Annotated in this window: 52 protein-coding genes, 1 tRNA gene and 3 pseudogenes (2 of these 56 only partly in view); 25 read left to right on the top strand and 31 right to left on the bottom strand. The window is 67.5% G+C overall.

Features of this window, described 5'->3' with window-relative positions:
- Window positions 1–317 carry the 5' end (the start) of a response regulator gene (locus tag NL114_RS01560; RefSeq protein ID WP_254823049.1) on the bottom strand. The gene continues 433 nt to the left of window position 1, outside the view, so the window shows 317 of its 750 coding nt (coding positions 1–317); its start codon is at window positions 315–317; its stop codon lies beyond the left edge, outside the window.
- Between the two features lie 108 nt (window positions 318–425).
- Here NL114_RS01560 and leuB point away from each other — a divergent pair, with 108 nt between their 5' ends.
- Window positions 426–1,406: a 3-isopropylmalate dehydrogenase gene (gene leuB / locus NL114_RS01555; protein ID WP_254823048.1), complete on the top strand. Its 981-nt coding sequence runs from the start codon at window positions 426–428 to the stop codon at window positions 1,404–1,406.
- Between the two features lie 19 nt (window positions 1,407–1,425).
- On the opposite strand, the gene NL114_RS01550 is transcribed toward leuB, so the two are convergent.
- The 3 genes from NL114_RS01550 to NL114_RS01540 all read right to left on the bottom strand — a co-directional run bounded on the left by NL114_RS01550 (window position 1,426) and on the right by NL114_RS01540 (window position 3,153).
- Window positions 1,426–1,905, bottom strand: a complete 480-nt coding sequence (locus NL114_RS01550; RefSeq protein WP_254823047.1) for a DUF5799 family protein — start codon at window positions 1,903–1,905, stop codon at window positions 1,426–1,428.
- 280 nt (window positions 1,906–2,185) lie between these two features.
- Window positions 2,186–2,863 (bottom strand): phosphate signaling complex protein PhoU, encoded by a 678-nt coding sequence (gene phoU, locus NL114_RS01545; protein WP_254823046.1) that lies wholly within the window; start codon window positions 2,861–2,863, stop codon window positions 2,186–2,188.
- Window positions 2,864–2,916: 53 nt separating this feature from the next.
- The gene (locus tag NL114_RS01540) at window positions 2,917–3,153 is read right to left on the bottom strand and encodes a DUF8029 family protein (RefSeq protein ID WP_491543635.1); all 237 of its coding nucleotides are present in this window, start codon (window positions 3,151–3,153) and stop codon (window positions 2,917–2,919) included.
- Window positions 3,154–3,506: 353 nt separating this feature from the next.
- Here NL114_RS01540 and NL114_RS01535 point away from each other — a divergent pair, with 353 nt between their 5' ends.
- Entirely contained in the window at window positions 3,507–6,659 is a 3,153-nt protein-coding gene (locus tag NL114_RS01535; RefSeq protein WP_254823044.1) for an adenosylcobalamin-dependent ribonucleoside-diphosphate reductase, read from the top strand.
- Window positions 6,660–6,819: 160 nt separating this feature from the next.
- On the opposite strand, the gene NL114_RS01530 is transcribed toward NL114_RS01535, so the two are convergent.
- Window positions 6,820–7,371: a hypothetical protein gene (locus NL114_RS01530; protein WP_254823043.1), complete on the bottom strand. Its 552-nt coding sequence runs from the start codon at window positions 7,369–7,371 to the stop codon at window positions 6,820–6,822.
- A 152-nt stretch (window positions 7,372–7,523) separates the two neighbouring features.
- Here NL114_RS01530 and NL114_RS21720 point away from each other — a divergent pair, with 152 nt between their 5' ends.
- The 3 genes and pseudogenes from NL114_RS21720 to NL114_RS01520 form a co-directional block, all read left to right on the top strand.
- Window positions 7,524–7,640, top strand: coding sequence for an HVO_2523 family zinc finger protein (locus NL114_RS21720; RefSeq protein ID WP_350355388.1), 117 nt, complete (start codon window positions 7,524–7,526; stop codon window positions 7,638–7,640).
- A gap of 268 nt (window positions 7,641–7,908) precedes the next feature.
- Window positions 7,909–8,574: a sensor domain-containing protein gene (locus NL114_RS01525; protein ID WP_254823042.1), complete on the top strand. Its 666-nt coding sequence runs from the start codon at window positions 7,909–7,911 to the stop codon at window positions 8,572–8,574.
- Between the two features lie 174 nt (window positions 8,575–8,748).
- Window positions 8,749–9,039: pseudogene (locus NL114_RS01520) on the top strand (zinc ribbon domain-containing protein); the annotation flags it as partial.
- 48 nt (window positions 9,040–9,087) lie between these two features.
- On the opposite strand, the gene NL114_RS01515 reads toward NL114_RS01520, so the two are convergent.
- Window positions 9,088–9,744 carry a TVP38/TMEM64 family protein gene (locus tag NL114_RS01515; protein ID WP_254823041.1) on the bottom strand — a complete coding sequence of 219 codons (657 nt, stop codon included), beginning with the start codon at window positions 9,742–9,744 and terminating at the stop codon, window positions 9,088–9,090.
- A gap of 221 nt (window positions 9,745–9,965) precedes the next feature.
- Here NL114_RS01515 and NL114_RS01510 point away from each other — a divergent pair, with 221 nt between their 5' ends.
- A complete protein-coding gene (locus tag NL114_RS01510; protein ID WP_254823040.1) occupies window positions 9,966–10,394 on the top strand; it encodes a hypothetical protein in 429 nt (142 codons plus the stop codon).
- A gap of 56 nt (window positions 10,395–10,450) precedes the next feature.
- Here the strand turns inward: NL114_RS01510 and NL114_RS01505 are convergent, their stop codons facing one another.
- The 3 genes from NL114_RS01505 to NL114_RS01495 are packed head-to-tail and all read right to left on the bottom strand — an operon-like array spanning window position 10,451 to window position 12,641.
- Window positions 10,451–10,768, bottom strand: a complete 318-nt coding sequence (locus NL114_RS01505) for a DUF8036 family membrane protein (RefSeq protein WP_254823039.1) — start codon at window positions 10,766–10,768, stop codon at window positions 10,451–10,453.
- Window positions 10,768–11,085: a winged helix-turn-helix domain-containing protein gene (locus NL114_RS01500; RefSeq protein WP_254823038.1), complete on the bottom strand. Its 318-nt coding sequence runs from the start codon at window positions 11,083–11,085 to the stop codon at window positions 10,768–10,770. The genes NL114_RS01505 and NL114_RS01500 overlap by 1 nt, the downstream gene beginning before the upstream one ends.
- Window positions 11,085–12,641, bottom strand: coding sequence for a molybdopterin-dependent oxidoreductase (locus tag NL114_RS01495; RefSeq protein WP_254823037.1), 1,557 nt, complete (start codon window positions 12,639–12,641; stop codon window positions 11,085–11,087). The genes NL114_RS01500 and NL114_RS01495 overlap by 1 nt, the downstream gene beginning before the upstream one ends.
- Window positions 12,642–12,788: 147 nt before the next feature.
- Here NL114_RS01495 and NL114_RS01490 point away from each other — a divergent pair, with 147 nt between their 5' ends.
- Window positions 12,789–13,199 carry a DUF5830 family protein gene (locus NL114_RS01490; protein WP_254823036.1) on the top strand — a complete coding sequence of 137 codons (411 nt, stop codon included), beginning with the start codon at window positions 12,789–12,791 and terminating at the stop codon, window positions 13,197–13,199.
- A gap of 55 nt (window positions 13,200–13,254) precedes the next feature.
- Here NL114_RS01490 and NL114_RS01485 read toward each other — a convergent pair whose 3' ends face one another.
- Window positions 13,255–14,208, bottom strand: coding sequence for a DUF7115 domain-containing protein (locus NL114_RS01485; protein WP_254823035.1), 954 nt, complete (start codon window positions 14,206–14,208; stop codon window positions 13,255–13,257).
- A 158-nt stretch (window positions 14,209–14,366) separates the two neighbouring features.
- Here NL114_RS01485 and NL114_RS01480 point away from each other — a divergent pair.
- Window positions 14,367–14,497 (top strand) — tRNA-Met (locus NL114_RS01480).
- 78 nt (window positions 14,498–14,575) lie between these two features.
- Here the strand turns inward: NL114_RS01480 and NL114_RS01475 are convergent.
- The 4 genes from NL114_RS01475 to NL114_RS01460 form a co-directional block, all read right to left on the bottom strand.
- A complete protein-coding gene (locus NL114_RS01475) occupies window positions 14,576–15,496 on the bottom strand; it encodes a DUF5995 family protein (RefSeq protein WP_254823034.1) in 921 nt (306 codons plus the stop codon).
- Between the two features lie 41 nt (window positions 15,497–15,537).
- On the bottom strand, window positions 15,538–15,948 hold the full coding sequence (locus NL114_RS01470) for a DUF8060 family membrane protein (protein ID WP_254823033.1): 411 nt from the start codon (window positions 15,946–15,948) through the stop codon (window positions 15,538–15,540).
- Entirely contained in the window at window positions 15,945–16,955 is a 1,011-nt protein-coding gene (locus NL114_RS01465; protein WP_254823032.1) for a DUF7490 domain-containing protein, read from the bottom strand. The genes NL114_RS01470 and NL114_RS01465 overlap by 4 nt, the downstream gene beginning before the upstream one ends.
- A 127-nt stretch (window positions 16,956–17,082) precedes the next feature.
- Window positions 17,083–18,438 carry a tryptophanase gene (locus NL114_RS01460; RefSeq protein WP_254823031.1) on the bottom strand — a complete coding sequence of 452 codons (1,356 nt, stop codon included), beginning with the start codon at window positions 18,436–18,438 and terminating at the stop codon, window positions 17,083–17,085.
- A gap of 186 nt (window positions 18,439–18,624) precedes the next feature.
- On the opposite strand from NL114_RS01460, the gene NL114_RS01455 reads away from it, so the two are divergent.
- From NL114_RS01455 to NL114_RS01445, 3 genes are all read left to right on the top strand, one after another.
- A complete protein-coding gene (locus NL114_RS01455) occupies window positions 18,625–19,722 on the top strand; it encodes an aminopeptidase (RefSeq protein ID WP_254823030.1) in 1,098 nt (365 codons plus the stop codon).
- 125 nt (window positions 19,723–19,847) lie between these two features.
- On the top strand, window positions 19,848–20,237 hold the full coding sequence (locus NL114_RS01450; RefSeq protein WP_254823029.1) for a hypothetical protein: 390 nt from the start codon (window positions 19,848–19,850) through the stop codon (window positions 20,235–20,237).
- A 183-nt stretch (window positions 20,238–20,420) separates the two neighbouring features.
- Window positions 20,421–20,888 (top strand): hypothetical protein, encoded by a 468-nt coding sequence (locus NL114_RS01445; protein ID WP_254823028.1) that lies wholly within the window; start codon window positions 20,421–20,423, stop codon window positions 20,886–20,888.
- Window positions 20,889–20,913: 25 nt separating this feature from the next.
- Here NL114_RS01445 and NL114_RS01440 read toward each other — a convergent pair whose 3' ends face one another.
- Window positions 20,914–21,555, bottom strand: a complete 642-nt coding sequence (locus NL114_RS01440) for a cysteine hydrolase family protein (RefSeq protein WP_254823027.1) — start codon at window positions 21,553–21,555, stop codon at window positions 20,914–20,916.
- Between the two features lie 38 nt (window positions 21,556–21,593).
- Window positions 21,594–23,672, bottom strand: coding sequence for a heme-binding protein (locus NL114_RS01435; protein ID WP_254823026.1), 2,079 nt, complete (start codon window positions 23,670–23,672; stop codon window positions 21,594–21,596).
- Window positions 23,673–23,782: 110 nt separating this feature from the next.
- Here NL114_RS01435 and NL114_RS01430 point away from each other — a divergent pair, with 110 nt between their 5' ends.
- Window positions 23,783–24,004: a hypothetical protein gene (locus NL114_RS01430; protein WP_254823025.1), complete on the top strand. Its 222-nt coding sequence runs from the start codon at window positions 23,783–23,785 to the stop codon at window positions 24,002–24,004.
- Between the two features lie 167 nt (window positions 24,005–24,171).
- Here NL114_RS01430 and NL114_RS01425 read toward each other — a convergent pair whose 3' ends face one another.
- On the bottom strand, window positions 24,172–24,381 hold the full coding sequence (locus NL114_RS01425) for a cold-shock protein (protein ID WP_254823024.1): 210 nt from the start codon (window positions 24,379–24,381) through the stop codon (window positions 24,172–24,174).
- A 163-nt stretch (window positions 24,382–24,544) separates the two neighbouring features.
- On the opposite strand from NL114_RS01425, the gene NL114_RS01420 reads away from it, so the two are divergent.
- From NL114_RS01420 to truD, 3 genes are all read left to right on the top strand, one after another.
- The gene (locus tag NL114_RS01420) at window positions 24,545–24,814 is read left to right on the top strand and encodes a DUF7571 family protein (protein WP_254823023.1); all 270 of its coding nucleotides are present in this window, start codon (window positions 24,545–24,547) and stop codon (window positions 24,812–24,814) included.
- A 228-nt stretch (window positions 24,815–25,042) separates the two neighbouring features.
- Window positions 25,043–26,311, top strand: coding sequence for a hypothetical protein (locus tag NL114_RS01415; RefSeq protein ID WP_254823022.1), 1,269 nt, complete (start codon window positions 25,043–25,045; stop codon window positions 26,309–26,311).
- Between the two features lie 183 nt (window positions 26,312–26,494).
- Entirely contained in the window at window positions 26,495–27,886 is a 1,392-nt protein-coding gene (truD, locus tag NL114_RS01410; protein ID WP_254823021.1) for a tRNA pseudouridine(13) synthase TruD, read from the top strand.
- Between the two features lie 73 nt (window positions 27,887–27,959).
- Here truD and NL114_RS01405 read toward each other — a convergent pair whose 3' ends face one another.
- Window positions 27,960–28,415: a type II toxin-antitoxin system VapC family toxin gene (locus NL114_RS01405; protein WP_254823020.1), complete on the bottom strand. Its 456-nt coding sequence runs from the start codon at window positions 28,413–28,415 to the stop codon at window positions 27,960–27,962.
- Window positions 28,412–28,762 carry a hypothetical protein gene (locus tag NL114_RS01400; protein WP_254823019.1) on the bottom strand — a complete coding sequence of 117 codons (351 nt, stop codon included), beginning with the start codon at window positions 28,760–28,762 and terminating at the stop codon, window positions 28,412–28,414. Before NL114_RS01400 ends, NL114_RS01405 begins: the two co-directional genes overlap by 4 nt.
- A 198-nt stretch (window positions 28,763–28,960) precedes the next feature.
- On the opposite strand from NL114_RS01400, the gene NL114_RS01395 reads away from it, so the two are divergent.
- Window positions 28,961–29,692, top strand: coding sequence for a DUF2103 domain-containing protein (locus tag NL114_RS01395; RefSeq protein WP_254823018.1), 732 nt, complete (start codon window positions 28,961–28,963; stop codon window positions 29,690–29,692).
- A gap of 124 nt (window positions 29,693–29,816) precedes the next feature.
- Here the strand turns inward: NL114_RS01395 and NL114_RS01390 are convergent, their stop codons facing one another.
- A complete protein-coding gene (locus NL114_RS01390; RefSeq protein WP_254823017.1) occupies window positions 29,817–31,682 on the bottom strand; it encodes a helix-turn-helix domain-containing protein in 1,866 nt (621 codons plus the stop codon).
- A gap of 148 nt (window positions 31,683–31,830) precedes the next feature.
- Between NL114_RS01390 and NL114_RS01385 the strand changes: the two genes are divergently transcribed.
- Window positions 31,831–34,056 carry an acetyl-CoA hydrolase/transferase C-terminal domain-containing protein gene (locus NL114_RS01385; RefSeq protein WP_254823016.1) on the top strand — a complete coding sequence of 742 codons (2,226 nt, stop codon included), beginning with the start codon at window positions 31,831–31,833 and terminating at the stop codon, window positions 34,054–34,056.
- 207 nt (window positions 34,057–34,263) lie between these two features.
- Here the strand turns inward: NL114_RS01385 and NL114_RS01380 are convergent, their stop codons facing one another.
- On the bottom strand, window positions 34,264–35,046 hold the full coding sequence (locus NL114_RS01380) for a helix-turn-helix transcriptional regulator (RefSeq protein ID WP_254823015.1): 783 nt from the start codon (window positions 35,044–35,046) through the stop codon (window positions 34,264–34,266).
- A gap of 230 nt (window positions 35,047–35,276) precedes the next feature.
- On the opposite strand from NL114_RS01380, the gene NL114_RS01375 reads away from it, so the two are divergent.
- The 5 genes from NL114_RS01375 (at window position 35,277) to NL114_RS01355 (ending at window position 43,834) form a co-directional block, all read left to right on the top strand.
- The gene (locus NL114_RS01375) at window positions 35,277–36,146 is read left to right on the top strand and encodes a hypothetical protein (protein WP_254823014.1); all 870 of its coding nucleotides are present in this window, start codon (window positions 35,277–35,279) and stop codon (window positions 36,144–36,146) included.
- A gap of 102 nt (window positions 36,147–36,248) precedes the next feature.
- Complete coding sequence (locus NL114_RS01370) at window positions 36,249–36,677, top strand: hypothetical protein (RefSeq protein ID WP_254823013.1); 429 nt, start codon at window positions 36,249–36,251, stop codon at window positions 36,675–36,677.
- A 2-nt stretch (window positions 36,678–36,679) separates the two neighbouring features.
- Window positions 36,680–37,522: a PAAR domain-containing protein gene (locus tag NL114_RS01365; protein ID WP_350355387.1), complete on the top strand. Its 843-nt coding sequence runs from the start codon at window positions 36,680–36,682 to the stop codon at window positions 37,520–37,522.
- A 404-nt stretch (window positions 37,523–37,926) separates the two neighbouring features.
- Window positions 37,927–42,990: a hypothetical protein gene (locus NL114_RS01360; RefSeq protein ID WP_254823011.1), complete on the top strand. Its 5,064-nt coding sequence runs from the start codon at window positions 37,927–37,929 to the stop codon at window positions 42,988–42,990.
- Window positions 42,991–43,021: 31 nt separating this feature from the next.
- Entirely contained in the window at window positions 43,022–43,834 is an 813-nt protein-coding gene (locus NL114_RS01355) for a glycoside hydrolase family 31 protein (RefSeq protein ID WP_254823010.1), read from the top strand.
- Window positions 43,835–43,897: 63 nt separating this feature from the next.
- Here NL114_RS01355 and NL114_RS01350 read toward each other — a convergent pair whose 3' ends face one another.
- The 4 genes and pseudogenes from NL114_RS01350 to NL114_RS01335 form a co-directional block, all read right to left on the bottom strand.
- Window positions 43,898–45,133 carry a PQQ-binding-like beta-propeller repeat protein gene (locus NL114_RS01350; protein ID WP_254823009.1) on the bottom strand — a complete coding sequence of 412 codons (1,236 nt, stop codon included), beginning with the start codon at window positions 45,131–45,133 and terminating at the stop codon, window positions 43,898–43,900.
- 81 nt (window positions 45,134–45,214) lie between these two features.
- Window positions 45,215–45,887, bottom strand: a pseudogene (locus NL114_RS01345) (helix-turn-helix domain-containing protein).
- Window positions 45,888–46,672: 785 nt separating this feature from the next.
- The gene (locus NL114_RS01340; protein ID WP_254823008.1) at window positions 46,673–47,491 is read right to left on the bottom strand and encodes an SWIM zinc finger family protein; all 819 of its coding nucleotides are present in this window, start codon (window positions 47,489–47,491) and stop codon (window positions 46,673–46,675) included.
- A gap of 140 nt (window positions 47,492–47,631) precedes the next feature.
- On the bottom strand, window positions 47,632–48,267 hold the full coding sequence (locus NL114_RS01335; protein ID WP_254823007.1) for a hypothetical protein: 636 nt from the start codon (window positions 48,265–48,267) through the stop codon (window positions 47,632–47,634).
- A gap of 126 nt (window positions 48,268–48,393) precedes the next feature.
- Between NL114_RS01335 and NL114_RS01330 the strand changes: the two genes are divergently transcribed.
- Window positions 48,394–48,816 carry a helix-turn-helix domain-containing protein gene (locus NL114_RS01330; RefSeq protein ID WP_254823006.1) on the top strand — a complete coding sequence of 141 codons (423 nt, stop codon included), beginning with the start codon at window positions 48,394–48,396 and terminating at the stop codon, window positions 48,814–48,816.
- Between the two features lie 324 nt (window positions 48,817–49,140).
- On the opposite strand, the pseudogene NL114_RS01325 reads toward NL114_RS01330, so the two are convergent.
- A pseudogene (locus NL114_RS01325) lies at window positions 49,141–49,902 on the bottom strand (RNA-guided endonuclease InsQ/TnpB family protein); the annotation flags it as partial.
- A 251-nt stretch (window positions 49,903–50,153) separates the two neighbouring features.
- Window positions 50,154–50,567: a hypothetical protein gene (locus NL114_RS01320; protein ID WP_254823005.1), complete on the bottom strand. Its 414-nt coding sequence runs from the start codon at window positions 50,565–50,567 to the stop codon at window positions 50,154–50,156.
- A 412-nt stretch (window positions 50,568–50,979) separates the two neighbouring features.
- On the opposite strand from NL114_RS01320, the gene NL114_RS01315 reads away from it, so the two are divergent.
- On the top strand, window positions 50,980–51,402 hold the full coding sequence (locus NL114_RS01315) for a hypothetical protein (RefSeq protein ID WP_254823004.1): 423 nt from the start codon (window positions 50,980–50,982) through the stop codon (window positions 51,400–51,402).
- Window positions 51,403–52,381: 979 nt separating this feature from the next.
- On the opposite strand, the gene NL114_RS01310 is transcribed toward NL114_RS01315, so the two are convergent.
- The 4 genes from NL114_RS01310 to NL114_RS01295 all read right to left on the bottom strand — a co-directional run bounded on the left by NL114_RS01310 (window position 52,382) and on the right by NL114_RS01295 (window position 55,570).
- Complete coding sequence (locus tag NL114_RS01310) at window positions 52,382–53,506, bottom strand: RNA-guided endonuclease InsQ/TnpB family protein (protein ID WP_254823003.1); 1,125 nt, start codon at window positions 53,504–53,506, stop codon at window positions 52,382–52,384.
- Window positions 53,507–54,295: 789 nt separating this feature from the next.
- Window positions 54,296–54,694 (bottom strand): Fic family protein, encoded by a 399-nt coding sequence (locus tag NL114_RS01305; protein ID WP_254823002.1) that lies wholly within the window; start codon window positions 54,692–54,694, stop codon window positions 54,296–54,298.
- A gap of 100 nt (window positions 54,695–54,794) precedes the next feature.
- A complete protein-coding gene (locus tag NL114_RS01300) occupies window positions 54,795–55,040 on the bottom strand; it encodes a GDP-mannose 4,6-dehydratase (RefSeq protein WP_286671113.1) in 246 nt (81 codons plus the stop codon).
- A gap of 158 nt (window positions 55,041–55,198) precedes the next feature.
- Window positions 55,199–55,570, bottom strand: coding sequence for a hypothetical protein (locus tag NL114_RS01295; RefSeq protein WP_254823000.1), 372 nt, complete (start codon window positions 55,568–55,570; stop codon window positions 55,199–55,201).
- 310 nt (window positions 55,571–55,880) lie between these two features.
- Here NL114_RS01295 and NL114_RS01290 point away from each other — a divergent pair, with 310 nt between their 5' ends.
- Window positions 55,881–56,046: the 5' portion of an AAA family ATPase gene (locus tag NL114_RS01290; RefSeq protein WP_254822999.1), read on the top strand. 140 nt of this gene lie beyond the right edge of the window; the window shows 166 of its 306 coding nt (coding positions 1–166); it begins with the start codon at window positions 55,881–55,883; its stop codon lies beyond the right edge, outside the window.

The raw sequence follows: 56,046 nt of genomic DNA, 5'->3' as shown, positions 1-56,046 counted from the left end.
GTGACGCCCGCGCCGATGGCCTGGCTGGCGATCTCCTCGCTCCCCTTCCCCGTGAACAGGATGAAGGGGAGGTCCGGACGGTCCTCCCGGACCGCCTCCAGCAGCTCGAGCCCACTGCGCCCGGGCATGTCGTAGTCGCTCACCACGCAGTCCACCGACTCCGCCTCGAGCCGCTCCAGTGCCGCCTCGGCGTCGGGGGCGGTCGTGACCGTGATGTCGTCGGCGACAAGCTCGAGCATGTCGTCGGCGAGGTCGGCGAACGCCGGGTCGTCCTCGACGTGCAGGACGGTGATGTCGCCGGTTCGGGGCTCGACCATGTGGTCTCCGTAGGCCTCTCGCCTGTCGACAGTTATAGCTGGGGGTGCCGAACCGCGTCGCTTGCGCGGACCGACACCCTCTTTCGCCGGCCCCGCGGACTCCGTGGCATGACAGACGAAATCGTCGTCATCGAGGGCGACGGTATCGGACAGGAGGTCGTTCCGGCCGCAGTCGAGGTGCTGGAGGCCGTCGACGCAGACTTCAGGTTCACACACGCCGACGCGGGCGACGCCGTACTCGCGGAGACGGGCGAGGCGCTCCCGCAGGCGACCTACGACGCCGTCCAGGCTGCCGACGCGACGCTGTTCGGCGCGGCCGGCGAGACCGCCGCCGATGTCATCCTCCCACTCCGGGAGGCCGTCGGCTCGTTCGTCAACGTCCGGCCCGCGAAGGCGTACCCGGGCGTGGACGCGCTCCGGCCGGAGACGGACGTGGTCTTCCTCCGCGAGAACACCGAGGGCGTGTACGCCGGCCACGAGGACCGGCTCTCCGACGACCTCTCCACGCTGACGCGCGTGACGACCACCTCCGCCTCCGAGCGACTGGCGGAGTTCGCGTGTGATTACGTCGCGGACCGCGACGTGGACGGCTTCCACGTGGCGCACAAGGCGAACGTGATGCGCGAGACGGACGGCCGGTTCCGGGACGCCGTCGTCTCGGTGGCCGACGAACACGGCGTCGAGGCCGAGGAGGTGTTGATGGACGCGTTCGCGACCCGGCTCCCCCTGGACCCGACGGCGTTCGACGTGGTCGTCTGCCCCAATCTCGCGGGCGACGTGCTGAGCGACCTCGCCGCCGGCCTCGTCGGCGGACTGGGGCTGCTGCCATCCGCCAACATCGGCACCGACAACGCGCTGTTCGAGCCGGTCCACGGTACCGCGCCCGACATCGCCGGGCAGGGTGTCGCCAACCCCGCCGCGACCATCGTCTCGGCGGCGATGCTGCTGGAGCACCTGGGGTACGACGAGGCCGGCGCCGACGTGCATGCAGCGGTCGAGGCCGTGCTCGCCGACGGGCCGCGCACGCCGGACCTCGGCGGCGACGCCTCGACCGAGGACGTGACGGCCGCGGTGCTGGAGCGGCTGTAGGAACCGAGAGAGCCGTTCGCTACTGCTGTTCGACGTAGGCCGTGCGGATCTCCTCCCAGCGGCCGTTCGATTCGAGATACGCCTGGAGCTCCGTTGCGTAGGCGTCGGCGAGGCGCTCTGCCTCCCGGAGCTGGTCCTCGTCGATCTCCTCGACATCGTCGTCGCCGTCGAGCCCGAGCGCGCCCTTCACGGAGTCGAGGATGCCGCTCCCGCCGCCGGAGTCCGGGTCCCGGCCGGCGGCCATCGCGGCCTGGGCCTCGCGGGCCCGCTCCAGCTCAGGGAGCACCTCGCGAAGGCTGTCCGTGTTCGCCACCAGTTCGGCGGTCTCCTCGTCGCCGGCGCTCTCGATGTCGAACTCGACGGCGGTCATCACCAGTCCCCACTCCTGCCGTGAGAAGACCGACCGGTCGACCTCGCTGGAGAACTCGCTGTCGACGGCCATCCGGGCCCCGACGATGCGGTCCGACCACGCCGTGCTGTCGGGGTCGTCGTCTGTCATGGGCCGCCGTTCGGGCTTCGGGGCAATCAGCGTTGTCCCCCGGCCGTCTCGAATCTGGACGCTCTGGAGCCATCGCCCGACGGAGCCGTGACCTGTAACACGGACAACAGGACCGCGACCGTGATACAGACAACAGTCCCTGCGTACGCGCGAGCGAAGCGAGCGCGTTTCGCCGGCCGGAACGAGCGGAGCGAGTGGAGGCCGGAATTTTTTCTGAACGTTTTTTGCGCCGAGAGGTTCGCCGGCTCTGCCGGCGAACCCGAGGCGGAAAAAAGCTCGTCTAGTAGATGAGCTCGTCGTCGTTCTCGATCATGTACAGCGTCCGGGCGGCGATGTTGACGGCGTGGTCGCCGACGCGTTCGAGGTCGCGGATGGTCAGGAGGAGCCTGGAAACGTCGTCCATGAGGGCGTTCACGTCGGTGTCCTCGGGGTCATCCAGCTCCGTCTCGATGAGCGAGCGGACGACCTCGTCGGAGGCGTGTTCGCACTCGGCGTCGACCTCGTCGTCGCGTTCGGCGACCCCGCGGCAGGCCTCCGGTGACTCCTCGGCGTAGGCCGCCATCGCGTCCTCGAGCATCCCCAGGACGGCGTCGCCGATGCCCTGCACGTCGACATCGGGGTAGCGCTCCTCGCCGGCCTCGAGCGTGTAGTCGCCGATGTTGGTCGCGAGGTCGGCGACCCGTTCGAGGTCGGTGATGATCTTGAAGGAGGCGGCGATGAAGCGGAGGTCACTGGCGACCGGCTGCTGCAGCGCGAGCAGGTCGATGCAGTCCTGCTCGAGGTCGAGATACATCTGGTTGATTTCGCCGTCACCCTCGATGACCTCCCACGCGGTCTCCTCGTCGCGCTGGGCCAGCGCCGACAGCGCCGTCCGGAAGCGTTCGATGACCACCTCGCTCATGTAGAGCACGTCCTCGCGGAGTTGCTCTAGCTGCGACTGGTAACTCTCACGGGGCATAGTCGCAAGGAAGCCATATCCCCGTATATAAATTGGGTCTCGTCAGTCGGTCGTCAGACGCCGACGGCGCCGGGAATGCCGACCAGTCCGACGAGGCTCTGGAGTGGACCGAGCAATCCGAGGAACCAGAGCGCGGCCACCACGATAGCGGCGATGATGGCGATGCGGATGGCCATCTTGAGGACGAACCGGACGACCACGACGGCCAGGAGCGCGAGTATCACTGCTCCGATAAGTCCGACGGGGGACGCGAGCGCGCCGAGTTGTAACGGTGCAAGCACGGGAAGCATGTTTCGGTTCACACTGCCCGTCGAGGTAAGCGTGTCGGCCGTCGGACGAGCGGCTTGCAACCCCCCATCACTTCCAGTCGAAATCGTGCTTATGTCCGGTGGTTCCTGGGGCCCGATCTTCACTTTCACTTCGGTTTGGCCACGTTCATTAACGCAGGGGCAGTCACAACAGGTCGTGTCGCGCGGATGCCCGCGCGAGGCCAGTCATAGCGAGTTGGTACAGTGCCGACAGTTCAGTATCATAGATCTGACAGACGCCCGTGCTACCGAGGGTTAATCGGTAGGGAGCGACAACACACCACCATGACATACCATCCGGATTTCACTCTTGTACGAGGAGGGGGACGGCAGCGATGAGCGCGGAGACACCCGATGCGGACGCCGACGAGGTCGTGCTCCCGGTCAAGCGGACCGAGGGCGACACGATGGAGGAACGGCTCACGGGGAACGCCTACCACAACATCCTGCCGGCACGCTATCTGAAGAAGGACGCCGACGGGAACTTCGTCGAGGAGCAGGAGGACCTGTTCCGGCGGGTCGCCAACAACATCGCGCTCGCCGAGGCCGTCTTCGAGGCCGAGCGCCGGGACATCGAGGTCACGGTCACGCCGGACCTGCTGAAACCCGACCACCCGCGCCGCGACGAACTGGCCGCGGAGGTCTTCGGGGAGGGGACGACCGCCGCCGACGACGCGGAGACGACGCTCGACATCCACAACGTCAACAAGTTCTCCTACGAGACGCTCGTGCCGGAACTCCCGGACGAGATCCAGAGCCACGTCGAGTCGACGGCCGACGAGTTCCAGACGCTGATGGAGCAGCTCTCCTTCATCCCCAACTCGCCGACGCTGATGAACGCCGGCGACGAGCTCCAGCAGCTCTCGGCCTGCTTCGTCGACTCGCCCGGTGACGACCTGACCGACATCCACCAGACCGCCAAAGAGGCCGCCGAGGTCTTCCAGTCCGGCGGCGGCATGGGCTATGCTTTCTGGCAGCTTCGGCCGTACGGCGACCCGGTCGGTTCGACCGGCGGCATCGCCAGCGGCCCGATGACGTTCATGGAGACGTTCGACCAGATGTGCGAGACCATCGCCCAGGGTGGCGCCCGGCGGGGCGCCCAGATGGGCGTGATGCGTGTCTCGCACCCTGACGTCATCGAGTTCCTCCACGCGAAGAACAAGGACGTCTCGCTGGCCCACACCCTGCGGCTGAACGACCCCGACGACTACACCCACACCGACTTCTCCGACGCGCTCGCTGAGGCCCGCGAACTCATCGACGACGAGGGTCGCGTGCCCGAACACCTCCGTAACGCCGTCGAGGGCCACCTCTCGAACTTCAACATCTCCGTGGGCATCACGGACGACTTCATGGAGGCCCTGCAGAACGGCGAGGAGTTCACCTTCACCAACCCCCGGACGGGCGAGCCCCACATCGCCACCGAGGAGACGAAGGAGATGTACGGTCGCTACGGCCTCGGCGACCACGTCGAGCCGGGCGAGGAGCTCTCCATCGACCCGCAGCTCATCTGGGACCGCATCGTCGACGGCGCCCACCAGAACGGCGAGCCGGGCGTCATCTACCTCGAGCGAGTCAACAAGCAACACTCGTTCGACGTCGAGGAGCACCCGGACCACCGCATCCTCGCGACGAACCCGTGCGGCGAGCAGCCCCTCGAGGAGTACGAGGCCTGCAACCTCGGTCACATCAACCTCTCGACGCTCGCGGCCCACGACTCGCCGGACTGGCGCGTGTTCAAGGACAGTCGCCCGGACAGCGAATCCCTCGAGGACTCCGTCGAGGCGTTCCTGCAGGAGTCACTGGACATCGGCGAGTTCGAGCGTCGCATCGAACTCGGGACGCGCTTCCTCGAGAACGTCGTCACGATGTCGGACTTCCCCGTCCCGGAGATCGAGGAGAAGGTCCGGGAGATGCGGAAGATCGGCCTGGGCATCATGGGTCTCGCACAGCTGTACATCCAGCTGGGCGTCCGCTACGGGAGCGAGGAGGCCAACGAGATCGCCCGGCAGGTCATGATGAAGATCAACCACGACTCGAAGTGGGCCAGCCACAAGCTGGCCGAGGAGCGTGACTCCTTCGCGGAGTGGGACAACTCGAAGTACGCGAACCCGACCGAGTACGCCGACTGGTTCGAGCACCACACCGGCCTCGACGCCGACGAGTGGGCGGACGGGTTCCCCATCCGGAACCACAACACGACGACCATCGCGCCGACGGGCACCACCTCGATGGTCGGCAACACGACGGGGGGCTGCGAGCCCATCTACAACGTCGCCTACTACAAGAACGTCTCCGACGACGTGCAGGGCGACGAGATGCTCGTCGAGTTCGACGACTACTTCCTCCGGACCCTGGAGGCCAACGACATCGACGTCGACGCCGTCAAGGAGGAGGCCAAAGAGCAGATGGCTGCCAACGAGTTCGACGGCGTCGAGGGCCTCGAGACGGTCCCGACGGCCATCGGCGAGCTGTTCGTCGTCACCTCGGACCTGACCGGCAAGGAGCACGCCGGCGTGCAGTGTGCCTGCCAGGACGGGGTCGACTCGGCCATCTCGAAGACCTGCAACTTCCCCAACACCGCCACCAAGGAGGACATGGACGAGGTGTACCGCTACATCTACGAGAACGGCGGGAAGGGCGTCACCGTCTACCGCGACGGGACCCGCTCGAAGCAGGTCCTCACGACCCGTGCGGACAATGCCGAGTTCTCGGAGATGGACGAGTCCGAGGCCGCCGCCGCGATTCTGGAGCAGGTCGACGAGGCGTTCGGCGGGCTGGCGGCCTTCCTCGACAACGAGGAGGTCCGCGCGCAGGCCGAGGCCGACGTTGCGGCCCTGCTGGAGGACGCGGGCAGCAGCGAGGTCCAGATGGGCGAACTGCAGGCCCGGCCGGACACGCTCCACGGCGTCAGCCAGCGCGTGAAGACCGGCTACGGCAAGCTGTACGTCACCATCAACGAGGACCCCGAGACGGGCCAGCCGTTCGAGGTCTTCGCCAACATCGGCCACTCGGGTGGCTACACCAACTCCTTCACGGAGGCGCTGGGCAAGGTCATCTCGACCGCCCTCCGCGCAGGTGTCGACCCCGAGGAGATCGTCGACGAACTCCGCGGGACGCGCTCCCCGAAGGTCGCCTGGGACAAGGGCGAGCAGATCAACTCCATCCCGGACGCCATCGGGACGGCGCTCAGCCGCTACATCGAGGACGAGATCGACAAGCCGTACCCCAAGCAGACCAGCCTGGACGAGGCGGTCGATGCGGACGCCTCCACCAGCACCGGGACGCCCGAGCCCGAGAACGAACCCCCCGAGCCGCCGACGCCGGAGACGGACGGCGGTGCCGGCGCTCGCGCGGCCGACCAGGGCGACACCCAGTCGCTCATCGAGGCCGGCGAGAGCCCCGAGTGCCCCGACTGTGGCGGCATGAACCTCTACTTCTCGGAGGGCTGCAAGACCTGCGAGTCCTGCGGCTGGTCCGAGTGCTGACGGCGTAAGTTCACGAACTCGGACCTCTCTACCATTATTCGAGATATTCTAGATATATCTGCGAATTTTCAACCACTGTCTCGATAACGTACAATCATTCCGATAGGAGGGCAGATTCGGCGAGCGGAACGCAGCCGTCGAGAACTGCACGGTGGTCCGGCTACTCGTCGCAGAGGCCGTCGTTGTCGCGGTCGTTGTCCTCGTTGTAGTCCGGGTCGCCGTCGTTCGTCCCGCAGCCGTCGGCGGCGGTGTCGCCGTCCCGGAACCCGCCGCCGACACGGTCGTCATCGTCGTACGAGGGCCCATCCGCGAAGGTCGTGGTGTCGTTCACGGGAGTCTCGGTCGGCTGAGTGCCCAGCGTGTCCAGTGACTCATCGGCGGTACTGTGGGCCGTGTCGGCGACGCCCAGCACGACGCCCGGGCCGGCGACGATCAGGAAGACGACGAGGCCGAGGCCGATACCCCCGGGGACCGTGCGGCCGAAGAAGCTGAGACCGCCAGCCAGGAGCCCTCCGACACCCAGAAACAGCGCTCCGAGTGATGCGACGAAGCTACCCGCGAGGAGGAGGCCGACTCCGGCGTGGATCTGCGTGAGTCCCACCCCGACGGCGCCGAGCGTGAGGAGGTTCTTCCGCCGCCATATCAGATCCGTCAGGAACAGCCTGATGACACCGCCGAGATTCCTGCGAAGTCGCCGCCGCAAGTGGCCCATTGGTACACCTGTGGAAAGCGAACGCATAACGGCTTGGATGAGCCAGTCGCCGTCGTGGCTGCTGGTCACGGCACCGAACGCCGAGGCCCGGGACCGACGCCACGACCGGAGCCGGTCGTCGGATTGAGGTACGGTGGGCTCGAACCGCGGGTATGAGCGGGCCGCCGACCTGTCCGATGTGCGAGGCCGACCTCTACAAGCGGCACTGCAAGTACGTCTGCCCGCAGCACGGCGTAGTGATGGACTGCGGGGATACCTTCTGGACCTGAAACTCGCTGGACCCTCCGCATCCTGAGGGACCGGGCGTGAGATGCATCGGGGCAGTGTACCGGTTCCGACGCCAGTCAACACAGTCCCGTCGAAGACAATCCCCGAGTGGACGATATCGAACTGTGGGACGGCGTACACTGTCAGTCCTCGAGCAGTCACACGAGTAGAACAGGGGCGGTACGATTCGATGTCCCTCCGCCGGGGAGATCCACGCACAGCCGCTCGTTGTTCCTGTAATTTAATATCGGGCTGTTCGATGGTTGCTTTATGCCCTCCACTGACGGACATCAACCCACGCTTCGGGGCAGTCTCGAAGCTATACTCGGTCCGGTACTCTCTCGGCGGACGTACAGGAACCTGGCCTATCTCATCCTGGCGTTTCCACTCACGATGCTGTACTGGTCCCTGTTCGGCTTCGGCATGTTACTCGGGTCTCTACTCTCGGTCGTGCTCGTGGGAATCGCCATCCTGGCGTTGATGCTCTTCGTCGTACGAGCGTTCGTCACGCTGGAACGTTGGCTGGCGAATTCCCTGCTTACCGTCTCACTGGAGGCGCCGGATGATGTCACCAGCGGTGGTGGGGCTGCCGGAGGTTTCCGGGGATACATCGATGCGGCGAGCACCTGGCGGGGATTCGGATTCCTGTCGTTGAAGCTCTTCCTCGGTATGATCGGGGTCGTGCTTGCCTACGGGCTGGTGCAGGGATTGACACTTCTGTCGGCAGGGGTGCGCCGCCCGCTCGATGTCAGTTTCGGTGAGGTGAATGGTGACCCAGTGATCTGGACGATCGGGACAGTCCCCGAGACCGTTCTGGCGATGGGAGCCGGCGCGATTCTCGTACTCCTCGTGATGCATCTGGCTAACGGATTCGCGTACGTTGCCGAGCGAATGGCTCTATCTCTACTGGGAGATCCGGTGGAGTCAGCTGACTGATAGCGTACCCAGAACTGTGAGCGATTAGCGAACCACTCATCCCGTGAGCCTCCAGCGGTGCAAACGCCTCGTGCCTCGGCACGAGTCCGGTAATGGTCAGGAGTTCTTCCAGCGTACATACAGTCCCCCAGCGAGGCAGCACACTGCCACGAGCAACAATCCGCCACTCAATACATCCCTGAGCGAGACACGAGCAAAACGTGTTGCGTCTGCGGTAGGAAAGACGACAGTCAGCGTGTCGAACGCGGATTGTACGTCTGCGAGGAACACGACGATGCGTTCAACGCTGACGTGAACGGGGCGGAGAACATCCGTCTCGATAGCAACGACGAACGTAACTCCGAGTCTTCGGCCACGTTGGCTGGGGATAGGAGTACCGGCTGGTTGGCACAGCCCGGAGTCTACCTTCACGACTTGTCCAGCGGATTCCAACCGCAGGCACAAGTGGTAGACTGCAAACCCTAATATCCCAAACGCGGTCGGGATTCCTCCGCGTTCACGCGGAGGAGGATGTCAATCCACCGGCGAGCCACGCCGCTTGCGCCACCGCCGGTAGAGCGGCCCGCCGAGCACGAGCACGGCCAGTGCCGCGAGTCCGACGACCAGTGGGAAGCCGCCCCCGACGCCCGCCACGGTGAGCCGTTCCAGTGACGCGCCCAGCAGGACGGCTGCGACGACCCAGGGGAACTCCCCGAGCGCCGTTCCGAGGACGAACCGGCCGGGCGAGAGCCCCGAGAGTCCGGCGCCGTAGGAGACGGGGTCCGGCGGGAGCGGCATCAGCCGCAGTCCCGTGAGGCCACGGATGTCGCCGGTCGCGGCGAAGAAGCGCTGGCCGGAGTCCCCGGCGCGGGCGAGCAGGCCCCGATTCCCGGTCCGTCGTGCCAGCAGATAGGCGGGTGTACACGTGACGACGGCCCCGAGAAGTGCGACCGGGATGGCGACGGGGCCGTAGAGGAAGCCCAGCAGGATGGAGAGCGCGCTGATGGGCCACGCGACGAGCGGCCGGAGCAGGTACGCCGCCAGCAACGCTGGCGCGAACAGGAGCGGCCGGGCTGCGAGCGCGTGGAGCTGGGTGACGGCGCGGTCGGGGGACGCGAGGAGCGCCGCCGCGAGGACGACCCCGCCGAACAGGGCCGCGCCGAACAGCTGTCGTCGGGTCGCGCGCTGCACGTGCGGGGTGTGTGGAAGGGTCGGTATACGTTTTCTGACCGACCGGCGGGACACGGCGGTGCTCGGACGGCCGTACAGGACAGAGAGGTGAGTGCTGTGCAGGGTGGCTCGTGGCTCGGTCTTCAGGATACACCCGCTGCGTGACCACTCCTACTGTGGGACAGCTCGCAGCCCGCCAGCACCACCTTCTTTTACCGACAGTCGCTACCTCAAGCACGGCGATGTCCCGCTCTGACCCCTCCCTGAGCCAGTCCCTCCGCTCGACGATCGGTGCCACGTACGACTTCCTAATCGCATTTCTTGGCGGTGTCTTCGTCGTGTTCCTGTCGCTCCAGACGGTGAATGATGCCGCTGGCATGCCAGTCTCCGAGTCACTGGTCGGCGCAGTCGCACTCGTTCTCGCGTTCGGCGCTTCCTACCCGCTCGTGGCAGGCCCGTGGTCGCTCGACCGGTTCACCGAGTTCGTGCTGACCTTCTTCATCGCGGTGGTGGGGCTCGCGCTGCTGTCCGCGATTCCATTCATCGCCGTCGGTGGTGTCCCGAGTGACTCGCTTATCGCTGGAGTAGCGAAGGTCGCTGTCGTCGTGGGAGCGCTCGCGATCGCTGTCGTGGATACGTACTTGCGACCGCTCTATGCAGGAACGGCGTGAACCTGATCTCCCGAGACCACACCGGGACAGACCAGTAACTGCGCATGCCAAGTCCACTACTGCATCGTCACGTACGTCAGGAAGCCGACGGCCAGCAGCTCCAGTACCCGCAGGACGACGACCGTCTGCTGGGCGACCGCCTCGCCCGAGTACAGCATCTGGGTGGAGACGAAGAAGTAGACGGCGACCAGGTTCTCGGTCAGCAACAGCCCGCCGAAGGCGGCGAGCCCCGCGGTCATGGGGGTCCGGAACGTGCGGTAGTTCCGGAGCCAGACGACCGTCAGCGCGGCCAGCATGAGGGCGTTCAGTACGGAGATACCGGTCGCAGCCAACAGCCACGGCGCCATGGCCGGCATCGACGCGAGCGGCAGCATCACTCCACACCCCTGCCGGCATCGCCGGCCTCGACGGCGACGTGGTCGACGGTCTCGAGGACCCGCTCGTAGACGCCACGGTGCTCCTCGAACTCGTCGGTGAGCCGGTAGACCGCGCCGTAGTCGTCGCCGTTCCGGACGACGACCTCGTGTTCACGGAGCGTGTCGAGATGGTGCCGGACGGTGTTGTAGTCGATGCCGAGCGCCTCGGCCAGCCGGTTGGCGTTGCGCGGCTGTTCGTCGAGCGCACGGACGATGCGGCCCCGGTTCTCGCTGCCACGCGTCCCGGCCAGCAGGTACCACAGTGACTCCTCCATCAGTCCACCCTCCGTGAGACCCAGCCGCTCGGCCCGCTGGGGTAGGGGCCGCTGTCCTCCTGTGGCTGCAGCGTTCCCTCGCCGTCCACGGCCCGCACCACCACCTCGTGCGTGCTGCCGGGCGGCTCGTACTCGTACTTCCACTGGCGCCACACGGCGCGCCCGGGCAGTTCCTCCGTCAGGTCGGCCTCGTTCCAGGTGCTCCCGCCGTCGGTCGACACCTCGACGGTCCGGATGCCACGCGTCCCGGCGTATGAGTGGCCGGCGACCTGCTTGCGACCGTCCTGACGGTCGTTCACGGCGTACAGCTTCGCGACGGTGTTGACCGGGCCGGTGCCGTGCCAGCCCTTCTGCTCCCAGTAGCCCTTCGCCGGCTCGTCGAGGATCTCCAGTTCGTCGACCCACTTGACGTGGATCTCCCCCCAGTGGCCGGGGACGACGAGCCGGGCCGGGTAGCCGTGCGCCCGCGGCAGGAGGTCGCCGTTCATCCGGTAGACGAGCAGCGACTCCCGGAGCGCCGCCACCGGGAACTCCTCGAAGAAGCTGTCGGCGCCCCTGGCCATCACACAGCACCGGTCCGGCACGTTCGCCGCCTCGAGCAGGTCGCCGACGCGGACGCCCTCCCAGAGCGCGGTGTCGGTCTTCTTCCCGTTGAGCCGCTCGCCGACACAGCGCAGCGTCGAGAACTCCAGCGTCGACTCGCGCTCGATGATGTCCTGATAGTCGAAACTCGTCTCCTCGGGGACGGCGCCCGTGACCGACAGCGACCAGTCCTGGGCCTGGACCTGCGGGTTGACGGAGCTGATGTCGACGTGGTAGAACTCCTCGCTCACCAGCGGCTCCAGCCCGTCGATGTCGAAGCTCTTCTCCTCGGCTTCGGCCAGCAGCATCTCGGTCTCCGTCGGCGCGGGAGTCTCACCCGCCGCGGCCTGTGCGTCCGAGCCGCCGTCCCCGCTGCCGTCCTGCCCCGCGGCGGGTGTGGGGGGCGCAGCCGGTCCGCCGGACGATGTCCGCCGGTTCCCGAGGAACCAGCCGGCCGCCCCCAGTCCCGCGAGCCCCGCGAGACTGGTGACGACGCGGCGCCGGTCCGGCGACGGGTCGTCGGCCCGCGTCATGCGGCCCGCGAGTCCCGCCAGGCTGACCACCAGCGCCGCGGCCAGGCCCGCGCCCAGCGAGAGGACCGGCCGCCCGGTCAGCGCGACGGTCGCGCCCCACACGGGGATACCGGCGAACGGCCCGGCGAGCGGCCGCAGGCCGGCTTGCTCGGCGATGGCCCGCCCCAGGCCGGCGAGCGTCCCGAGGACGAGCACGGCCAGCAGCGTGGCGCCGATGAGGCTCAGCTGCTTCCCGAGGTCGCCCAGCACGACGATGGCGAACGTGATGAACACGCCGGGGATGTACCGCGCGAGGACGGTCTCGACCGGCGCGACGACGTACGAGGGCGTGAAGCCGGCCGCCGCGTACGACCCGGCGACCGCCGCCCCCCCGGCTGCCAGCGCGACGAGCGCCACGACCCACCGCTCGCGGGCCGCCGCCGTGAGTTCCTGTCGCTTCATTACCCGAGATGGGGAGTGCCTCCCGTATACGCGTTCTTCAGACTCCCTCCGGTCTCCGTTGGGACACCGGCTAGAGTTCGTCTAGAATTCGTCTCGGTTTCGGCCGTGGGCGACAGGTTTTCGTCCGCGCCGGTCCCGCTCGGGCGTATGGCGCGCGACCGGCGCGGTGGCGACAGAACGCCCCCGGACGAGGGGGGCACCGACGACCACCCGGTCGAGCTTGGGGTCCAGCTCCTGGAACGGCTGGAGCACGCCGAGCTGTCGCTGGCCGAGCTGGTCGACCGTATCGAGACGGTCACGACCCACCCCGCGACGACGCGGGCCATCATCGAGGAGGCCGAGAAGCGCGGCGTCATCGAGCGCGAGGGGGACGCCGTGAAGCCGACGAGCGGGCGCTTCCTCGCGTTCGAGAGCGAGGTGGTCGAACGGAGCGGCGACTACGAGTGCGAGCGCTGCGGGAAGTCCCTCTCCGTCGGCCACTTCATCCGGCTGGAGGCGGGCGAGCTCGGGCCGTTCGGCTCGTCGTGCATCCAGAAGGTCACCGGGCGGCGCGACTGAGGGCCCGGCCCCGGTCGCGGCCGCGGTGGCGGTCGACGGCGGCCCTGCTCAGTGCTCAGCGCCCGCGTCGGAGTTCGTCCACCAGTTGCTCGATGGTCTCCTGCTGGCGCTCGATGAGCTCCGTCTGCTCGTCGACCTTCGCCTCCAGCGCCTCCAGCCGGCTGAGGACCTCCGTATCGGTCGCGGAGACGAAACCGTCGGCGCCAGCCGGAGCCTCGGCCGTCGTGTCCGTATCCACGTCAGCGGACCCGTCGGCGTCCGCCCCGGCCGCCGCCGTGGCAGGGGCGTCGCCGTCCCCCTCGCCATCGTCGATGAGCGAGTCGATGCCGCTGTCGGCGTAGTCCGGCCCCGTCTCCTCCTGTTCGGGTTCCTCGGGAGCGATGGCCTCGTTGAGCGCCGCGAGCGAGTCGGCATCGTGGAAGGCGAGGACGGCCTCCTCGATGGTGCGTCGGACCTCGGATGCCCGGTCGTTGGGCACCTTGATGCGCTCGGGCCGCCCCGCCACGGCGATGACGATCTGCATCGCGTGGCCACCCTCCTCGAAGTCCAGGCGCGTCAGGTCGGCGTACGGGTAGGCCTCGTAATCCTCGGACCAGACCGCGCCGCCGACGTGCTTGAGCAGGCGCTCGGTCCCGACGACGACCGTGAGTTCGTTGAAGCGGTAGACACCGCGAACCTGCTCGTCCTCGGCGAGCGCCCCCGTCGCGCGCAGGTGGGCCGACAGCACCGTCTTGATGACGTCCTGTGCGTAGCTGGAGCCGACCGCGAACGACTCCTCGCGGTCGTAGTAGTGCAGTGTGAACGAGGTTCGGCGCCGGCCCTGCTTCAGCTCCAGCCGGTCGAACCCGTGCTCGTGTTCCCCGACGGACTCGTCGCTGAGCAGGCCGTCACCCCGATAGACGAGCGTCCGCTGCGGCGTGACGAAGACGCCGTCGTCACCGCCGATACTCACCGACGCGAGGACCGACTCCCCGTCCAGTGCGTCGGCCACGAGGTCCGGAACGTCCATGCCCGAGGGTCCCCCGGATTCGGCATAAATCCGGGGGTGACCCCCACCCGTCACTGGCGAGCGTGCGGCCGCCCCCGGAACCCGGCGCGGCCGCCGTCGTCGGGTCGTGGCACCCAAACAAGAACGTTCAAGAGGCCGTCCCGGTTACGAACGACTGCGCCCGGGTGGCTTAGTTGGACATAGCGCCGCACTCATAGGGTAACACCACGAGCGGCACCCCGCGTGTCGGAGGCTGCCTGCCTCCACCTGAGACATGCGGAGATCGCGGGTTCGGAGCCCGCCCCGGGCACTTCCTACCTCTCGCGAGCGACATCGCCGGCGCTCGCGCCGGTGGAACCGTATCGAACGGCCCCAGCCGTCGGGCCGCTCAGACGGCGGTGTCGTCCAGCGTCGTCTTCACTCGCTCCAGCACCGTCTCGAGGTCGAGGCCGTCGCGTTCAGCGGCCCGGAGTCGCCCCACGAGCGCGGGGTCGAGGTCCGGGCCCCGGACGAGGAAGGCGGCCCCGGTCGCGGTCGTTCGCAGGACCTGTCGGGCGAGCGCCCTGACGGGTGACCAGGGAGCGTCGGCGAGCACGACGGCGATTCGCCAGGCCTGCTCGCGGCCCTCCGTCATCGAGCGCAGGGTGAGCGTCTCGTCGAGCCGGCCGAGTGCCCTGTCGATATCGTCGACCTCGGGCGCGTAGAGCTCCGCCAGCGCGGTCTGCTGGGCGTCGACCAGCCGCGACAGGATGTCGTCGATGGCCCGGTGGTCGGCGTACTTCCGTTCCCGGTCGGGGTCGATTCCCACGTCGCGGAGCGCGAGCGCGAGGTCGTAGTTGATGTGTGCGTTCACACCGAGGAAGGCGTCCTGGACGACGAGGCGGTCCGCCCGGCGTGCGGTGCCGAACGCGACCCGCCAGGGGTCGGGAACCGCACCGAGCCGGCCGCGCTCGAACGCGAGGAACGCCCGCCGGTAGTAGTTCGCGAACGTGGTGGTGTACTCTCGCATCCACGCGGCATCGACGAACCGGCCGTCCTCGATGCCGTCCCGGACCGCGCGCGTCATCCGCTCGTAGATGGTGAGGAAGACGGCCCGGCGGTCTCCGCGGGCCCGGAGCCGCGTCTCGAGGTCGGCGAGCTTCTCGACCGCCGCATCGACCGAGTCGAACGGCGCCGCGACGGGGACGATGAGCTCGGAATCCGGCGATTCGGGCGGCTCGAACGTTCCGAGGTCGCCACGAAGCGCGAGCCACGCCGCTCGTGCCGTGGTGGTGTCGACCAGCCCTGGGGCCGCTGTGTACCAGTGCATGTGGGGATGGCGCTCTGTCGGCGGTCGAAACGCGGCGTGGGTCAGCCGGCCACCTTCCGGATCTCCCAGGAGATGCCGACGGCCGCCACGAGCAGCACCACCAGGTTGAACGCCGCCTGGAACAGGGGCCGGTACTGTCGGGCGACCCAGATGTCGATGGCGTTCGAGGCGGCGAAGTAGAACCGGAGCGTCGCCACCAGCGCCAGTAGCGTCAGACCGCCCAGCAGCGCGTAGCGGGCGTATCTGACGAGGTCGCTTGTGCCCTCGTTGGAATCATCGTCGGAATCGTCGGTCGGAGCGGTCTTCGCCGTCGCCGCGGTCGCGTCGGTGGTGTCGGGGGACATGGATTGGTCGGGAGGCTGGTTCTCGGGCGGGTCCGCGTTCGCATTCGCGTTCGCGTTCCTGTCCGCGTCCGTGGTCGATTCGGGGGCGCCCGGTTCGTCGTCGCTCATCGCGACCACCTCCGGGTCAGCAGGGCGGCGCCGAGCAGTGCGACGACGGCGAGACCGGCACCGAAGCCGGGCTGCCCACCGCTGCCGAGGGCCGTCTCCGTCCGCGGCGGCGCGCCACCGCTGCCGCCGCCGTCGCTCTCGAAGTCACCGGCCTCGAACTCGACCTCGCGGCGGGTCTCGTTGACGGAGATGGGCTCGCTCGGGTCGAGGTTCACCGCGCCGCGGGCGGTGTCGACGACCACGCCGTCCCGGTACAGCACGGCGTCGACGTAGTAGTTGTACTCGGCGGGGACGGTCACGGTCGTCGCGGGCGAGGCGGTGCGGCCCGGCCGGACGGTCCCCACGTCGACGGCGGTTCGGGCCGCGACGACGTTCGATTCGGCCTGCCGGAGCGTCACCTCGACGCGAAGGCCCTCGGACGCCGTGTCGCCGCGGTTGACGAGCGACGGCGCCACGCGCAGGGTCGTCCGGTCCTCGCTGGCACTCTCGACGCCGACCGACAGCGCCGGAAGTGCCTCCTCGTCGGTGAACGCGACGGTGCTCCGGGCGTACGCGGGCGTGAGGGCATCGAGCCCCGACACCGTGCGGCGGGCGGTGTCGACGCGCCGGTCGTCCGTGTAGACGATGGCCTCGATGTGGTAGCCGCCCTCGCGCTCGACGGTCAGGTTCGCGGAGACGGGGCGCTCCCCCTCGGTCGTCACGTCGCCGACCGCGACGCGACGGGTGGTCTCGACCAGGCCGGACTCGGAGTCGACGGCGCGGAACACCACGGAGACGTTCGGCGTCGTCGGGCCGTCGTGTCGGAGGTACGGGGTCACTCGCAGGGTGGCGGTCTCCCCGTCGACCTGCCCGGGCGCGATGGGCATGTCGACCACGCGGAGGGGACCGGGTCGCTCGGGGTCGTCGGCCGAGGGGTCCGTGATGGCCCCGGGGACGACCGCGGCTGACAGGAGGGCGACCACGACCACCCCGACGGCGCCGGCCGCCAGGATGCGCTCGCGGTTCATGTGTGTACGTATGGCACCCACCGACGACGGGATAAGCTTTCAGGGGGAGTGGAGGCGGCTCACGGTCGTGGGACCGGACGACACCGCTCGGGCGTTCACCCGTCCGGCGACACGAGGGTCGTGACCGCTACGTCAGCGGCCGGAGCTCCGCGGAGAAGTGCCGGAGCTCCTCCATCGGCGGCTCGCTGACGACCTCGTAGCCAGCGAGGCTGGTGGCGTGGTCGGCGACGGCGGCCGCCGTCTCGACCACGTGTTCGAGGTGGTCGCGGGCGTAGGTCCGGCGGGGAACCGCGAGGCGGACGAGGTCGGGCCGGTCGGTCCCGGGGAAGGCGAACTCGCCGAGTTCCACCCCGCGGACGCCCCCCTCGCGGTAGAGGTCACAGACCACCGCCTGTCCCGGGAACTCCTCGCTCGGAACGTGGGGACACATCGTTCCGGCGTCGATGTAGACCGCGTGGCCCCCGGCCGGCTGGACGACGGGGACGCCGGCCGCGTCGAGGCGCTCCCCGAGCCACCGGACCTGCCCGACGCGGTCACGGACGTACTCCTCGGTGACGGCCTCGCGGAGACCGACGGCGACCGCCGCGAGGTCCCGGCCCGCCATCCCGCCGTAGGTCGTGAACCCCTCGTAGAGGATGGCGCGCTGCTTCGCGCGCTCGAACAGGTCGTCGAACGAGGGGTCGTCCCGGACCCCGACGAAGCCGCCGGCGTTGGCGAGACCGTCCTTCTTCGCGCTCATGATGCAGGCGTCGGCGTACGAGAGCTGCTCGCGGGCGACTTCGGCGACGCTCGCGTCCGCGAACTCGGGTTCGCGCTCGCGGACGAAGTAGGCGTTCTCGGCGAACCGGCAGGCGTCGATGACGAACGTCGCGCCGATATCGTCGCAGAACGCCCGGACCTCGCGGACGTTCGCCACGCTGACGGGCTGGCCGGCGGCGGAGTTGTTGGTGACCGTGACGACGACCACGGGGACGCGCTCTTTGCCCACCTCGTCGACGACCTCGCGGGCCCGCCCCACGTCGAAGTTCCCCATGAAGTCGCCGCTCGTCGCGGGGTCGAGCGCGCCGTCGACCGGGCAGTCGACGGGCTCGCCGCCGTGCTCGACGACGTGGGCCCGTGTCGTGTCGAAATGGGTGTTGTTGAGGACGACATCACCCGGCTCGACGAGACAGCCGTAGAGGACGTTCTCGGCCCCGCGGCCCTGGTGAGCGGGCACGATGCGGGAGAAGCCCAGCACGTCGGAGACGGCCGCCTCGAGGTCGGTGAAGCTCGCGCTGCCGGCGTAGGCCTCGTCGCCCTGCACCATCGCCGCCCACTGGGCGTCGCTCATCGTCCCCGTGCCGCTGTCGGTGAGGAGGTCGACGTAGACCGCGTCGGAGTCGAGGTTGAAGACGTTGTGCCCGGCCCGGTCGAGCGCGGCCTCGCGCTCCTCGCGGTCGGGGAGCCGGATCGGCTCGACCATCTTCGCTCTGTACGAGCGCATGCGCCCTGCCAGCGGCGCCAGCGTGATAGTAGTCGCTGCGGTGACGTGTCTGCTGGCGGATGGAACTGGCGGACGGCGACCGGTCGTGTCCGTCGCCGGTGGGACCTGCGTGGATGAGTTTCACCGTCCGACAACCGCTGCGGTCCCGCCCGGCGCCCTTTTGGTCGGGCGTGCCGACCGCCCGGCATGGACGAGCGCGTACGCGAACACGCGAGGACGCTGGTGGACTGGAGCGCCCGCATCGAGGCGGGCGACGACGTGGTCGTGCAGGTCGGCGAGGGGGCCCACGACCTCGCGGTCGCCGTGGCCGCCGAGCTCGGCGAGCGTGGGGCGAACCTGGTCACCCTCTACCAGTCCGGCGAGGTGTCCCGGGCCTACCTCCGGGCGCACGACGGCGAGTTCGAGAGCGACCCCGAGTACGAGCTCTCGCTGTACGAGAACGCGGATTCCGTTCTCTCGTTGCGAGCCGACCGCAACGCGACCGCGATGGCCGACGTGCCGAGCGAGCGGTCACAGGCCAGCAGTCGGGCTCGCCAGGGCATCCGCGAGGCCCGGCTCGCGACCGACTGGGTGGCGACGGTCCACCCGACGCGGGCGATGGCCCAGTCGGCCGGGATGAGCTACGAGGCGTACCGCGACTTCGTCTACGACGCGATGCTCCGGGACTGGGAGTCCCTGGCCGAGGAGATGGCCCAGCTGAAGACGATTCTCGACGAGGGCGATACCGTCCGGTTGCAGAAGGCCGGCGGCCCCGTCGAGACCGACCTGACGATGTCCATCGCGGGGCGGACGGCCGTCAACTCCGCCGCGTCGGTCACGTACGATTCGCACAACCTGCCCTCGGGCGAGGTGTTCACCGCCCCCTACGACACGGCGGGCGAGGTCTTCTTCGACGTGCCACTGACCGTCGAAGGCCAGCGCGTGCGCGACGTACACCTCTCGTTCGAGGGGGGCGAGGTGGTCGACTGGAGTGCCGAGCAGGGCGCGGGCGCCCTCGAATCGGTCCTCACCACGGACGCGGGGGCCCGCCGCCTGGGCGAACTCGGCATCGGGATGAACCGCGGCATCGACCGGTTCACCGACAGCATCCTCTTCGACGAGAAGATGGCCGAGACGGTCCATCTCGCCGTCGGCCGGGCGTACGACGACTGCCTCCCCGAGGGAGAGTCGGGCAACGACTCGGCGGTCCATCTCGACCTCATCACGGACATGAGCGGTGAGTCCTCGCTCACGGTCGACGGCGAGGTGGTCCAGCGGAACGGCCGCTTCCGCTGGGAGGAGTGACGCGCCGAGGTCCGAGCCCCGAGGTCCGAGCCCCGAGTTCCGGGCCCCGACCGTCGGCGACTGGGGGTCTGCCACCGGATAACAACAAAGAAACAGTTTTCAGTTGTCGTGGACTCGGCCCGTGTATGTCGACGAGCGACGAGGGGGGTGTCGGTGGGCCGCTCGGTCCGGTCTGTGCGTTGCGACGGACGGTCACTCGCGAGGGCGTTTCGCTGCAGCGTGACGTGGAGGAGTCGCTGCTCGAGGAGATCGAGCGAGCCGAGGACCGCTGCCGCCGTGTGCGCCTCTCCTCGCACTACGCGGCCGTCCGCGGGGTCGACCAGGTGGAGACACTCCACCCGGACGAGGAACCGCCGACGGACCCGCTGTACGACGGCGTGGGCCGCACGTTCGAGATCCTCACCGACCTCGACGACCGCGCCCGGGAGTCGGCCATCACGACGGTCGAGACGGCTGCGACCCTCTCCGAGCGGCTGACGCGCCGGCTGCTGTCGCCGGGGCTGGACCCGAACTGACCCGAACCGACCCGAGGGCCCGGGAACGTGCCGTCCTGTCTCGCCCCGCTCGGTCCTGTCGACCGATGCCGCTTTCCGCTCGTTGATTACCGGATAGTATCCCGTTAACAACGTTCCACTGTCGGCTCGCTGTCCGACACGGTGGAAAACCTTATACAATACCGTCCTGTTTTAGGAGGCTGTATGGTATCGGATGACGCGGATCGGGGTGGCCTGTTCGGGCCGGTCCTCTCGATGCAGCGCTCCCTCGTTCGTGGTGGGCTCGGCGTGCAGCGCACGGTCGCGGAGGACGTTCTCGACGGTATCGAGAACCTCGGCGACCTCAGTCGCCGGACGCGGCTCTCCTCGCACTACGCGGCCGTTCGTGCCGTCGACCAGATCGAGGAGGCCCACCCCGACGACGACGCCGCGCTGGACACCCTCTACGACGGGGTCGGGCGGACGTTCGAGCGGCTCGCCGAGGCGGATGCCCGGGCGACGAGCGCCATGAGCGACGCCGTGGAGACGAGCGCCGACGTGACCGAGGAGCTGGGCGAGCGCTACCTCGAGGTGAGCGAGACGACCTGCGGGCCGCTGGCCGACCAGCTCGGCGCCGCCGAGTCCGACGCAGAGCACGCCTACGGCTACGAGGGCGCCGCAGCCGACGACTGACGCGACTCCCGCCGCGACCCCCAGTTCAGCCGACGAGCCACTCGACCGTGTCCGCGGTCTCTCGGACCGCCACACCGATGTCCTCCAGTTCATCGATACCACGTTCGTACACCCTGGAGGTCGCGTCGGGAACGAAGACCAGGCGGTAATCCCGCTCGCTCGCCTCGTAGATGGTCGCTCGTGGACAGTTCGGGAAGTTGCAGCCACAGACGACGACCGTGTCCACCGACCGAGTCGCGAGGAACTCCTCCAGGCCCGTCCGATGGAAGGCGCTCCATCGTGGCTTGTACATCAGCCACTCCTCGGGCCCGATGTTCTGGAACTCGCCACGTAGTAGCTGCGCAGCGTCGAGACGGACATCGGCCGATGGTTTCAGTTCACCCACCAGTTCGGCGCCATCGGTCCCGGGCCGAACGATCTCCGCCCCGGATTCGATATCTTCCCTCCGGCACCGGTCGACGTTCGACCCGTCCTGCCTGTAGAGCCGGACCACGTGGATGATCGGAGCATCCGCAGCCCGGAACGCCTCGACGAGCCGTCGCATCCGTGGGACCGCCTCGGCAGTCCCGTCGACCGCTGCCGGGGACCCTGGCCGCGTGAAATCGGCCTGCACGTCGATTGTCAGCAGTACAGCACCGTCACGATGTGGTCGGACGTACTCGTCCATGCTGTACCGTCCCACTCGATCGAGATAAAACGGCGTCCTCAGGCCAGGAAGACGTGTCGCGGCCGGTCGGCCAGCACCTCGCGGCCCCACTCGACCGTATCGCGGAACGCGTCCGAGCGGAAGAACGCCATCGCGTCCTCGCGCGAGCGCCACTGGCTCGCGATGAACATGTCGTTCTCGTCCTCGCGGTTGACCATCAGGTCCGTATCGAAGTGGCCCTCCATGTCGGCGAGCATCCCGCCCACGTCGGCGAACGTATCGACGAACTCGTCCCGGTAGTCGGGCTCGACGGTGTAGAACATCCCCATCGTGCCGAAGCCGGACTCCTCGCCGGCCCGCTCGACGATGCCCGGGAGGTCGGCGAGGAAGCCACTCGCGGTGTCGGCCGCGTCGGCGGTGTCCCAGATACTGACGACGGCGGTTCGGTCGCCCGTCCCCTCGTCCGCGTCGCCGCCCTCGCCGGGCGCGCCACGCGCGTCGTACAGCGCGGTCTTGACGTGCGTGTCGTAGTGGTCGAACCGCTCGCGCATCCCGTACACCTCCTCGGCCAGCTCCTCGGCGTCGGCCTCGGAGTAGAGGACGACCGCGTAGACGTCCTCGCCGTGGGGCTGGCCGGCGTAGACATCCAGGTCCTCGAGTTCCTCCCGGAGCGATTCGGTTGCCTCGTCGTCGGTGCCCGCGGTACCGTCCTCCGCGTCCGCGTCGCCGTGTTCGCCGTCGGCCTCGTCGGCCGCATCCTCGTCCGCGGCGTTCTCGCCGCCCGGGAGCGGGCCGCCGACGCCGCGCTCGATGTCGGTCAGGTCGCCGAGGAAGCCGCTCGCGGTGTCGGCCGCGCGCTGGTTCGCCCACAGACTGATGGCCACCGAGCGCCCCTGGTCGGCCCGCACCGTCGTCAGGACGTGCGTGTCGTAGTGGTCGAAGTTGCTCCGGAGCCCTTCGACCTCCTCCATCAGCGCCTCCGCGTCGGCGTTCGAGTAGAAGACGAGCCCGTAGCCCGCCCCGGAGTGGTCGCCGGCCTCCACGCCGAGACTCTTCATCTCCCGCCGGAGCGCCTCCTGCTCGATCTCTTCGTGTGGGGCTTCGTCCGGCGTCTGCGGCCGGCCGCCGCCACCGGTGTCGGGATGGTCGCCGTCCGAGTCGTCGCTCGCCTCGGCTGCGTCACCATCCTCGCCGCCGGCGTGGGGATGGCCTTCCCCCTCGCCCCCGTGTGCGTGGCTGGGCGCTGCCGATTCGTCGCCGTGCGCGGCCGGAGACTCGTCCGTACCCCCGCTCACGGCCGCGTGTCCCGCGTCCGCACCCTCGCTCGCTCCATCGCTCGGGACGGCCTCGCCCGCGAACAGCGCGGGCAGGTCCGTCGGTGAGAACCGCTGGCCGAAGTAGAACGTGCCGAACTCGGCGTAGCGCGAGGAGGAGGGGTCGAACCGCATCTCGTACAGGAGCTTCTTGATCTGGGTCGGGTCGTCGGCGAACAGCGTGACGCCCCACTCGTGGTCGTCGAGGCCGACGCTCCCGCTGATGATCTGGGTCACCTTGCCGGCGTACTGGCGGCCGATGTCGCCGTGGGCGCTCATCAGGTCCGCACGCTCGTCGAACGGGAGGTCGTACCAGTTGTGGTCCGGGCCGCGGCGCTTGTCCATCGGGTAGAAGCAGACGTGCGCCATGTCCGGGATGTCGGGGTGGATGCGCTGTCGCATGTAGCGGCGCATCCCCGCGTCCTCGACGTTCTCGAGGCCCTCGTCGAGGTCGTCGTGCATGTAGCCCGAGACCTCCGTGACCGAGAGGTACGAATCGGCCTGCTCGGTGAAGCCGCCGAGTACCGTCCGCTCGAACGCGCGCTCGGCACGGTCCAGCGCCGCCAGCGTCGGCCGGAGGTGCAGCACCATGAAGTCGGCCTTGTGCCCGACGACGGAGAATACCGCCGTGCCGCCGTCCTCGCCGTCGACATCGGCGAGTGCTGCGTGGCGTTCGAGGTAGTCGACACCCTCGTCCAGCGCCGTGTGGCGCTCGCGGTCCGGTGCGTCACGCCACGCGTCCCAGTCCACGCTGCGCAGGTCGTGCAGTACGTACCAGCCCTCCTCCGTCGGCGGGGCCCGACGGCGTTCGGCGTCGTCGCTCATACCCCACTCTTGCCCCCCGGTGGTCAGGGGTCTTGCGGTTCGCGTGCGTTGGGTCGCCCCCGGGAGAGCCCGGCTGAACGCTTTTGTTGCAGGTCCACGTAGGCCGAGGCATGCTCCGTCGCATCTTGGCCTGGCTGACCGGGCGCGGCGACGACGAGCCCGAGGACGCGGCCGACGACGAGAGCGGCCGGTTCGTCCCCTCCGAACTCGACATCTCGGTCCGGGAGGCCCACGGCTCCGGGCGGGCCGAGGCAGAGCGCGAACTGGCCAGCATCGAGGCGCAGGCGCGACTGCTGGAGGAGAACGAGGACCAGCACGAGCACGAGCGCTGAGGTCACTCGGTCGGTCGACCGCAGCACCGCCTGTGGCCGTGGCTCCGGAGCCGGTGGAGCCCGAGCGAGGAGTCGCGTCGCTCGGGAGTGTGAAAGAACGGAAACTGCGAACGGTCACGCCCATCGCGCGCTGCGGCGGGGAGCCGTCGGTACTGTCTGCGAAGGAGTTACTCGACGCGAACGAGGTTCGCCGCGCGCGGGCCCTTCGGGGACGACTCGATGTCGAACTCGACCTCCTGGCCCTCCTGCAGGTCCTCGCCGCCGACGTCGTCCATGTGGAAGAAGACGTCCTCGTCGTCGTCCAGGTCGCCGTCGTCAGTAGAGATGAAGCCGTAACCGCCAGTGTCGTTGAAGAAGTCAACTTTTCCGGTTGCCATTGCGAATAGACGTAACGTGGTCGCGGGGATAACCCTTCCGAGGGTCGAGTTACCACGACCCCCGACGACGCTGGGAGTGGACAGGTCACGGGGAATCGCCTGCACACTTCGCCGCGGGGGGCAAGGCTTTGTGTGACCATCACATGGGGAGAGACGCATCGCCATGAAACCGTGTCAGAACTGTCAGGCGGTCATCGACGAGTACATCCTCGACAAACAACTCGAACCCCTGCGCGACCTCACGGTCGACGATTTCAACGTCTGCGCGGACTGCACGACGGTCGTTGCTGATGCGTGCGTGGAGTGTGGCGGCGCGGTGTACGTCCCCCGGAACATGGGCGGGACGCCGGACTACTGCCCGGCGTGCCGGTCCGACCTCATCGGTCGGACGGGTGAGGACCCCGGCTGGCATTGCGAACCCATGTCCTCCTGAACGGCAGCCCCGGTCCATGAACGGCGGCTCCGGCTCTCTTATTTGACCGCGGTGTATCGCTCGCGAGCGGCCGTGCGACGGAACTGCTGCTCCTGCTGTCACATCGCTCTGATACGTGAACACACCGCAAGGTGAACTGGCCGTTTGTTCCTCCGCCGCATTGAATAATCATTCAGCCATCCGACCGAAACGGGTCCATCGGCCCTCCAAGCCCGGACCTCGCTACCGATGAACGTACGAACCCTCCTTACCCTCGCGCTGGTCGCACTGCTCATCGCGCCAGCAGCGACGGCATACGCACCAGGGAACAGCACGCCCGCGCAGACACAGGGCGAACCGGCCGCTCTTGCCACGGATGGAGCACAGAACGGTGACGCCGCATCGGCGTCCCAGGAGCGCAACTACACCCGCCTCTACATCGAAGAGGGCTACCGCAGCAGCGAGGTCAAGCCCGGCGAGTCGACCACGTTCAACGTCACGGTCGGCAACAGCGAGGACGAGGCGGTCGAACTCGACCCGCACGTCGTCCTCCCACAGGTCAGGGGCCGCCCGCTCGCGAAGAGCTGGGTCAGCATCGAGAGCGCGGACACGACGCTCGCGGCCGGCGAGGAGCGCACGTTCACGGTGACCGTCTCGGTCCCGTCGGACGCCGAACTCGGCGAGTACCGCGCGCTGGTCGCGTTCACGAACGAGACCGTCACCTACCGCCCGGGGCAGCCGGCGCGGCCGGTCCACGCGGCGACCATCAACGTCGAGGTGTTCGAAGAGCCGACGGTCAGGATCAGTAGCGACCGGTACTACCGCACCCAGGTCCAGGCCGGCGACGACTACACCTACCAGATCGAGGTCTCGAACACCGGCGAGCAGGCGGTGCCGCTGAACCCGACGCTGGAGACCCAGGAGACCCGGCGTCGCTATCCCGGCTCCGAGCAGACCGTCGAGCGCTCGTGGTTCGAGATCGACGCACCCAGCGAGGTCGCGCCCGGTGAGACCGCGACCGTGAACGTGACCGTGAGCCCGCCCGAATCCGCGAGCGTCGGTGACTACAACGCCGAGATCGACCTCGGGTTGCAGGACCCGGCCCGCCCGGACCGGGGCGACTACTGGCAGCAGGTCGACCTGCACTTCCAGGTCTGGACACAGCCCGACGAGCCCTTCGAGACGACCTTCGGCGTCAGCGACGACACCGAGAGCGCGTCGGTGACGCTGTCGACGGGGAGCCCGGCCAACGACCGGTCGGCCAGCTTCGACGTGACCTTCGTCGCGCCGAACGGCACGACGGTCGAGGCCGAACGGGTCCGCGTCACGAACGACGGCCACGTCTCCCTCGGCGGTGAGGGCCCGCGCGGCGAGAGCCAGGGACCCTACACCAGCCACGGGAGTCAGAAGGAGTTCGTCTACCGCATCGACGACCCGGCCGAGGGGCAGTGGACCGCCCTGATCATGCCCCAGAACGCGGTGGACTTCCAGTACGAGATCACTCGCGACGAGAACTGAACGCCCCTTCCGGGGGTTTCGACTCCGTTTCTTCCCGACGTATCCAGTAGCGCCAGCCGGTCGCAGCGACGCCGACGGAGGTGTGGCAGCCGACCGGAAAGACCGAGGCCCGTCGCCGGCCACGTCCAGGTATGCGACGACCGAGACCGGACCGGAGCGACCAGCGCAGCGGGGCCGGAAACGATGCGTGAGGCCGCCCCCCGCGAGCGCGAGATGGGGATGGAGTGGTACGTCAGCGACGCCGACGGGACCGGTGGGGAGTTACGCTTCGCCGAGGAGGATTTCGTCGTCCGCGAGCGCGAGCGGTTCGACGTGGACCTGCACCCCGCCGACGCCGACACGGGCGCGTACCCGCATCTCGTGTTCCGCGCGACGCTGCGTGGCTGGGACACCAACGACTTCGCGAGCGCGCTCTCGCGGAAGCTGGGGATGAGCCGCGAGCGCGTCTCCTGGGCCGGCACGAAGGACAAGCGGGCGGTGACGACGCAGCTGTTCTCCGTGCGGTACGAGGAGCGCGACCTGCCCGAGCTGGGCGACGCCGATATCGAGGTCCTGGGTCGGGCGGGGCGGCCGGTCCTGTTCGGCGACCTCGCGGGCAACGCCTTCGAGATCCGCGTGCGGAGCGCTGACCACCCCGAGAACGCCGCTGCCATCACCGACGCGCTCCGGGCGTTCGTGGCCGGAGGCGATGCCGGCCCCGAGGACGTGTCCGCAGACGACCCCGCGGGCGTGCCGAACTACTTCGGCCACCAGCGGTTCGGCTCGTATCGCCCGGTCACGCACCGCTGTGGACTCGCGGTCGTCCGGCAGGACTGGGAGGACGCGGTGATGACCTACGTCACGCAGACGGCGCCCGAGGAGCCCGCTGACACGCGCGAGGCCCGCGAGTTCGTGGCCGAGACGCGCGACTGGAACGCGGCGCTGGACCGACTGCCCGGGAAGCTCCGCTACGAGCGCGCGATGCTCCACACGCTGGCCGAGCGCGTCGGCGAGGGCGAGCCGACCGACGAGGACTGGCGCGCCGCCCTGGAGTCGCTCCCGTCGAACCTGCAGACGATGCTCGTCAACGCCGCGCAGTCGTACGCGTTCAACCTGATGCTGTCGGAGCGACTGGAGCGCGGCCTCCCGTTCGCCGAGGCCGTCGCGGGCGACGTGGTCTGCTTCGCCGAGCGGGGCCCGGAGATTCCCGACGACCTCGCGCTCCCGGATGCCGACCGTCTCCAGCGCGTCGACGAGGGGCGGGTGGATACGGTCAACCGCCACTGCGCCCGCGGCCGGGCGTTCGTCACCGCGCCGCTCGTCGGGACCGAGACCGAGCTCGCGGACGGGGAGCAGGGCGACATCGAACGCGAGGTACTGGACGAACTGGACCTCTCGCCGTCCGACTTCGACCTGCCCGGGGCGTTCGAGTCGACGGGGACGCGGCGCGCGATGTTGCTGCGGACCGAGCTGGATGCCGAGCGCGTCGACGACGACCCCGAGTCGCTGTGGTTCCGGTTCGCGCTGCCGAAGGGGTCGTATGCGACGGTGGTGCTGCGGGAGTATCTGAAGGACGACCCGCTGGCGTTGACCTGATTTCGTCAGCACAGACCGGCTGTGTGGAGTCACTCACGGGCGTTCCCCGCTCGGTTACCGGCACTCGGTTCCGCTACCCACCCTCCGGATGCTCCCCGGTATCCACCGGGACGCGGGTCATGCCGAGGGTTCTGAAATCCTCCTCGAATGCGAAGATGTGCTCGATATCGTATTCGGCCGGGAGGACGGCGTTCATATGGTCGACGAATGATATCTGCTGGTCGTCGTACTGCTCGAACTGTCGGGCTGTGCGCTCGAACAGTGGCTCGGTGAGCGCCAGTACGTTCATGCTCGAGGACTCACAGATATTCCGGAGCGCCCGGACCGCATCCCGGTGGCTGCTCCCGTACAGCAACACTGTGGCCGTCTCCGAGAGGACGTGGCGGCTGGTGAACAGTGGCCCATAAGGATAGCTCCGGTCCCTGATTCCGTCGAGGACTGCGTTCGCGCGTTCGTGGTGGTCGTCGCTTTCGTCGTAGATCGCGACGAACGCGTTCGTATCCACGAACAGCGGTCGTGGCTCCGTCACGCTCCCTCCCCGTACAGCAGCTCATCCACCCGCCCGGAGAGGTTCTCCTCGCCCGAACTGAATGTGGGACGGTCGGTGAAAATCGGGTCTTCGGGATCCATTGGGGTCGGGTCCGCGGCGTCGAGTCGCCAGTAGACCACCCGACCAGCCGTCTTGCGGCGACCGAGCCGCCCCTGCTCGTACAGCTGGCCGAGCTTCCGCCGCGCAGTATCATCAGAGCAGCCTGTGGCCTCGACCACGTCGCCCGTCATCACGACGGGCCCTTCGACCTCGTCGAACACCGCGAGCACGTCCCCGAGGCCGACCTCCTCGGTGAACTGCCCCGAATCATCGCGATTCCGGCTCACGTGTCGGGATTCGCGTCAGGCAACAAAGACCTTGCTGCGTACCCAATATGGGTTAGACTCACGGAGGCGCAGCGACGTTGGGCACAGCGCGTCCGTCGCACAGGTTCTGTAGCGCGAACAGGATCGTCCAGCAGGCCCCTGCGAGATATCGACGATTCGAACCGCCCGGCTTATGCGCGCGGATGGCCTCCATCCGGTATGGAGTGTCGCCAGTGTGCCACGCCACTGGAGCGCCCTGGCGACTTCTGTCTCACCTGTCGGACGGAGAACGCGGACCGGGTGGTCGTCGCCTGCGAGCGCGACCGCGCCACCGTGACGGTCCTGCTGGACGAGGACGTGGTCGCCGAGCGCACGGTCACCACGCGCCCCGAGAGCGACGGGGAGCGCGAACCCATCGAGTTGCGCAACTTCGCGGGCCGCATCGCCGACGAGATCCACCGCAAGCGCCCCGAAGAGGTGTACGCGGCCGGCAACCGGGACGTGCTGGAGGCCGTTCGCGAGCAACTGCACTACCCCCTCCGGCGTGTCGAGCCCCGGGGCGACCAGTCGGTCGTCGATGCCGTCCGGGAGCGGGCGGGCGAGCGGTCCCTGGAGGTGGTGGAGACGCCGCCCGACGAGAAGCTCGGCGGCTCGCACACGACGCTGGTCGGCGGCCGCGACGGGATGACGGCGGTCCGGACCGTGGCCGCACACCCGCACGTGAAGAAGGTGATCCCCGGTCCCATATCGGCGGGCGGCTCCGGCTCGCGCTCGGGGCTCCGGGCGAAGGCGACCCGCGCCGACGAGAACGGCAACGTCCGACTGCTGATCCGGGATGGGTCGTCGGTACAGGAGAACCGCGTCGTGACGACGGCGGGGAGCCGCGAGATGGGCGAGCGGGTCCGGGACGACCTCGACGAGTCGCTGCAGGAGGCCGGGTTGCGGGAGTAGTCGGCCGCCGTGCCGCGCCAGCGAGCCCACGTCAGAGAGTACCCGGCCCTTCCACCGGGGGCCGCTGCGGGGACTCACAGACCTGCACGGAGGAGTACCGACGCCGAGATGCCGACCGTACGCCTCAGTCCGCCTGCGCTCCGGAGACGGTGTCGCCCCCGGCGTTCGGCTCGGCGCCGTCGGCCTCGAGTTTGCGTTCGGCCGCGTGGCGGCGACGTTCCGTCTCGGGGTCGAGTGCGGCGCGAGCCGCCTCGGAGAGCTTGTTCTCGACCGCCCGGCCGTTGCGTTCCCGGACGACGATATCGTCGTCCTCGAGTTTCTGGAGGTGATGCGTCACGGTGGCTGGCGAACGGTCGACCGCCTCGGCCAGGCCGCTGACCGACGCCGGCTCCAGGCGGACGAGCGCATCGAGGATATCCGCGGTACACTCGTCGGCCATGGCCGCCGCCAGTTCGAGGTCGTCCGTGCCGGCGGGGTAGAACCGCTCGCAGTTGCGGACCCGCGCGGTCGCGACCAGCCCCTCGCGCTCGAGCACCTTGACGTGGTGGCGGGCAGTCGAGAGGTTCACGTCCGCCCGGTCGCTGACCGCCGTGATGGGCTCGCCGGGCTGGTCGCTGATGGCCTCGTAGACGTGCCGCCGGGCATCGAGCTCCAGCGGGTCCGAGTCGTCGTACCGGGAGTACCGGAACAGCGATAGCATCCGGGCGAGCCGGCCGTCGCCGGTCGCGATCGCCGTCGAGGCGGCTCGTGCGGCCGCCGTCCCCGTCCCGGTCCCGCCGACCATCGAGGTCTGCCTGGCCGCGATTCCCGCCGCGCCGAGCAGTGCCGCCGTCGCCGCGCCGCCCGCTGCGGCGCCCTCGGGGGAAACCGGGAGCTCGCCGTCGAATCCGGACGGCACTGCACCAGCGGCCCTGTCGGTCGTGGCCGTGGACGTCTCGGTCCCGGACTGCTCCGTGGCCGGGGTGGCGGTGTCGAGCCGGCCCGTCCGCGCTCCCGTCGTGTCCGGCCGGTCTGCAGGGGCAGGACCGACGGGGTCCAGCTCGCCGTTCTCCCCGGCAACCGGTGTGGCCGTCACCACGCTGGCGTTCGATTGGTTCACTGCCCCCGCGTCGAAATCCGTGCTGTCGACGGACTCCAGATCGTATCCCAGGTCCCCGACGCCGCTGCTGCTCGCCGAGAGCCGGAGCCCGTCGTCGCCGCCGATACGGAGACCATCGGTGAGTCCCACGGTGATGCCCTCGTCACCGCCGACCCGAATCCCCTCGCCGACCTCCGCGGTGACGCCGTCGTCGCCACCGACACTCACGCCCTCGCCGACCTCCGCGTGGATGCCGCTCTCACCGCCGACACTCACTCCCTCACTCACCCCGACGGCGACACCGTCATCCCCACCGACGGCGATACCGTCGCGGCCCAGGGAGATACCCTCGCTCCCGCCGAGTGCGAGCGACCCGTTCCCGGTGCGGACCGGTGACTCGCCGACCGTCAGGCCGGAGTCCGCCTCGTACCCCTGCTCCAGAACCGTCACGCCGTCACGCCCCGCCGACAGCACGCTTCCGTTCGCGACACTCACGCCCTCGCCGACCTCGGCGTGGATGCCGCTCTCACCGCCCACACTCACACCTTCTCCGACCTCGGCGTGGACGCCGCTCTCACCGCCCACACTCACACCTTCTCCGACCTCCGCGTGGATGCCGCTCTCACCGCCCACACTCACGCCCTCGCCGACCTCTGCGTGGACGCCGCTCTCACCACCCACACTCACTCCGTCACCGGGTTCGAGGGCGATTCCCGAGTCGCCGCCGAGGCTCACGCCATCCGTCCCGAGGTTGATGCCCTTCGGCCCGCCGAGTTCCAGATTGGTCCCGTTCGTCGCGACGACGGTGTCGTCATCGTCGTCGGCTGCTGCGAGCGGGGCCCCCGACACGACCCCGACCAGCAGTGCGGTGACGAGGAGGAAGTGGACTGCGGGCCGGACGGTTCGGCTCATCGCTGCTGGTGATGTACTGAACGCTCATTCACTTGAAACCCCGGCTCACATCGGCTCTGGTAGCCGGCTGCCCACGCACCGTCACGAGGGACGGTCCGAGGAGGAAGTAGCCGTCATTGATACGTCCGGGTCGAGAACCCATCGAACCATGCCCCCAACGGAGTTCGACGACGTATCGGCGTGTGTCGACCGCATCGTCGACCGGCTCGGCCACGATATCACGGTCGCGACGCCGCTCGGGCTCGGGAAGCCGAACCACCTGCTCAACGAACTCGTCGAGCGGGCGCTTGCGGACCCCTCGCTCGACCTCACCATCTGGACGGCGCTGACGCTCTCGGAGCCCGGCTGGGAGTCCGACCTCGAACGCCGGCTGGTCGAACCGCTCGGCGAGCGGCTCTTCGACGGCTACCCCGCCATCAGGTACGACGAGCTGCTGCGTGAGGGCGACCTCCCGGAGAACATCGATGTTCACCAGTTCTACTTCCCGCCCGGTGACTTCCTGGGGAACCCCGACGCCCAGCAGCACCATCACAGTGTCAACTACACCCACGCCGCCCGGGCCGTCGCGACCGCGGACGTGAACCTGCTCGTCCAGCTCGTCGGGGTCGGCGAACGGGACGGCGAGCGGTGCTTCAACCTGGGGTCGAACCCCGACCTGAGCCACGAGGTGATCGAGATGCTCCGCGAGCAGCACGCGGCCGACGACGAGGCGATGGTCGTCGGGCAGGTCAACCGGAACATGCCGTTCATGTACGGGGAGGCGCCCATCGACCCGGCCGCGTTCGACGCGGTGCTCGACGATCCGGCGTACGACTTCCCGCTGGTCGGCCCACCGCACCTTCCCGTCTCGACGGCCGAGCACGCCATCGCACTCCGGGTCAGTGCCCTGGTCCGCGATGGCGGCACGCTCCAGATCGGCATCGGCTCGCTGGGCGACGCCATCGGCGCGGCCATCGAACTCCGCGACCAGCACAACGATGTCTACACCGACGCCATCGAGGCGCTGGGCGTCCCCGAGGACTGCCCGGACCTGCTGGCCGACTGGGGCGGGAGCGACCCGTTCGACGAGGGGCTGTACGCCGCCTCCGAGATGGTCGTCGAGACCTTCCTCCATCTCCACGAGGCGGGCATCCTCTCCCGGGAGGTCTACGACGATATCCACATCCAGCGGCTGGTCGACGAGGGTATCGTCGCGGACGGAATCGACCTGTCGGCACTCGACGCGCTGGTCGAGATGGGAGCCATCGACGAGGCGCTCGCTCCGGCGGACGTGGCCTACCTCCGGGAGTGGGGTGTCTTCCGGGACGCCGTCGAGTACGACGCGGGCGAGTTGCGGGTCGACGGCGAGACCTGCCCGGCCGACCTCTCCGACGAGGAGGCCCGGTCGGTCATCGCCAGCCACGCGCTCGGAGACGGACTGGCGAACGGGAGGGTGTGCCACGGCGGCTTCTTCCTCGGGTCCCAGGACCTCTACGAGCAGTTCCGGGAGATGGACGAGACCGAGCGCCGACGGTTCAGCATGCGGAGCGTGCAGTTCACGAACCAGCTCCGGCGGGGCGGAGACCTCGCTCGCCTGCAGCGCCGGGATGCGCGCTTCATCAACACGGGGATGAAGGCGACCGTGACGGGCGCCGTCGTCTCGGACGGGCTCGCCGACAACCGGGTCATCAGCGGCGTCGGCGGCCAGTTCGACTTCGTGAACATGGCCCAGGAACTCGACGACGGCCGGTCGGTCATCCTCGTCCGGGCCACCCGCGAGACGAGCGACGGGGGCGTCGAGTCGAACATCGTCTGGAACTACGGCCACATCACCATCCCGCGCCACCTCCGCGATATCGTGGTCACGGAGTACGGTGTCGCCGACCTCCGGGACCGCTCCGACGCCGCGGTCATCAAGGAGATGGTGAAGGTCGCGGATTCGCGCTTCCAGGCCGACCTCGTCGAGCAGGCGAAGGCCGCCGGGAAGTTGCCGGAGGACTGGTCCATCCCGCCCGCCTATCGCGACAACTACCCGGAGACCATCGAGTCCGCGCTGGAACCGTACGACGACCACCTGCCACGGTTCCCGCTCGGGACGGCGCTGACCGAGGAGGAGCAGGCCCTCGCTCGGGGACTCCAGACGCTCCAGCGGCAGGTGAGCGGGCTGCCGTCATCAGTCGGGGCGGTGCCGTCGGCGCTCAAGTCGCTGCCGTCCGCGCTCGGTTCGAGGTCGTCCGTGGCGGATGCGCTGGGGTCGGTCGGGAAGGGCCTGCTCGTTCCCGAGGCCGCGCGGCCGTATCTCGAACGGATGGAGCTCGACGAGCCAACCACTCGCCAGGAGCGGGTGTATCGCCACCTCGTCGCCTACGCGCTGGCGGAGGCCGACGCGATCTGACCGGCCCGCAGAAACGTGGGACCGCGACGTGGTGAGTGCCTGGAGGGCCACCCGAACGGGCACGTGCCGGCAGCATTACTCTGTATTCCCGTTCCGAGCGGCTGCCTCGCTCCGTGCGAATTACGACTACCCCTGGTCGAACGTCGCACGGGGGTGGGCGCGGGCACGCCGTGCCGCCGGCGCGTCGCTCGCCCAGCCACCGAGGCCTCAGGATTCGACGCTCGCGAGCGTAATCGGCTCGGCCTCGGCGCTCGCCCGCCGGTATCTCTCGGTGGCCCACTCGACGGCGGCGTCGGTGTCGTTCACCATGATGCCCCGGATGCCCCCGCCGCCGTAGATAACCACGCCGGCGTGGGCCTCGTCGGCAACCCACAGCCCGTAGGGGTGTGGGAGAGGCGTCCGGTAGAACTCGATTCGGTCCGTCTCGAGTGCCCGGGTCATCTCCGCCGCGTACACGTCGAACAACTGGTCGAAAACGGCCGGCTCGAAGACGAGTTCGACCTCCATCGACTGGTCGGCAGTCACCTCTTCGTGAACCGACGGGACATGACCGGCCAGCGCCTGGGGGACGAGCCCGTGGAGTTCGTCGGCGGCGCGGACCTGCTCGACGAAGGTCGTCACGGCCCGGTCCGGCAGAATATTGCCAGGCTCGTGAACCGTACAGCCATCGAGCATCGCCCGGCCGATGTCGATATCCGGGACGGCCCCGAGTACCGAGGCCGCGTCGGCGACGCCACTGACCCGTTCGGTGTAGTCCGCGTGGATCGCCTGCGCCGTTCGGCCGACGGACGTCGGTCGCCAGCGGCCGTCGTCGTAGCTGACGAGGCCGGCCTCGGCGAGTTCGCGCATCACGTCGTCGAGCGTCGACCGGGGTATCTCGAGTCGCTCGACGAGGTCGCGCTTGTCGTCGACCCCATCGACGACCGCCCGCAGCACGGCCCGGCGTCTGAGTAGCAGCCGCTGGAACTCGTCGTCCGGCGTGCCGGTCATACCCGTCTCTCCGGGGCGGGCCGGCATAGTGGTGGGTGATATCCGGCCCACACCGTCCCGCGGCCTACCTCCTCGCTTCCCCTGTCCGCGGGTGAGGCGTGGCGGCTTCTCACCGGCGCCGGTTCCGCGCCGGGATTTATGTCACTGGGCGAGTGAACGTGTCCCACACCGCGCCCGGCCACGTGCGTCGTGGCCGGGGACCGCTGGCCAGTACCTTGCCCGAACACGATATGTGTCCGAACCCCCGCGAATCGACCGACGTAGCGCCGACGGATGGTGAGCCCCCGGCTTCCGAGCCGCCACCTGCCGAGGCGGACGCAGAGCCGACCAGTTCACGCGCCACCGACGCGGGGTCCGCTGGTATCGCTGGCACGGCTGTAGCCGACCGGCGCCGGTTCCTGCAGGCGCTCTCGGCCTCTGCAGTCTCGACCTCGGTCGCCGGGTGCGGACAACTCGAACTGGGCGGGGGGGCACCGCTCGACGATCTGTCCCCGGGCGACAGAACCGACTACCCCGGCGCCTTCCGCTTCGGCGACGCGTACCGGATGCGGGTGACCCGACCGGGCGACGGAGCGCCGCTCACGGTCGCGCGGTTCGACGGCGACGACCGCTACCTCCGGCTCCCGGAGAACGGCGCCGAGCCGGCCGTCGAGTCCTACATCGTCGACGGGGACGGGTACGTGGTCGTCGACGGGGACTGCACCAGATATCCGGACGTGGATTCCGGGACGGAAGCCCTGGCCTCGGTCGCCGAGCAGCCCGATGGTGACACTGAACCGCCCGAACTGCAGGTGACGGAGACCACGTCGCTCGACGGCCGGGAGATGCTCGTCCTCACCGTTCCCGCGGCCGACGTTGCGGCAGAGACTCCCTCCGGACCCGCCGACGGCCCCGGCTCGGGGCAGAACCGGACGCGGACCCGCGACGGGAACGAGGACGAGGCAAGCATGGGAACACACGGCCAGATGACGTACTACGTGGACGCCGAGACGCGGTACCCGCGCCGACTGGAGACGGGGGCGACCGTCGTCGACTACCGATCGTGGGGGGATGTCGAGCCCATCACCGTCCCGGACCTGGACTGTACCACCGTCGAGTGAGCGCCTCTCGGCAGCGACCTGGGGGTTGTCCCGGAGTGACGTGGCCGGCGCCTCCCGTACGGCACCATGAGTTTCTTGATACCACCTACCAAACAGCCACGCATGTCAGTAGATGGGGGGAGCCCCGAAGATATCGGGTGGCAGATCGATATCGACGACGAGGCCGAGGAGTTACGGCTGGAGCATCCGGCGTCGGGGTCCGTGTACCGGCTCGACGCCGAGGGCGGACTGCGGGTCCCCGGTGAGGGCCCCGAAGACATCGAGGGCGCGGGCGAGGCGCTACAGGACCTACAGTCGACGCTTGCATCGGCGCTCGAGGCGGAACAGCAGCGCAGCGACGCCAGCGCCGCATCGGAGTCGGCGCAGTCGTCGTGCCGAGTCGAGTGCAACCAGCAGGGGGAAGTCGTCATCGAGAGTCCGACGAGGATATCGCTGGACGCGCCGAACATCGACATCTCGGCGGACGCCCAGCTCACGACCACCTCGGCGGGAATCCTCACCCTGCAGGGCTCGCTCGTCAAGATCAACTGACCATGCCACCGGGAGTCAGAGTCGGCGACATGACCGCTCACGGGACACCGCTGAACGGCGTCGGAAGTCCGAACGTGCTCATCGGTGGCCTCCCGGCGTGGCGGGCCGGTGCCGATGTCCACAGCTGTCCGCTGTCGACCGGCCCGGTCCCCCACGTCGGTGGCTCGGTCGTGACCGGCAGTACCACGGTCCTGATAAACGGCTATCCCGCGGTGCGTGTCGGCGACACCATCGCGGAGAACGGCCCCCCGAACACCATCGTCTCCGGAGCGCCGACGGTCCTCATCGACAGCGGGGTGTCGGCGACCACGAGCGACGAGTCGGCCTCCGGGAGCGGGGAGTCGTCGTCGGATTCGGCCGACGCCACCCCCGACGGTGAGGCGTCGTCGGTCGCCCCGCCCGACCTGCCGCCCACGGGGGCCATGGCTCCGGTCGAGCCGGTGTGGGTGCTGGAGCTGTACGAGCGACTCGCCTCGTACATCGAGCGATACAACGGCGCCGTCGGCGGGGCCGACCTCGGCGCCGCGCAGGAGCAACTGGCGAGCGAGCAGGTGAACCTGCGCGTGACCGCCGCGGAGGGGGTGGCGGAGTTCTCGTTCGTGACCGACGGACAGACCCGGATCGGGTCGTTCCAGCGGGGCCCCCGCGACGACGCGACCATCCGCATGGAGACCGACCGCGAGACCGTCGAGCGCATCGAGGCCGCCGACCGCCCCGCCCGGGCGTTCCGGGACGCGCTGGTCGATGACGACATCTCCATCCGGGGTGTCGGGACGGTCAACCGGGTCAAATGGGCGATCGCCGAGTTCGCCGAGGAGGTCGCCGATCTGTTCGGACTCGTGTAAACTACCCTACCCGCTCACGGCTTCGTCGTTCGCCTCGTTGAGGTGGGACGTTCGCGTGGGCCCCCGTTCTGGTCGCCGTCGACGGCAGGCTCGTACTCGGCATTCACGTGTTTTTAGCGAGGTCGCCGCTTCGACGAATCCGCCGAGTGAGGCGGCGTTCGACTTCGGATGTGCAGTATCGGTGGAGGCCGCGGTGAGATGAATTGGCCCGTCCACATGGAGACGACGCCACGGCAGCCCCCGGAGGGACTGTAGACTCCCGACCGACGCCGCTCCGGAGAACTGCAGGCAGGGACAGGACGGGAGCCTCCGCTCCGTTCTCGGGGGACCTGCTGCCCGGAACTTCGAATCTGGACAGTTCCGTCCGGACCGGGATAATATTCAGTACGGCTGCCTCGAAAGTGATGAGCATCACGATGGAGTTATTCGAGCGAACACCCGACGGCATCGAGGTGGGTGAGCTCGCGGGGCGGGACACCCTTCTGATCGGGGCGGCGTACGTCGGCAAGAGCCACTGCTTCAGGGCGGCCGAACGGCGGGCCTCCGTCGTCGACGACCTCGGAACGGCGGTTGAGTCGCCTCCCGGGGAGTTCGTCGTCGTCGACGACTTCTATTCGGCCTACCAGCACGCCCCGGCCGAGGACCGGCACGCGTTCGAGGCGTGGCTCGCGGAGGACCGCCCGGGTGGCGTCTGCCTGGTCACCCGTCCGTACGACATCGACTGGCTGCTGGAGAGTCCGGAGACGGGTCTCGATGGCGGCATCCTCGGCGGCTTCGACCGGGGCTACCTCCTCCGGTACAGTCCCGAGGACGACGATGACCGTGACCAGGTGGTGGGGTGCTGCCTGTCGGTCTGTCGGACGGAGGCCGACGCCTCGCTCACGCCGGCCGAGGTGCGGGCGGCGATGGACGAACTCTTCCTGGTTCCCGAGTACGAGTTCGACAGTCCGGCGCTCCGCGAGGCGCTCGGCGTCGAGGCGTACGGCGAGACGCTGGTACCGGCGCTCGTGGTGTATCTCTCGGACCGACTGGGGGCAGACGGCGAGGCACTCCTCCCGGGAGGCGTGCGCAACGCCTTCGAGGGGGTCCTCGGGAACGTCGGCATCACCCAGTTCCTCGCCGAGACGAAGGAGGCCTGTTCCGGGCTGTTCTCTCGGGAGACGCTGGCCGACCTGGCGACGGACGCCTCCGCCATAGCGGGGTCATCGGGAACCGCCGTCCCCGTGGCGTCGACGCTGGGGCTCGGCGCTGGGGCGGCGCCGAGCGCACTGGTCGCCGGAGGGTCGCTGGCGCTGTACCTGCGTCTCCAGGATGACGACGACCTCTCGCGTGCCGACGCGTTCGATGCGTTGCTCGGGGACGAGATGACGCCCCCGGCGCGGGCGAGCCTCGAGGCCGAACTCGGGCTCCCCCCACGGACCGTCGGGAACTTCCGGCGACTCGTCCGGGGCGATACGGCCGAACGGCTCCTCGCCCTGAGCGAGTCCTCCCGCGGCGGGGCCGTCGACCGGCGCCTCGACGAGGTCGAGGCAGCCGTCGAATCCCACCAGGAGGACCTGCGGGCCTTCGAGGACCTCTCCGGGCGGCTGGCCGAGGCGACCATCGCCCCCGACGAATTCGCGGATTTCGTCGCCGGGAGCATCGCCGGCGCCACCGACGACATCGAGGACCTCCGCGAGACCGTTCGGGACGAGGAGCGTGACAACGTCCTCCAGGTGGGCACGGTCGACGAGGTGCCGCCCTACCACGGCGACGAGGACGACCGGCTGGTCGAGCTGGTCGAGGAGGGTGCCGACCTGGTGGTCCTGCGCGGAAGCCACGGGACAGGCAAGACCACGGCGGCCCACCTGGCCTGCGAGGCGCTGGCGCCGGAGTACGACGTGCGGCTTCCGAACTTCAACACCAGCTCCCGGGACGCCCTCGAGTACAGCCTCACGGCCACCGGCGAGGAGACGGTCGTGTTCACGGCCTACAAGCGTGGCCTGACCGACGAGACCGCGATCAACGGGCCGGGTGGCTTCCAGGCGGTGCTCCGCTGGCTGGACCGGGGGCACTGTTCGACGGTCATCCTCGAGTGTCGAGACGAACTCTACCGGTCGCTGGACTCGCTGAGCAACGACATCGACGACCGCTACCGGAAGGCCGTCTGGCGGGACCACGAGGAGATCCGCTTCGACCGGCTCTCGAACGAGGACATCGAGGCGGTCGTCGCCTGGACGCTCGACCGGTTCGACTACCAGGGCGACCGGGCCGACATCGTCCGGGAGGCGACCAGGGTGGCCGACGGGAACCCAGAGATCGCGAAGATCGCCGCCCGCTTCGCGCTGACCGACGGGACACAGCTCGGGCGCATCGACTCGCAGGACGAGCTGATCTGGAGCGACATCGACTCGCTGTTCAGCCGGGAGGCGATCGTCGTCGACGGGCGAGCGATCGGCGGGAGCGCCTTCGAGATCACGTCGGCGGTCCGTCGGGTGCGGACCGACGAACTCGCGGCAGCCCTCGGACAGACGGTCGACCGCCGTGACCTGGGGCTCTGTGCGCGGTACCTGTCGGGGTACCTCGGCGGTGATGTCCGGGCGGCTGCCGACCGTGCCGGGGAGACGTCCGGTGGGGGGCGGTTCCTCGAGCCCGACCCCGTCGACGCGGACGCCGGGCCGATTCCGCTCGATGACGACGACATCTGGCAGGTCTCGCCGGACATCTACGCCGACACCGTGTTCAGGGTCGGCTTCCTCGAGGGGGAGATCACCGACCGCACGCTGGACGAGTATCTGGACGCCGTCGCGGACGCCGGGAACCCCGACCGGTACGTCGGACTCGCCGAGCACCTCGGAGAGGCGTTCGGCCACAGCCGCGAGAGCGGCGACGACGACCTCGCGCGGACCGTCGCCGAAGAGGCCCACAGACTGCTGGCCCGGGTGGCCGGCGATGACGTGCCGGCGGCGGTGTACGTGGAGTGTCTCGACGAATTGGTACGCAACCAGGTGCCGGTCGCTGCCTGGCACCTCCGGGAGCACGTCGAACGGGTCGTCAGCGGCACCAGCGCCGGGCGGGAACGGCTCCTCGAACGGGCCGACTTCGACGAAGGGGACCTGGACGTCGACCCCTCGCGCGTGAGCGTCGAGACCCTCTCGACCAACCTGTTCGGGAGCCTCTACCTGAATCACTACGAGTTCGCCGGGGCGGAGCAGATGGCGGCGCTCGACGATGTCGCCAGGCGGGTCGCCGCCGAGTACGAGCGGGCCCGCGGGGCGGACCCGGCGAGTTTCCTGGAGAACCTCTACTCGATGGCGCTGTCGGGGCTGGCAGCGGACGAACCGGAGCCGGAGGCGGTCGCCGACGCCCTCGACGCCGTCGAGCGGCTGGCGCTGGACGCCGCCCACGCCGACGCCCACGGGAACGACCCCGCACGGTTCCTGGAGAACGTCTACGCGATGTCGTTCTCGAAACTGGCCCAGTGGCGGTCGGAGCCCTCGGAGATACGCGGCTGGGTCGAGGACATCAGGCGGCGGACGGTCGAGACGGCCCACGGAGCGGACCACGGTCGGACGCCCGAGCGGTTCCTCGCGACGACGTACGCGATGACCCTGGCCAAGCTCTCGGACCACTACCCCGACCCGAGGACCGTCGACGGGTGGGTCGAGACGGTCGAAGCGATGGCGCTCGAAACCGCCACCAGCGACGGTATCGAGGACTCCGGAGCCGTCCTGGCGGACTTCTACGGCACGACGCTGTCGACGCTCGCCCAGTCTCATCCGGACCCGTCGACGGTCGTCGGCTGGCGGGACCGATATCTCGACCGGACCGTCGACAGCGCCGGGAGCGATGTCCACGACGAGGAGCCCGCGACGTTCCTCCTGCTGGTGTTCGCGGGAGCGCTGTCGGACCTGACCCGGGACTATCCGGCGCCGGACCGGGTCGGCAGCTGGGTCGAGTCGCTGTCCGACCGCGTGACCGAACTCGCCACCGGCGAGGTCCACGGAACTGACGCGGCGGCCTTCCTGGCGACTGCCTACGGAACGGTCCTGTCGTCCCTCCCGGAGTACTACGACGAACCTGGCGACGCCGCGGCGTGGGTCGACGACCTCGAGGCCCGGGCCGTCGATGCTGCCGTCGCCGGCGACGCCGGCGTCGAGGGGGAACTCGCACTCGTGGAGCTCTACTCGGCGACGCTATCCCTCCTGGCGAACGAGGAACCGGACCCGTCAGACGTGGCCGACTGGGTGGCGGCGTTCGACCGGCGGGCGGTGACGACTGCGACCGACGACCGCCTCGACGTGGCAGCCAGCCGGTTCCTCGAGAACACGTACGCCGGGTCGCTCGCGGGGCTGGCAGCGCACTACCCGGACCCCGGGGCGGCAGCCGCCTGGATCGACGTGTTCGAACGGCGGGCCCGGGAGACCGCCCGCTCGGAGTCACACGGCGCCGACCGCGTCCAGTTCCTCCAGAACGTCTACCCGATGGCGCTGCTGAAACTCGCCACCTCGAACCCGGACCCGGACCCGGTCGCGGACTGGGTCGACGAGTTCGAGCAGCGGATGCTCGAGACAGGCGTCGAGGGCGGGTTCCGAGGCGGTCCCGCTCTCTTTCTCACCGGCGCGTACGGGATCGCCATCTCGCGGCTCTCACAGCACAGCCCGGACCCGTCCGAGGTCGCCGGCTGGGTCGAGACCCTTCAGGAACGGACCGTCCGGACCGCACGGCGTGATATCCACGACGACCGCCCCGGACTGTTCCTCGCGCACGTCTACGCGGATGTCCTCAGCGGACTGGCGGGCGCCTACCCGGACCCCGCCGAGATTCCCGGGTGGGTCGAGCTCGTCGGTGAGCTGGTCGACGACGCGACCGACCACGTCGACGACGAGGGGGTCCCACTCTACCCGTTCGCCCACGCCTCGGCACTGCCCGATGTCGCCAAGTACCACCCCGACCCGCGGGCGTGTGCCGGCTGGGTCGACCTGTTGCTCTCGCGAGTCGTCGAGGCAGACCAGGGGGACGAGATGCTCGTGATGGCACTCGACCAGGTCCGGGCCCGGCCCCCGGCGGTCGCACAGCGGTGGTATCCGGCTCTCGTCGGGCAGACCATCGAGACCCTGCCCACGGCGGCCCTGCCCGGATTCGTCGACACGTACGCCGACCCCCACGCTGGGGATGGCGACCCGCTGGACCGTCGGGTCCGGCTCGCAATCACGCTACTGCGCGCGGCTGGCGAGGAGCCCCCCGGAACGGACCACGAGGACGCCGTCGCGCGCGTCGCGGCGGTCCTGGCGGCGACGGTCCACGCCGTCTGGCGCGAGACCTGGCTGGATGGTGACCGCTTCGAGCGGATCGTCGACGCCGTCACGGACCTGGCCGACACACAGCCGGAGTTCTACGCGGACCTCGTGGCGGCGGTGCCCGACCGTCTCGAGGCGACCCACGCCAGTGATGTCGCTGCCCTCGACTGGCGGGAGGAGCTGGCGTGAGACTTCGAGGACGCGCTGTTCGCTCGAAGCGGTGCCAACTGCGAGCGAGCGTTCGTATCACGGCGACCGGCTGCCGTGGGAGTACTCGCCGCCCGCCGAGGCAGCCGCGAAGAAGTTCCTCCGACTGCGGAACCGGCTGGTGCCGTACCTGTACGCGCTGGCTCGTGAGGTCCACGACGAGGGGCTCCCGATGGCGCGGGCAATGTGGCTCGCCTACCCTGACGCGGAGCCGGCCGCCACGTTCGACCGCCAGTACCTGCTCGGCGACGACCTGCTGGTGGCGCCCATCGCGACGCCCGGGCCGGTCGCGACGAAGGAGGTCTGGTTCCCGCCGGGCGAGGACGCATGGGTGGACATCTTCACCGGCGAGCGCTACGAGGCGGGCCAGGTCGCGACCGTCGAGGCACCGCTCGACCGGATGCCGGTCTTCGCCCGGACCGGCGCGGTTCTCCCGCTCAAGCCGCTCGGCGACCGTGCTGGTGATTCCGAGGACCGTCGTGAGATTCGTGTCTACGCGGGCGACGAGGGCGCGTTCGAACTGTACGACGACGCGGGTGAGGGCCTCGGGTATCGGGCGGACGAGTTCGGGCGGACGCCGCTCCGATACGAGACGAGGCCCAACGGCCACCGGTTCGTCATCGAGGGGATGGACGGCGACTACCCGGGCCGCCCGGACGAACGGGCGTACGACGTGACGTTCGTCGGCGTCGAGGCGCCCGAACAGGTCGTCGTGTCGGGCGACGGGCGGACGGCGGACTGGACGTACGACGCGGATGCACGGGAGGTGACCGTCTCCGTGGACCCGCGGCCCGTCTCCGCTCGCGTCGTGGTGACCGTGGCGTAGTCGGTGGCAGGTGGTGTGTCGCTACAGGTCCGGCGTCCGGCGAGTGACGCCCCCGGGTGGCCGCTATCGGAGTGTGCCGACGTAGACCGTATCTCCGTCGAGCACCACTCCCGGTTGCCGCCCGGTCTCCGTCTCGAACGTCCACGCCTCGCTCCCATCGCGTTTCTCGAACGCATGTACCATCCCTTCCTCCGTCCCGGCGAAGACGGTATTCTCTGCGATGATTGGGGGGTGTTCCAGGTCCTCCGTGAACGTCTCCGACCAGCGCTCGCGTCCATCTCGCTGACGGAATGCCTGTAGCGATCCGTACGACGCGGCCCCCGAATTTCCGCCCCCCGTGTCACTGAGTCCGTCACCGGTGACGAAGATGGTGTCACCCGACTGCTGGAGCACCATCGATGTCAGCTCCGTGACGGTTCGCCACTGTTCGGTCCCGTCGCTCGTCGAGAGTGCGAACAGACGGCCGGCATACGCGGCGTACAGTGATTGGCCCAGACCCATGGTCGAGGGCCAGCTCGCACCGAGCGGCATGATCTCGCCTCCGGCTGGTGCCTTCCACTGCCACCGTTCGGTTCCGTCCCCGGTCGTGAGCGCATAGACCCGGTTCCCGGTCGTACTCGGGTAGACGTGGCCGCTGTGGACCGCCATGCCACCGCGAACCGGCTTCTCGGTGTCGAACGTCCAGCGCTCGCTCCCGTCCGTCACGTCGATCGCGATCACCCGACCGTTCCGCGAGCCGACGAACGCGGTGGCGTCGGCGACCGTCGCCGCGTTCCTGTCCAGCGCCCCACCCTCGTACGTCCAGCGCTCGGACCCATCCTCGAGGGAGATACCCCGAAGCTGCTCCTTTCCAGCGCCCACGACGACGGTCCCATCGACGGGGCGTGGCAGCAGCCACATCTCGGCGTCGCCGGCAACCGTCCACTGCTCGCTTCCATCGGCCGCTGAGAGCGCGTAGAGTTCCTTGCCGGCGGGGACCAGGAGCGTCTCGTCCACCAGTATGGGGTCCTTGATATCGTTCGTGTACTCGAACTCGACATCGTAGCTCCAGCGCTCTTCGCCATCCGTGGTCGCGAGCGCAGATACCGTCGTTCCTGACCCGACGACGATGGTGTCGTCGAAGAGGGTGGGGCCACCATCAACGGCCCCCAGGGTGGTCACCCAGCGCTTGCTGCCATCGGTGCGTGAAAGTGCGTACACGCCGTCCTTCTCCGGGCCGAAGCATCCCGCGCAGGCGGTCACGATGCCAGCGGCTCCCGCTCGAAGGAGGTCACGACGCCCCATCCAGCCCCCAGCCATGCTAGATACTGGCTGACGTATGTGTGATATAGCTACTGCTTCGGCTGGTTCAGGTGAGTGCGTCGCTCCGATTGTGGAAGCTCACGGCTGGGCCCGGTCTCTCTCCCGATAGGCGACATCGAGGTCGAGGTCATCGTACATTCGGTCCAGCATCGCCAACGCCGATTGGAACTGGGCGTAGTGTTCGCGCATATACGCGATTGTCTCCTCCTGAGGACTCACCGGGTAGCCTTCGACGTGCTCGATGTCGAGCGATCGACGCGGGTCAAGAACGAACTGCAGTGGCCCTGCCACCTCATCAGGGAGCTGGCGTTCGGATGCGGTCGGAAGGCCGAACGACTCGAAGAACGACTCCCAGGCGTCCACATCTCGCTCGCGAACTGCGAGGAACAACGGGTAGTCTTCGGGGCTCCGACCGACCTGATAGCCTCCCTGTGTCCACACGTAGACGGCATCGATTCGCGTGAATGCGAACGGCCAATTCCCGAACTGCGGTATGATGTAGGCCTCCTCGATGGTGGGGGACTGACGCTGGCGCTCGCAGCGACGAGTTCACCTGCCGCAGCCCTCACGCGCTCGTCGACCACGGAGAGGCCATCGGCATAGCGGATGTAGCCCCGTCTTCGAGTCGATTGACGGCCTGTCGGACTGTCTCGTATGGAGTGTGGAGGCGCTGGGCGACACGACGGATGGAGTCACCACTCTCGGTAGCGAGGATGATTTGTGCGGCCGTGTCGTCGAGAGTCTCGTACATCTGATAGCTACCGGCAAGATGGTAATTAACAAATATCTCACTTCAGAATCCGGGCGTGGGACTGTCTGGTTCGTGGAGACCGAGCCACGACGCATCGATACCGACTGTATGTACCGCGGAACCGGATAGGGCGCGCAAACCACTCCATACGCGATCTGGGTGCTGCTGACGTGTCCTAACCTTCGTCGCGTTCTCCGCTAGAGTGGGTTATGTGACCGAAGTCGGGGGTAGAATCGGGTAGAGGAAGAGGAACGGAGGCGTTGCCTCGCGGCGCGCTTCCACGGACGGAGAATCGAAGGATTGAGCGTCCCTGCACATCGGCGAGAAGGGAACATCACAGAGGGCTGTACTGACGTAAGCATGCATCGAATCGCACGACAGCGCCAACCTTACGCCATCCGTACGCGAGATATTCTATCGATCCGAGACGAACAGCGAATCCTTCCTTCGCGCTACACTCCCCGGAACTGGTGCGACAGGCCTGCTTGGCAAGCCGTCGCCCTGTGGTTGCCCTCCGAGCGAAGCGGTCCTGGGTCCGGTTACTAGTCAGTCTTCACTACCTCCAGCACACTCTAGCGGAGAACACGGCCAACCTTCGGCCGCCTGAGGGACGACTAGCCGGCGTGGCGTGCAACGAGAGTCGGTAACCAACCCTGATGTAACCTTATGCAAGATGGAGGAGAAAACCCCCCGCCCTGGAGCGCGGGGAGGATGTCAGTTGGGGCCCGTCGATGATCTGCATCGTATAGCCGCTGCAGTTCGTGTGTCCACGTTCTCGTGGGGTGTTAGGGTCGATCAGTCTCTGCTCCCTCTCGAAGCGCCCTCGCGGCGTGATTGAACTGTTCTCGAAGCACATCGGTTCCCGAGGCCGCGCGCTCCTCGAGGAACTGGGCGTGGTCGGAGCGTTCGTCGGCACTGATTTCGGCCGTCTCCACGCACTCGACGTACCCGTCCAGCGCCCGCTGGAACGCTTGGGCGAAGTGGTCGTACGACCCGTCGACCAGCTCCATGTTGTCGTCGAGACCTTCGATGAGTGCCCGGTAGACCGTTGCCGCTGACTCGTGGGCTCCTCGGGATCGAAACGTCGACGCCAGGTCGAACAGGTCCGAGAAGTCGATCGGTTCGAAGACCACGGCGTACTCCGGATTCGTCTCCTCGAACCGTCCATCGATATCCGTACGGAGATCGTCGACGGATCGCGGGGTAGACTCGCCGAATCGAGCGACAAAACGGTCACGCAACGAGGGGTCCGTGGCCAACTCGTCACGGAGGAACGCACGGAGTTCGTCGGCCTCGGCCCGGTCGAGCGTGGTCTCGACGTGGTGGCCTTCGTCCTTGGGTGGGTCGTCGACGAGCGAGAGCAAGACGGCCACCGCGTGCTTGCAGATACCGGGCCCATCGTACGGGCAGCTGCACTGGCACTCGATATCTGCTGTCGAGTGGTCGAGTGTCAGGTCGTAGTCGCGACTGCCGCTGACGACGGCCGTAACCGTCTCACCGAACCTGGACCGTCGCTTGATTCGGCCCTCCGCCAGGTACCTCTCTCCTCGCTCGTAAACGGCCTCCGTACAACGATCTCGAACGTCGCTCTCGGTTAAATTCATCCTCTTGCCGCAGATACAATGGTGGAGTAATACATGAGCCTTGGAGATAGACGGCTGTCAGCTACATCCTCTCCCGAATTCTGAATCCATAGCGGATATCCAGACGCTCAGGCCCCACCTCGAGTGTTCGAATAGGTGGACTACGGGATCTCATCAACCGCCGCCCGAAGGTCAGATACCGTCGCCCAGGTGAAGACTCGCTCTCGGGAGAGGTGTTCGAGATGGGCGGCCGCCATCCCGTTCTCGTAGTGCTCGCGCTGGGTCCGGTCGTCGTCATATACACGCTGGGGTACCCACGCCTTCGCCCGATAGGACGGTGCGTACAGCAGGCCCAGTTCCCACACGTAGCCGCCGTCGAAGTCCTCCAGCACCGCAACTACGTGGGTCGCCATCCCACACAGCACGTCGAACAGGCGGGCCCACAGGGCCATCTCCTCACGGGTCAGACCGAAATCCTCCAGCCGGACGGCGACCGCTGGTGGGTCACGACGGTCGTCAAGTCGGCCACAGACCAGTCCCCGGCGGTCGGCTGCCTCACCGTCTCCACCCGCGCCCGCCACGAGATACCGACGTGAGTGGCCCTTGATCTGCTCGAGCCGGTCACCGTTCACGAGGTCCTTGAGTCGCTGGTATTCAGTGGGTGTCAACGAGGTCGCACCAGCATCCACGAGTCGGTCTTCTACATTCGCGGCCGCATCCACGTCTGCGGGCGCTGGCGATGATTGCTCCCCTTTACCCGAACCGTCCGTGTGGTCGTCACCGTCGGCAGGGTCCATGCTGGTCGTCGCTCCGGAGCACACATCAATTATGTGTTCGGATACCATATCACTTTGTAGACTATCTGTGGAACCAAACTCATTTGAGTGAAAGTATTTATGGCGCCGCGTGGTGTACGGGGCGATATGGAACCGCAGACGAGAGAGCCCGACCACGGCGACGAGGGGTTCGATACGTGGCGGGCGCTCCAGGAGGCGACGGACACGCCCCGGGCGGACCTGCTGTCGGACATCGCCGGTCATCCGAAGGGTGCACCGAGCGTCGAGGAGTTGGCGTACGTGAACCCCGACAAGAGCGAGGACGCCATCCGCCGGCACCTCCGGCGCCTCGTCGACGCCAAGGTCGTCCGGGTGCTGGAGGTCGTGCCCGGCAATCGGCGCCGGGACTTCCCGAACAAGTTCTACACGATCACCGACGAGGCGCGGGCGCTGTTCGACCGGAACGGGCTGTTCCCACGCGAGGCGTGGCAGCGCCAGTACGAGGCCGTCGAGAAGACGGCCCGGATTCGGGATGTCGAGCAGATGCCCCGACCGGCGGGGAAGGACTGACTGATTTCGGCCCCACGTATTCGCCGAAATCGTTCACCGACAGAGTTGCCCAACAGGCGGCGACGTACATCGATACGGGCTGACCCTCGATAGCACTCATTGTCGCTACCGCACTTCCTTCTCGCAGTCAGCTCAGGTGCTGCCAGATGGTCGTCGGGTCGGCACTATTGAGTTCTGCATTCGTCTCCATCTGTCGGAGTTCTCTCACACAGCGCTTCGCGACGAGCGGGTGAACGGCCACGGGGTCAAGTGGTTCGAGACGCCGAAGGCGTCTCGTCATTTCGGAAGACTTCGTCTTCCGGCGACCCCGAGGCTTCCCGTGGGTTAGTTAGACACTCCCATCCGACCATCGGCCTGATCGCCTCGAACGGTCGGGTGGGTCACGGTCGGGGCGTCCACGGCCCCCGATGCCCGCCGTCGCACCTTCCGCACTTGGGGGAGGCTGTTGAGAGCAGGCACATTCCAGTCCTGATGCTTCTTGATGCCTTTCACAGCGATGTTGACGCTTGCACCACGGTCGCTGTGATCTTGATGCCCACACGACCGACACTTGAACCGCTTCCTGTTGCGGTTCGCTCGCTCCGTGTGTTCGCATATCGGACACCGTTGGCTCGTGTACTCGGGGTTAATCCACGCAGTCGGGATGCCCTCGAACGACGCCTTGTATGACATATAGAACTGAAGGGCGCGGAACGGCAGGTGGTGCAAGCGTCGGTTCATCCGCGTGCCGTAGTCGATACTGTCGCGCATCTGTTTGAGGTCTTCAAAGACGATGCACGGCCTCTCGAGCTGCTGGCTCCACTCCACTATGTGCCGAGACACCTTGTGGAGTCGATCGCGGACGAATCGTTCCTCACGCCCTTCAAGCGTGTCGTGAATGCTTTCTTTCTCCGCGTTCTGAACGCGCTTTCGGATCGTGAAGTAGCGGTGACGCTCGAACTTGATTTCGGGGAAGTCGATAACCAGCGTCTCCTCGACACCATCCTCGGACAGAGCGGCCAGGGCCACGTTGTCCTCGTTCACGTCCACGCCGACGACTGTCCGTGAGTTGTGCTTGTCTCGAGCAGTCTGCTCGTCGTGGCTCAAAGGGCAGGCAGGTCGATGGCACGACCCGTGCCCGGACGCGCCGAACGGGGTGTCCGGGGGCATCCCCCGACTCCCTCGTGGACGGCGGAGATGTACGGTGCAAGGAGATACTGCGTCCGTCAGGACGTCGAAGACGCCACATCCCTCGCGGGACTCACGCACGGCGCACGAACCGAGACACCCCGGCTTCCCGCCGGGTGGATTTACAGAGATTTGAGGAGAACGCCCACGACTTCAGTCGTGGGGGGATGTCAATCCTCGGCGTCGTCCTCGTCGTCGGGAGAGCCGTAGGTCTTCTTCGGTTCGTCGAGGTCGAGGACGACGAGTGATTCGTCGTCGTTCCACTCCGGGTCGTACTGCGTGGTGACCTCCGGGATGAGGTCGTAGCGTTCGAGGAACGCCTTCGGGGCAATGGTACCCCCGGAGTCGGTCTTGCTGACGGTGTAGGCGGCCTCGTCGGCGTCCTTGTCCGCGACCGGCTCGATACCGACCTGGTTGGCATCCTCATCGTAGTACATCACGGCGCCGTCGTCGTCCTCGAAGAACGCCTCGATGGCGGCCTGATTGACGCCGATGCTGCCCGATTTCCGGATGGAGATCATCGGCTCGGTGCCGGCCGGGCGGCCGCGGCCGGAGCCCGCTTCATCGAATTTCTCGAATCCCATATTCAATTGTTTGTTTACGTTGCTGATTGTTCTTCTGGTTGCGCCGAATCTAAACCACCTTCTATCGCCGTTTCAGATTGCTGGTTGAGATGAATTTCGATTATGCAGATACATGCCATTTTCCCAGCGGATGACGGATAGAGCGTGGAGTCACATCCCCCGGAACAGGTACGTCGATCGTTGCATTCGACACTCGCCCTGTGTCCCCGCACCCTGTTTCAATTGCACAGATCGTTCGAGTCCCAGGACACACTCGTGGAGAAAACCGTGTAATCAAGGATTCGCCGCTACTGGTAGCCCGAATCCAGTCGTCGATTGGTCCATCCGTGCTAGCTGAGTCGCCCCTGAGCGTGTCGTCGTCGGTCGCCCACAGCCTTTCCCGTCTGACGACCCAATGTCGTATCACTCTCACATGTGTCCTGCAGACATCTCCGAGCAACAGCATGCGGAGGCCCAGGGTTCCCCACCAATCCAGTGTGATGCCTGCGAGGCTGCCCTCCAATCGGCCACCAGTCAGACGGTATCCTTCCTGCTTCTCGATCAGTTGACGGTCCCGGTCGTGGGGTGTGAGGCCCATCTCGAACGGTTCGCTACCGCCTGCGGGTTCACAACGGACGGAACGGCCTCGCTCATCGAGCACCGGCCGGCCGGCGGAATCTCGTGTCCCAGCTGCCAGCTCACGCTCACCAACCCACAACAGCCACTGATTCCCGTCCAGGATGGGGCCGTCGCACCCCTCGCCTGTGCGGAGCACCAGACGGAGCTCATCGGCCGGTTCCACACTGGCCTCGACACCGCACAGCAGCTCACGGCGTCGCTCGACACGGTCGAGTGACCTCACCACCGTTCCGACGACACGTTCCATCCGGCTCACAGCGACAACCACGACTTTCGGAAATCCGGAGATCACCCGCATAGCCCCTGCACCAACGCGATGATTCGACGGTGCAACCACAGTTTCGACTGCACACGCCCGATTCGGTCCGCAATATAACGCGTGAAGAACGTGTGTGAACAGCAACGAGCCAGACCACAGGAATGTACAGGCCCACCTCGGCAGCACAGCGACAGACCTCTCGGAGATACCCCGGGACACCGTGTATCGCGACAGTTGGTCACCAGATCGCCCGGTGTCGCTACCGGCTTCCGGGAGGGCCACGAGTTCCGGAGCCGAGTATCGGCGTACACGGACCTCTCGGTCGTGAAATCGGCCTGTACGCTTGAGACGATTGGAGGAGCCTCTGTCCATCCATCATGGCCATATCCCTGGTTTACAGGCCCTGGAAGACGATATTACGACGCTTCTGGGGACCCAGGGGAGCGTTCGTGCGTACCGTATGGGGAACTGAATTCGATGCGAAACCGAGGATACAAGCTCTCTCCGGCGTAGTATCGCTCTCAAGTGCGCTCATCCTGACATCACGGTGGGGAATCGCCACGATGGAGAGTCCACTGTGAAGCGGCTCTACCGACGGTTCTCAGTTCGTTGTGGACGAGTGGGATTCTGGTGCCCACTCGATGTCGTTCACACGCGAGCCCACACCGTTTCGTTGCGGACTGACCCCGTGCGTGTGCAGACCCCCGGTATCGGTCCGTGATCCACCGAATTCGGATATGCGGCCGGGTTTCGCCGTGTAGCGGCGCGCTAACAGGTGTGTGCAAAGTCGATACTGCGGGGGGTACCGATGGAACGCCAGATCGGCCGCAAACTCGCCTGAGGAGACTGGTTAGAGATCTGGACGCAGCCCCGGCCGTGAATGAGAGTGGGCTCAGACTCCTGTACTCCGGATTTACCCGTCACAGAGCTCGTGTATCTACGTTTCAGCTGGGTTCTCGCGTCTGCCTCTGGAGGGCCATCGACCCACGACTGAAGTCGTGGGCTTGTCCGTGGACTCCCGGTCTGCCGATGTAGTGTCGTAGGCGGTGTAGTTGCCATTCCCGTTCAGCGTCCCGGACTTCAGGGCGAGATGACCGTCGCCCAACCCACCGGGGCGTTCGCCCGATGGTAAGGTTAGCAACGTCATGCCGATATTCTTCGCCGCGTTGTAGTCGCCGTCGACCTCGTAGCCACAGTCGGTGCACTCGAACCAGCCATCCGAATCCCGGTTCGTACTGGATCGATGCCCACATTTCGAGCAGGTTTGACTCGTGTACGCGGGTGGGACATGCTCGACGCGAATGCCGTACTCTGCGGCCTTGTACTCCAGCATCTCCTGGAGTTCGCGGAACGCCCAGTTGTGCAGCTGCCGCTTCACTCGGTCGTCTTGGTGATCCATCCGCTCGCGGATGTGGGTCAGGCGTTCGACGGCGATATACGAACAGTCGTGGGCATCTGCTTCCTCCACGATGCGTCGTGAAATCGTGTGCAGGCGGTTCAGCACGAAGCGGGTTTCTCGCCCCGACAGTCGCCGGAGTACCTGCTTCGCGGAGCGAGTGCCTTTGTGCTGAAGGATTCGACGCACGCGGAAGTAGTGGTTCTGGCCCCACAATAGGTCGCCACCATCGTAGAACGACCCCGTGCTGGTCACGGCGACGTTCTTCAGGTTCAAGTCCACGCCCAGTACCTTGTCACCGTCGCGTTCTTCGACCTCTTTCTTGATGACGATGTGGAGGTAGAACGCATCCTCACCCTCGCGGTAGTGGAGCGTTCCCATCCGCTTCTCGTAGTCGTCATCATCGAGGTAGGACTTCTGGTAGTCTCCGAGAACGTAGTCCACGGCGACCCTGCCGTTGATGGTGGAGAGGGTAGCCGACCTGTCCTTGATCGTCAGCGTCCGTTTGTCGTAGACGGCGGATGGCTTGTCGAATCGAGGAAGCGGTCGGCTGTTGCCCTTCTTCCAGTCAGCGACGGTAGATTTCATCGCCTCGAGAGCTTTCGAGTATGCCCGGACGCAGAGGTTCGCCGGGAGGTCTGTTTCGTCCCGAAGGTCGTGGTACACCCGGTCGTGTATCTTCGACTTGCTGAGGCTGAGATAACCCTCTCGCTGCGGCCGTGCTGGACGGTGTAGTTGGCGGCGTGATTGAACTGCTCAATCGTCCGATGGAGATCTTCGCGCCGCTCAGCGGGCACGTCCAGTTTGACCGGGATGGTACGCGTGACCTCCATCGGCACACCTGGATGCCGCGCTATCGGGTATAAAGTTCAGGCAACGGTCGGGAGTCGGGAGGGGATTGTTGCTGGGGAAGTAATCGAATCGTGTCGGCTTCCTCCCACGCCTGAAGTCGTGGGCTTCCGCCTTGAGACTCTGTGAGTCCGGATTCCTGACGCCGGTCCCGGTTGACCGTTCCGACTTCTTCATCGAGATTGTCACCGAACTCGACCGCGGAGAAACAGCTGCGATCTGCTATCCGTCAAGGAAGGAGCCGACCTGCTCCTAATCGACGAGCGAGACGGTCGCCGTGTTGCCCGACGAGAGGAGTGTATCTGACGCATAGCGCGCGGAAGCCCACCTCTTCAGGGGTACGAGGATGTCAACCGGCATCGGCGGAGCGCATCGGTGAGCGGGAAACCGGAGGAACGCCTGCGGTGTCTCCCGCAAGTCCACTCCGCCCTGTTCGGGCGGGACGCGCACGAGTACAGCCCCGGTGCGGGTCAGTCGGCGAGTTCGTCGAGGATATCCCGTTGTGCAGCGATGATCCGGTCGATTCGCGCCCGGTACTCCTCATCGACGTCGGGGGCGGGGTCGGATGCGGGCTCGCTCATACAACCACATTCGACTGTAGCATAGTTAATCCTCCGGCAGCCTGGAGGTGTCGATCTCGCCCGTTTCCAGCCACGTCGCCAGCTCTTCCACGCTGAAGAGCCCGATTCGTCGGATGACCGTCGCCGTCTCGTCTCCCAGGTGGTCCGTATCGATTCCGTGGCGAGACAGGTACTCAACTGTCACGGTCCATGCCGTCCGCTTGTTGCCGTCCTCGAACAGATGGAGACTGACCAGTTCCCAGAGCAGGGCAGCGGCACGGTAGTGGGGGTTCTCGTACTCCCGGGCCGGCGCCAGGACCTCGCGTTCGAGTTTCAGTCGCGGAGCAGCCTTCATCAGTCCGCGATGCTTCAGGTCGTACGCTTCCTCGAGCTGCTCGTGCACGGCGAGAATCTCGTCCGGCGTGGGGAGCCCGTCATCCTCCATACGGGTACAGTACCGCTGGTGGGCCCGTTCCACATCGGCGTTGTGGTTCCGTCGGTTGCTGCAGGGGTGGCGAATCTCTGGTGGAGACACTCTATCGTAGTCAATCCAGCTCTGTGCTTCGGGTGGTTTTCTGCAACGCTTCGATGCCCTCTCGTAGCGACATCCGTGGGGCGTAGCCGAGCTGCTCGCGAGCCTTCGAGATGTCCGCGACACAGTGGTCGATGTCGGCTGGGCGCGGGTCGGTGTGGACGATCGCCGAGTCGGTGTTCGTGGCCTGCTGGATGGTCTCGGCGAGGTCGAGCACGGAGGTTTCCGTGCCCGTGCCGATGTTGTACGCCTCGTCGATGGCGTCGGCCGTGGCGGCCCGGAACTTGGCCTGGACGACATCATCGGTGGTGATGGGCTCGTCGCTCGCCTGATTGACGAAGACGAAGATGAACGAAAGAGACGTACCTGAGTGACCTGTGGCGCTGCTATTGCACTCTCTCCCTGGGTCCGCTGGTACTACTCGTCGTCCTCGTCACTCTCTGCCTCACCTTCCGCCTCGTCGTCCGCAGAGCCGTAGGTCTTCTTCGGTTCGTCGAGGTCGAGAACGACGAGCGACTCGTCGTCGTTCCACTCCGGGTCGTACTGTGTGGTCACCTCGGGAATGAGGTCGTAGCGTTCGAGGAACGCCTTCGGGGCGATGGTGCCCCCGGAGTCGGTCTTGCTGACGGTGTAGGCCGCGTCATCGGCGTCCTTGTCCGCGACCGGCTCGATACCGACCTGGTTGGCATCCTCATCGTAGTACATCACGGCGCCGTCGTCGTCCTCGAAGAATTCCTCGATGGCGGCCTGGTTGACGCCGATGCTGCCGGATTTGCGGATGGAGATCATCGGCTCGGTACCAGCTGGGCGGCCGCGGCCACTGCCTGCTTCATCGAATTTCTCGAATCCGATATTCAATTGTTTAGTTACGTTACTGATTGTTCTTCTGGTTGCGCCGAATCTAAACTACCTTGCATCGCCATTTCAGATTGTTGATCGAGATGTATCTCGATTACGACTGATTTGTCGCCGCACGGATCGCTGATCGGTACGATGTGAGACGATTCTCCAGACTCAGGGTTGATACGCCCAGTATTTTACACTGTAGCCTATCGAGGCGCCAGTTAGTTTATTACTCATCAGGCAGCCAGCCGGTCATGTGCAGGATTCAATCTTCGACCGGGACAACCGTTTGATCGCTGATTCCGCCCCTCTCGACGTGTACCGTCATCCCGACGAAGTGCGTTCCCCGGTCGCTCGCGAGTCTCAGATTCGCCAGTTGGAGGCACTGTATGCTCCGCTTCAACAGGGCGAGTGCAGCGGGT

The organism is Haloglomus halophilum, from assembly GCF_024298885.1.
Taxonomy (GTDB): domain Archaea; phylum Halobacteriota; class Halobacteria; order Halobacteriales; family Haloarculaceae; genus Haloglomus; species Haloglomus halophilum.
This window is presented reverse-complemented; position numbering and strand designations above follow the sequence as displayed.

Excerpts from the sequence above, each read along its gene's own strand:
- leuB (WP_254823048.1), top strand. The coding sequence starts at position 426 with ATGACAGACGAAATCGTCGTCATCGAGGGCGACGGTATCGGACAGGAG.
- NL114_RS01550 (WP_254823047.1), bottom strand. The coding sequence starts at position 1,905 with ATGACAGACGACGACCCCGACAGCACGGCGTGGTCGGACCGCATCGTC.
- phoU (WP_254823046.1), bottom strand. The coding sequence starts at position 2,863 with ATGCCCCGTGAGAGTTACCAGTCGCAGCTAGAGCAACTCCGCGAGGAC.
- NL114_RS01540 (WP_491543635.1), bottom strand. The coding sequence starts at position 3,153 with ATGCTTCCCGTGCTTGCACCGTTACAACTCGGCGCGCTCGCGTCCCCC.
- NL114_RS01535 (WP_254823044.1), top strand. The coding sequence starts at position 3,507 with ATGAGCGCGGAGACACCCGATGCGGACGCCGACGAGGTCGTGCTCCCG.
- NL114_RS01530 (WP_254823043.1), bottom strand. The coding sequence starts at position 7,371 with ATGGGCCACTTGCGGCGGCGACTTCGCAGGAATCTCGGCGGTGTCATC.
- NL114_RS21720 (WP_350355388.1), top strand. The coding sequence starts at position 7,524 with ATGAGCGGGCCGCCGACCTGTCCGATGTGCGAGGCCGACCTCTACAAG.
- NL114_RS01525 (WP_254823042.1), top strand. The coding sequence starts at position 7,909 with ATGCCCTCCACTGACGGACATCAACCCACGCTTCGGGGCAGTCTCGAA.
- NL114_RS01510 (WP_254823040.1), top strand. The coding sequence starts at position 9,966 with ATGTCCCGCTCTGACCCCTCCCTGAGCCAGTCCCTCCGCTCGACGATC.
- NL114_RS01505 (WP_254823039.1), bottom strand. The coding sequence starts at position 10,768 with ATGCTGCCGCTCGCGTCGATGCCGGCCATGGCGCCGTGGCTGTTGGCT.
- NL114_RS01500 (WP_254823038.1), bottom strand. The coding sequence starts at position 11,085 with ATGGAGGAGTCACTGTGGTACCTGCTGGCCGGGACGCGTGGCAGCGAG.
- NL114_RS01495 (WP_254823037.1), bottom strand. The coding sequence starts at position 12,641 with ATGAAGCGACAGGAACTCACGGCGGCGGCCCGCGAGCGGTGGGTCGTG.
- NL114_RS01490 (WP_254823036.1), top strand. The coding sequence starts at position 12,789 with ATGGCGCGCGACCGGCGCGGTGGCGACAGAACGCCCCCGGACGAGGGG.
- NL114_RS01485 (WP_254823035.1), bottom strand. The coding sequence starts at position 14,208 with ATGGACGTTCCGGACCTCGTGGCCGACGCACTGGACGGGGAGTCGGTC.
- NL114_RS01475 (WP_254823034.1), bottom strand. The coding sequence starts at position 15,496 with ATGCACTGGTACACAGCGGCCCCAGGGCTGGTCGACACCACCACGGCA.
- NL114_RS01470 (WP_254823033.1), bottom strand. The coding sequence starts at position 15,948 with ATGAGCGACGACGAACCGGGCGCCCCCGAATCGACCACGGACGCGGAC.
- NL114_RS01465 (WP_254823032.1), bottom strand. The coding sequence starts at position 16,955 with ATGAACCGCGAGCGCATCCTGGCGGCCGGCGCCGTCGGGGTGGTCGTG.
- NL114_RS01460 (WP_254823031.1), bottom strand. The coding sequence starts at position 18,438 with ATGCGCTCGTACAGAGCGAAGATGGTCGAGCCGATCCGGCTCCCCGAC.
- NL114_RS01455 (WP_254823030.1), top strand. The coding sequence starts at position 18,625 with ATGGACGAGCGCGTACGCGAACACGCGAGGACGCTGGTGGACTGGAGC.
- NL114_RS01450 (WP_254823029.1), top strand. The coding sequence starts at position 19,848 with ATGTCGACGAGCGACGAGGGGGGTGTCGGTGGGCCGCTCGGTCCGGTC.
- NL114_RS01445 (WP_254823028.1), top strand. The coding sequence starts at position 20,421 with ATGGTATCGGATGACGCGGATCGGGGTGGCCTGTTCGGGCCGGTCCTC.
- NL114_RS01440 (WP_254823027.1), bottom strand. The coding sequence starts at position 21,555 with ATGGACGAGTACGTCCGACCACATCGTGACGGTGCTGTACTGCTGACA.
- NL114_RS01435 (WP_254823026.1), bottom strand. The coding sequence starts at position 23,672 with ATGAGCGACGACGCCGAACGCCGTCGGGCCCCGCCGACGGAGGAGGGC.
- NL114_RS01430 (WP_254823025.1), top strand. The coding sequence starts at position 23,783 with ATGCTCCGTCGCATCTTGGCCTGGCTGACCGGGCGCGGCGACGACGAG.
- NL114_RS01425 (WP_254823024.1), bottom strand. The coding sequence starts at position 24,381 with ATGGCAACCGGAAAAGTTGACTTCTTCAACGACACTGGCGGTTACGGC.
- NL114_RS01420 (WP_254823023.1), top strand. The coding sequence starts at position 24,545 with ATGAAACCGTGTCAGAACTGTCAGGCGGTCATCGACGAGTACATCCTC.
- NL114_RS01415 (WP_254823022.1), top strand. The coding sequence starts at position 25,043 with ATGAACGTACGAACCCTCCTTACCCTCGCGCTGGTCGCACTGCTCATC.
- truD (WP_254823021.1), top strand. The coding sequence starts at position 26,495 with ATGCGTGAGGCCGCCCCCCGCGAGCGCGAGATGGGGATGGAGTGGTAC.
- NL114_RS01395 (WP_254823018.1), top strand. The coding sequence starts at position 28,961 with ATGGAGTGTCGCCAGTGTGCCACGCCACTGGAGCGCCCTGGCGACTTC.
- NL114_RS01390 (WP_254823017.1), bottom strand. The coding sequence starts at position 31,682 with ATGAGCCGAACCGTCCGGCCCGCAGTCCACTTCCTCCTCGTCACCGCA.
- NL114_RS01385 (WP_254823016.1), top strand. The coding sequence starts at position 31,831 with ATGCCCCCAACGGAGTTCGACGACGTATCGGCGTGTGTCGACCGCATC.
- NL114_RS01380 (WP_254823015.1), bottom strand. The coding sequence starts at position 35,046 with ATGACCGGCACGCCGGACGACGAGTTCCAGCGGCTGCTACTCAGACGC.
- NL114_RS01375 (WP_254823014.1), top strand. The coding sequence starts at position 35,277 with ATGTGTCCGAACCCCCGCGAATCGACCGACGTAGCGCCGACGGATGGT.
- NL114_RS01370 (WP_254823013.1), top strand. The coding sequence starts at position 36,249 with ATGTCAGTAGATGGGGGGAGCCCCGAAGATATCGGGTGGCAGATCGAT.
- NL114_RS01365 (WP_350355387.1), top strand. The coding sequence starts at position 36,680 with ATGCCACCGGGAGTCAGAGTCGGCGACATGACCGCTCACGGGACACCG.
- NL114_RS01360 (WP_254823011.1), top strand. The coding sequence starts at position 37,927 with ATGAGCATCACGATGGAGTTATTCGAGCGAACACCCGACGGCATCGAG.
- NL114_RS01350 (WP_254823009.1), bottom strand. The coding sequence starts at position 45,133 with ATGGCTGGGGGCTGGATGGGGCGTCGTGACCTCCTTCGAGCGGGAGCC.
- NL114_RS01340 (WP_254823008.1), bottom strand. The coding sequence starts at position 47,491 with ATGAATTTAACCGAGAGCGACGTTCGAGATCGTTGTACGGAGGCCGTT.
- NL114_RS01335 (WP_254823007.1), bottom strand. The coding sequence starts at position 48,267 with ATGGACCCTGCCGACGGTGACGACCACACGGACGGTTCGGGTAAAGGG.
- NL114_RS01330 (WP_254823006.1), top strand. The coding sequence starts at position 48,394 with ATGGAACCGCAGACGAGAGAGCCCGACCACGGCGACGAGGGGTTCGAT.
- NL114_RS01320 (WP_254823005.1), bottom strand. The coding sequence starts at position 50,567 with ATGGGATTCGAGAAATTCGATGAAGCGGGCTCCGGCCGCGGCCGCCCG.
- NL114_RS01315 (WP_254823004.1), top strand. The coding sequence starts at position 50,980 with ATGTGTCCTGCAGACATCTCCGAGCAACAGCATGCGGAGGCCCAGGGT.
- NL114_RS01305 (WP_254823002.1), bottom strand. The coding sequence starts at position 54,694 with ATGGAGGATGACGGGCTCCCCACGCCGGACGAGATTCTCGCCGTGCAC.
- NL114_RS01295 (WP_254823000.1), bottom strand. The coding sequence starts at position 55,570 with ATGATCTCCATCCGCAAATCCGGCAGCATCGGCGTCAACCAGGCCGCC.